The following is a 46,652-nucleotide window of genomic DNA, read 5'->3' on the forward strand; positions in this document are numbered from 1 at the left end:
CGCCTGCCGGCAGAGCTGACAAAGCTCGACCGCTTTGACCTGCTGATCTGCAACGACTTCAGCTATGTGCGGCGCGACCAGGCGGAAACCTCTGTGCTGTTCGAACTGATCGCGGAGCGGTACGAGCGCAAGTGTCTCGCCATCACCGCCAACCAGCCGTTCTCCGGCTGGGATCATGTGTTCGCCGAACCGGCCATGACGCTCGCCGCCGTCGATCGTCTCGTTCATCACGCCAGCATCTTCGAGATGAACGTGGAGAGTTTCCGCCGCCGCTCTGCTCAGAAGGGGCTAGCCCCCTTCTGAGCAGAGCAAAAACCCACAAGCAAGACCGAAGGGGTAGCTACCCATTGCGCCTCGCTTCCACCGGCCAGGATAATTGACGCTGGGCAGACCGACTGGCTGAGGCAAGGAAGGTGGGCAGATAACCCCCCAGAAGTTTAGACACGCGCTGTCCCCGCTCGCCGGGATTTCCTCGGAAGCGAGCGATCGCTGGCACGACGATCGCAACCAGTAGCGGCGTCATCTCCTGTCGTGATAGCGTTGCGGTTCCAAGTCCAACAAGGAGATTCCTCAATGAATGAACAACCCATCAGCCAGCGGCTCAAGTGTGCCTCGATCGGGCTGAGCGTGCTTTCCCTGGTCCTGCTCGGTGCATGCGGCAAGCAGGTGGAGCCCCAGGTCGACCGTGTTGCTGCGGAAACCAAAGCAAAGCTTGAGGCGGAAGCGAAGGCGGTCGAAGCGGCGGCGCAGGAAGCCGAAGCACGGGTGATTGCCATCGAGAGCTACGTCTACGCTTATCCGCTGGTTACGATGGAAATGACGCGCCGCATCATGACGAACGTGGAGGCACCGCAAGGCTCGCGGGCTCCGATGGGGCACTTCGTCCGGATGCGCAGCTATCCCGACGCGTCGTACCGCGATGTCACGGCGCCGAACGCTGACACGCTCTACACGACCACCTGGATCGACGTATCCAAGGAACCCTGGATACTGAGCCTCCCGGACATGAAGGACCGCTACTTCCTTTTCCCGATGCTCGACGGCTGGACCAACGTGTTCCAGGTGCCGGGCAAGCGGACGACGGGCACGAAGGCGCAGACCTACGCCATCACCGGTCCGGGCTGGTCGGGCGAATTGCCCGCTGGCGTGACCGAGTACAAGGCACCGACGGGTCTGGTCTGGATTCTCGGGCGCATCTACAGCACCGGTACCCCCGAGGACTACAAGGCGGTTCACACATTGCAGGACAAGATCTCGGTCGTGCCTTTGTCTGCCTACGGGAAGCCCTACTCGCTGCCTCCTGGCACGGTCGATCCGGCCATCGACATGAAGACCGCCGTGCGCGAGCAGGTCAATGCGCTCGATCCCACCGCGTACTTCAAGCTCTTCGCAGAACTGCTCAAGACCAATCCGGCGGTCGCTGACGATGCCCCGATGCTGGCCAAGCTGGCCAAGATCGGCATCGTTCCGGGGCAGGATTTCGACGTCGCCAAGCTGGATCCCGCCGTAGCCAAGGGCCTTGCCGGGGCGCCCAAGCCAGCTCAGGACCTGATCATGGACTGGATGAAGGCCGGTATCGTGGCGGGCGACATGAAGCTCGAAAACGGCTGGCTGTTCACGACGAAGACGGGCCTGTACGGCACGAATTACCTGCAGCGTGCGCTCGTCACCGCGATCGGCCTCGGCGCCAACCGGCCGGAAGATGCCGTGTATCCGACTTCCACGGGACCGGACGTTGCCGCCAAGTACGACGGCGAGAAAAAGTATGTCCTGCACTTCGAAAAGGGCCAACTGCCGCCCGTGAACGGCTTCTGGTCACTGACGATGTACGACGCGGACTACTTCTTTGTCGACAACAAGCTGAATCGCTACACCCTGAGCCAGCGTAACAAGCTCAAGGCGAATGCGGACGGATCGGTCGATCTTTACATCCAGAACGAATCGCCGGGCAAGAGCCAGGAATCGAACTGGCTACCGGCACCCAAGGGTGGCTTTGTCCTGATGATGCGTCTGTACTGGCCGAAGGAACAGGCGCCGTCGATCCTCGATGGCAGCTGGAAGGTTCCCGAGGTCAAGGAAGCGTCCTAGCCGGGTGCCCGGGCCGGTCGGCTGCCGCGTCTGCCGCTGAAGGACTCTGAAGACAAAAAGCCCGCCATCCGGCGGGCTTTTTCTTGCCGCGTGGGCGCATTTGAAATCAGGTGCTGCCCCGTGCAATCGTGATCCAGAGGAAGACCCAGCGACCTGTGCAGTTCGAACTGACCGAGCCGACGAGAGCAGCCGTCACCGCGTGGCTGGAAAAGTCTCAGCGACGCGGTGACCAGTTTCTTTTCCCAAGTCGGGTGGCAAAGTCGCTGCATGTCTCGACTCGGCAGTACGCAGGGATCATGTCGGACGCGTGCTGACGGCCATCAAGAGACGTAGCGACTGCGAAAAATCGTCAGGTTCGAACGACGGGTAACTGATCCCTAAGCCGCCATCAATTGCTCGAGTCGTCAGTCTCTTGGTCGGCCTTTGCTGCCGTTGGCCTGTCGCGTTCAATCGGGCGGCAATGTTCGCTTACCTGTCGTTCAGACGTGAGAGGGTTCGAACGGCAGCTTACCCTATAGCGAATGCAAACAAGCGACCAAGCGAGGCCGCTGGCCTTTCGCCTAGGCAGCGCGTACCTTAGAACGCACCCCTACAGTACTGTATCTCGATCTCACGAATGAATGCCAATGCCTGCTGGGCTTTGCCCTACTTGTCCGACCGGTCCCGCTTTCGCGCCATCGCCTTGAGCACCGGCGCGTCTGTGATCCCGTCCGGAATGACTGGGATTTCGTCTACGTCTAATGCCACCATGTCGGAATCATGCTCACCGATTTTCCAGGCAGGCCGGACATAGATATGCCCCTTGAGCAAATATTGCTTCGACTCCAAATCAGGCACCTCGCTAGGCTTATCAGGCAGTTTGACTGGCATGAGGTAGAACGCGCCGTATTTATCGAACTCCTTCAGGAAGCCATCGAGATTTTTGGTGGTTTCCGGGGTCATCCAGTTAACGCGCGACACTAGGGTGAAAGTTTTGCTGGTTCCAGGCATCCGCTCAATTCGGTCGATATTGGGTCCAACGATAACAGCATAGTGAGTCGGATTTGCCTTCGAGACTCCAGTGATGATCGCGATACGCAGATAATCGTCCATGTCTGCCTGCCCAAACCGGGCGCTCCACTCCGCAAAGATTCGTGAAGCCGCCTCCATATTTCGGAACATTAGCCCCATGACGGGCGGCGCTGATCCCGACCAACCATAGAGGGTGCCGCCCCAACCGGCCTGATCCCAGATCGGCACGTTGATGGGGGACAGCACCTGTCGCTCGGTGTGCTTTTGCTGAGACGTATCCATCAGTTCCTTCGGTGGCGGCCCTTCACCTCGCTTGGCAGGCCCCTGGGGTGAAGAACTCACCGCAGCCGGCGTAGAGGGCCGCCAGTATTGATCCCGCAGGCAGTCGTACCACTTGTCGTCGGCATCGATCCAGTCAGTCAGGCGCACCTTGGCGTCGCCTCCAAACAGGTTTCTGCCGATCGCGAGGACATTGCCAAGCATGGTGGCGCGAGCAAGGCCGCGCTCGTCCCCGGCGATCCGCGTCATCCATTCCTCGGGCGAGCGGATAATGAAGCAGCGGGCGGCGACCATCGCCGTGGTTTCGCACAGAAAGTCAGTAAACTTCGTCAGAGCTTCGGCGTTATCAAAGGTGACGCTCTCGCCAGTGAGCACCTCGGCGTGGACGCCAGCGGTGCCTTCGACCCAGTCAAAGGTCGGCCCGGTGGTTTGTTCCTTGACCTTACGCAGACAAATCACAGTCCGTTCAGCATGGGGAAGCAGGTCTTCCTCATCGCTGGTCGACAGGAATGCTTCCATGGCCCCCAACAGCGACTCCGAGACGCCGACCGATGTGGGATCGTTCGGGCAATCGATGACGAACTCGGCACCCAATATAATCGACCGAAGCGTTGTTCGGGGGCCCTCGTTCAAGGTCGGCTCGGCTGGCATGTCCTGGCGAGCCGGGTGGTCCTGCCATTTCTCGAAGAAATCGTAGAGTTCGGCCGAGGTCTGTAGTTCATTAGGAAAGGCCTCTTCATTTGCGCGCTTTTCGTGTCCCAAGGCGTACAGGACGGCCGTTCGGGGAAGGTCGAGCCCAAGCCTCTGCAGTGCGTCGGGCAGTTGTTCCAGCGTCGACAAGCGCTTGAAAGGAACATTCAGGAAATGCATGCCGAACACGGCGTGCATGGACATTGTCTCCTCGAGGCTTCTGTCGTCGCCTTCGTCATCCTCTTCGAATTTCACCAAGTTGGCGCAATACCGTGTCCAGACTAGCGATTGAAGAATCTGTGGAACTCGGCCTAGCTGCAGTTCGATCCAGGTCAGGCGCCGGAGCAAACGGTATGCGATCAGCGGCAACTCACCTTCCGTAATCAGCATGCGAAAGGCTCGCTCGATCGCGACCAGGAGTTTGTTGCGCGCTGCCCAGAGCAAGCCCGCCTCTTTGTACGCGTAGCTCCCCGCGGCAAGGGTTAGGATCAGCTCGCGCTGATACTCCTCCTTGATGAACAGTTCCTCGGCGCGACCAATCCAACGGATGGCCTCATAGGGTTTGCCGTTTTTGAGCTTTTGAAGTCCACGGGCTTTAAACGAATCCCCGGCTTCGCCATCACTGATTCGCTGGCGCTCAATATCGACGACCACCTCATAAAGGCTGTCAAACCCGGGGCTGTCGAACATCTCGCTCATTTCATGAACCATCGAAGACAAGGATTCGAATGGGAACTGCCCGAGTTGCTTCGATTCCCGTGCGATCGTCTCGAGGTCGGTCCAGATGCCACCGACGGCACTTAAATCGCGGGCCCTCATGAGGTCAGTCAGACGCGCAAAAGTCCTGAGCATGCGCGCGAACAGCGCGTTGTTCGGACGCGCAACATCCGCTTCAAGCAACTCCAAGTGCTTGACCAGCGCGGCCTGCCTATCATCGACCCTCGTTTTGTCCTTGGGCAGGACGCCCCGCTCGTCGATGCCCAGCAGCAAGTGGTTCAGGTTTAACAGGCGCTCCTGGTCCTGTGCCTCTTGCGACCGCAGGACAAAGCGCTCGACTTCTTCGTAGAGCCGCAGGAACTCCGCGTAGTCCTCGAACCACCAGTGAGCCGTCCATGCGCGGTGATAGGCAATGCGCAACTGCTGCTGCGGGAAGGTGAGTTCCTGCGCCAGCCGATCAGCCATGGCAAATCGGCTCTCAACTTCGTGACGGGGTTTGTCGAGCGAACGCGCGAGCTTCGCGGCGCGAACACAATCTTCGATCAGTTGGTACTGTGCGCCCGCGTAGCGCGAAGGGTCTGATATCTGCGCATCCAGCTCGTCTAAGTCCGTGAGGCGCTCCGTGTCTTTCGGTCCAAGCCGAGCCTTCCGATCGGTGGAGGCGTTGTCGATCTGGAGGGCTGAGATGGCGAGCGGCAGGTGCCCATGGCTGTAGACGCGATCGACAAGCCAACTTTTGTCGACAATGTGGACGGGGATACCGATCTTCTTAGTCAGCGCATCCTCTGCACTAGCCCGCGATTTATCGCTGACAAACTGGTTCGTGAAGAAATAGATTCGCTTGTAGTCGCGCTGGGTCGAAAGAATATTTTTAACGTCAGATTCAAGTTTCGGTTTCCATGCCTTTTTTGCGCTGAAGGCGAATGCCCACCGCTCTGATCCGCCCGAGGGCTCACCGAGCCACCAGTGGTTGGAAATCTCCTGTGCGACAGGATACGTTTCTGAATCGACCTTACTATCACCGCCGCCCGTGGGCCCCGTTTGCACTCGCAAGTTGGGGCAAATCTCTTTCTCGGCGATCAGCCTGCAGAAATGCTCGAACTGATACTCCTCCTTCCGAGCGGTCAAGGTTTCTAGGTGATATTCAAAAACAGGCCGTGCGAGAATGGGACGCTCTTCAACGACACTGTCCGAGAAAAGGTCGGGATGCCTGGAGCGCATCAGCTCTCGTGGGCTCGGGAAATTGTTAGCCATTGTCTGGCCGACTCGGAAGCCCTCCGTGATTTTGTTTGCAGCGCCCATCTTGTCACACTCTCCTTGCACAAATTTGATGTATTAGGGCGCCGTGAGGCACAAACCGCTAATAGCCTCGTGATAAGCTTCTGATGAATTCATACCGTCAGTCACGACATGGCGTCGAAGGGCTTTTCATGGCCGCCCGTACTCATTGAACATCTTACCCCATGGTACACTGGCGCCGGCTTGGCTACGATTATTGAGGTTCCCTCGCAGGCTGCAATCGAGCACATTGCTGACGTCCCTTGGGACGTCTCCCAAGGGCAGTTCTGGCCGAGGTGCCGACAGGGTCAGTTTTCAGCGAACGGTAGCTTGAAGATCAGTAAGCTGCCAGAGGACTTGAAAAGGTCATCAGTCTCTTCTGGGTCGGGAGTGCGCATTCGCCAGAAAGGCAAGCTGCCGTTCGCGACCTATCAAGGTTGAACGGCAGGTAAGCGGTAGATTGCTGCCTGATTGAGCTACACAGGCCAACGGCCGTTATGGCTGATAGGCGGTCGTTCGCAGTGGTTCCTTGATCGCCTCTCAGTGATTGTTGGCATCCTCTCGCCTTGCCACGGGAATTGAGCGTCAACTCCTCACGTCTGCAGGGCACCTCGCGCCGCAATTCACGACGAGTGGCTGGAAGGATTGGGCTGGCTCGTTGAGCGTTACGGTGCTTGCCGATGACCGGATGACCTGCCTGCTGAAGCTTCGTCAGCTACCCGGCGCATACACCAGCTCGGGAACCACCATCTCCCACGATTCGCCTTGCGCGTTGATCCGGGACCGGTATGCCCCGCCACGTCCCGCGGTCGGCGCACATGAATGGCGGCGACGCGGGCTTCGATACCGTGCATGTGGGTTTCCGGTTCGAAGTGCTGCGACAGCGCGCCGACGTCGATCCCTTGCGCATCGCACAATCGCCAGCCCCCGGTCGATGTTTGGCGAAGCGCGATCCGGTTGCCTGCGGTGAGTGCGGCCAGTGCCCGGTGAATGGCGTGGCCGGGGGGATGGCGTGCGGCAAAGTCGAGGTCGATCTGTCGCCAGCCAAGGCGCCGATGGCGACGTGCCAGTTCGGGCGGCGGCGTTGGCAGCGGCGTCGCGTGGCGACGCAGGAAGGCCGGCGAGTCGGACGGCCCTCCTGGCAAAGCATCGAGCCAGGCCTGACCGCGATCGAAGCGCGCCAGCGCCAGCGTCTTGCGGGTGCGTGTCATGGCCACGTAGTACAGGCGGCGCGTGGCGTCCGCATCCTCGTTGGCGCCGCTTCGTAGCCAGTCGCCATCGAGGACCGCGACGTGATCGAATTCGAGACCCTTGGCCCGGTGCGCGGTCAGCAGCAGCAAGCCGGTCTGCCGACGGCGCGCTTCCCGGCTCCACTCGGCCAACCAGTCGAGAAAATGGTCGAGCGGCAATTCGGCGTCACCGACATCGAGTGCATACTCGGCCACCGCTTCGCGCAGATAGCTCCACCAATGGGCGTCAGGCCGACCCTCGGGCTGCAGTGCCAGCCACTGCCGGATCGTTGGCAGGTCGATCAGCGCACTGTCGCGCGTTCGCAACCAGCCGATCATCGCCTGCGTTTCGCGCAGAGTCCAGAAGCCGCTGCGGTCTTCATCGGCCTGCTGCACCGGCATACCCTGCAGTTCGCAATAGCTGCGCAGCGGGTCGAGTGAGCGCCAGTTGCCCGGCGCCTTCCTGGCGGGAGCGATCATGGACACCGAGTGGTTCGATCAGGAGCGCATGGACCTGTTGCGCCACCATGTGCTGCTGGTCGTCATGCCGGTCTTTTTCCTGAGCACCGGCCTGCGCACCAACTGGACGCTCGGCGGTGAGGCCGTATTCGTCGCCGCCGGCATCCTGCTCGGCGTGTCGGTCAGCGGCAAGCTGCTCGGCGCGCACCTTCCTGGCCGCCTGCCCAACTGGGCACCGGGCGAGGCCAGCATCATCGGCTGGCTGCTGCAGACCAAGGCGCTGAGCATGATCATCGTTGCCAACTGCGTCAGATCTGCCCCGACGACCTGCCCCATGGCGCAAAGTTACGTTCTGCGCGCTTCTTGGGCCTGTGTTGAAATGGGTGTAATTGGATGTAACATTGTCGGCATGATCGCCTCGCATGCCGTCCAGATAACCCCGGAAACCCTCAGTCTCGTCGCCGAAATCGATGAGTTCAAGGGAGCGTGGCGCGCGCTCGGTACGCTGGCGCCGGATCGGCTGGCCGCACTGCGGCGGGTCGCCACCATCGAGAGCATCGGTTCATCCACCCGCATCGAGGGCAGTAGGCTGTCCGATCGCGAAGTCCAGCGCCTGCTGTCCAATCTGCAGATCAAGTCTTTCGCCACACGGGACGAACAAGAGGTAGCCGGCTACGCCGAGGTCATGGAACTGGTGTTTTCGTCCTGGCAGGACATCGCGCTGACCGAGAACCACATCAAGCAATTGCACCGTGATCTCCTGACCTACAGCGAGAAGGATGCATGGCATCGAGGCAACTACAAGACGACTGCCAACAGCGTAGTGGCCTTTGCTGAGGACGGGAAACAACTGGGCGTCGTCTTCGCCACCGCGACGCCATTCGACACGCCATCCCTGATGGCTGAACTGATCACCTGGTTCAACGCAGAACGTCAGGCGGGACAGCTTCACCCCTTGCTGCTCATCGGTATCTGGATCGTGGTCTTCCTCGAGATCCATCCATTCCAGGACGGCAACGGCCGGCTCAGCCGGGTTCTCACAACCCTGTTGCTCTTGCAGGCCGGGTATGCCTACGTGCCTTACAGCTCGTTGGAAAGCGTAGTCGAGCAAAGCAAGGAGGCCTACTACCTGGCCTTGCGGCAAACGCAAGGCACGATCCGTACGACTTCGCCGAATTGGCAACCGTGGCTGACGTTCTTCCTGCGCACGCTCGCCGAACAGGTCCGTCGTCTCAATCGCAAGGTCGAGCGTGAGAAGCTGGTACTGGCCTCGCTACCTGAACTGTCGCTCCAGATCGTCGAGTTCGCACGTGAGCATGGCCGCATCACGATGGGCGATGCGATTCGACTGACCGGCGGCAATCGCAACACGCTCAAGCAGCATTTCCGGGCGCTGGTGGAGCAAGGCCGCCTGGGTCAGCACGGCGCCGGCAGGGGCGTCTGGTACGAGTTGCGATAGGGGTAGATTCAATCCCTGGCGTTCGCCACCAAAAGCAATTTTTCGCAACTCAGGGTCTACGACGAGCCTCTCCGCGTGGTGGGCGTGTCAAGCACCCGGCGCGTACACCAGCTCGGGAACCACCATCTCCCACGATTCGCATTGCGCGTTGATCCGGGATTTGTAAGGCTCCGCCACGTCCCTCGGTCGGCGCACGTGGATGGCGGCGACGCGGGCTTCGATGCAGTGCATGTTGTTTTCCGGTTCGAAGTGCTGCGACAGCGCGCCGACGTCGACCCCTTGCGCATCGCACAGTCGCCAGGCACCGGCCGATGTTTGGCGAAGCGCGATCCGGTTGCCTACGGTGAGTGCGGCCAGTGCCCGGTGAATGGCGTGGCCGGGGGGATGGCGTGCGGCAAAGTCGAGGTCGATCTGTCGCCAGCCGAGTCGCCGATGGCGACGCGCCAGTTCGGGCGGCGGCGTTGGCAGCGGCGTCGCGTGGCGACGCAGGAAGGCCGGCGGGTCGGACAACGAGTGGGACGACGAGTCCGCCGGCCCTCCCGCCAGCGTGTCGAGCCAGGCCTGGCCGCGATCGAAGCGCGCCAGCGCAAGCGTCTTGCGCGCACGCGTCATGGCCACGTAGTAGAGGCGGCGCGTGGCGTCCGCATCCTCGTTGGCGCCGCTCCGTAGCCAGTCGCCATCGAGGACCGCGACGTGATCGAATTCGAGACCCTTGGCCCGGTGCGCGGTAAGCAGCAGCAGGCCGGTCTGCCGCCGGCGCGCTTCCCGGCCCCACTCGGCCAACCAGTCGAGAAAATGGTCGACCGGCAATTCGGCGTCACCGACATCGAGTGCATACTCACTCACCGCCTCGCGCAGATAGCTCCACCAATGGGCGTCAGGTCGACCCTCAGGCTGCAATGCCAGCCACTGCTGGATCGTTGATACGTCGATCAGCGCACTCGCGCGCGTTCGCAACCAGCCGATCATCGCCTGCGTTTCGCGCAGAGTCCAGAAGCCGCTGCGGTCTTCATCGGCCTGCTGCACCGGAATACCCCGCAGTTCGCAATAGCTGCGCACCGGGTCGAGTGAACGCCAGTTGCGGGCCATGATGGCGCAGCGCGCCCAGTCCCACGCCGGCGCCAGATTTGCCATGCGCTCGAATTCGGTGATCACGGCAAGGGCCTGGGTCCGGTCGTCGTTGCCGGCCGGCAGGATCTGCACGCGCCCCTGGCCGACCGGGTCGATGCCGGCCCATTCGCCGCCGGCGGCCTGGCCCTTGCGTGCCGCATCGATGTGGATCGGGTGCGCCTGCTTGATGCGGTTCGCCGCCGGGGCGATCAGCCGGTTGGCGGCTTCGATGATGTTCGCCGTCGAGCGATAGTTGTCGGTCAGGAAGGCCGGCCTGGCGGCATAGTCGGCCTCGAAGCGACGGATGAACGCAACCGAGGCGCCATTGAAGGCGTAGATGTTCTGGTCGTCGTCACCGACGGCGAAGAGGTTGATGCGGCCGTCCTCATCGGGCCGGGTGCGACCGGCCAGCGCCGAAATCAGTTCGTATTGTTCGGGCGCGATATCCTGGTACTCGTCAACCAGAATCCAGCGGAAGCCGGCCAGCAGGCGTTCGCGCTGCTGGTCCGCTTCCTCGGGCGGCAGGTCCTGGCCCTTGAGCAGCCTGACCGCCTGTTCGATGATCTCCTTGAACGGGTCGCCGTTCACCCTTCCGCTCTGCGTGGCCAGACTGGCGCCGACCAGGCGCATGGCCAGTGCGTGCAGGGTGAGCACGGCAACGCCGCGGGCATCGTCGCCGATCAGCTCGCCGAGGCGCTGGCGAATCTGCACCGCGGCGTGGCGGTTGTAGGCGAGGGCCAGGATGCCCTGCGGGTTCTCGCGGCGGACGCGAATCAGGTAGGCGATGCGATGCACCAGCACCCGCGTCTTGCCGGAGCCGGGGCCGGCGAGGACGAGAACGTTGGTACTTTCCCGCTCGTCGGCGACGATCTCGCGCTGTTGCCGGTTGTTCAGCACCTCGACGATGTCATGCCACGACTGCGGCGTCGTCTGGCGCGTCAGTTCCTGGTCGCGATCGGGTAGCCAGCGGCGCATGAACTCGTCGCGTTGCAGGCTGAAGTAGTCCATCGTCAGGTGCAGCGCTTCGGCCATGGCCTTGAGTCCGCGCTGTACGTACTCGGCCATGACGTGAATCTGCACCACCTGTTCGTCGTAGTGCAGCTTGAGTGGCGCGAAATCCCCCGGCATGAACTTCCGCTTCCAGTCGGGCTCCAGGCGAATCGTCATGGCCGGCCGGAAGACGGCCAGTCCCTTGTTGAGGCGGATGATTTCCTGCTCGTGCAGCCACAGCAGCGCACGGTCGAGCAGCTTGGGCGTGATCGTCCTTTCTGCCCCGAGCAACAGATCGGCTGCCAGCGCCGCCAGCAGTTTGCCCAGCGTCGTTTCGGCCAGTTGATCGTTGCCGCGGGCGCCGGCAGGCAGACAGCCGAGCAGGTGGTCGAGCAGGCAGCCGGCGGCGCTGCGCCGGCGCCGGGCGGTGGCTTCCACGGCCGACCATTCGCGTTGCAGTTCGATACCCAGCGATTCGACATCAACCCGCCGCAGCTTCAGGCTGCCCTGGCCGCCCGCTTCGTCGCGGCCGTCGGCGGCAAGGCTGCTCAGCAGTTGGCGCAGGCGCTCCGGCAGGGCATCGGCGTGGCCGGCATCCTGCAGGTGCTGGTTGGCGTGGCGCAGGTGGAGGATCGACGATTCGCCACGGCCGAGGTCCGGGTGCTGCTCGCGCAGCAGGGCGATCAACGCCGATTCGAGCGCGGCGGCCTGCGCGAAGCGCTTCTTCGACGATCTCTCGACGCCGACGTGGAGGTAGGCGGTCAGCGCCGTATCGTTGCTGGCCAGTCCCAGCGCCTCGAGGTCGTAGAACGCGGCGCGGACTTTTTCGGGGGAAAGCCCGGAGACGAGCATCAGCTCGTCGGTCGAGATGCCTTCATCGACCGGCGCGCCGATCAGTGCGCCGACAATTGCCAGCAGCCCTTTCCGATACTCCGGCGCGATGACCCTTTTCTCGATCTTCCTGCGCGCTTCGTCGAGCGAGGCGACGCGCAGCGACGAGGGGAAGACCTGGACCCGGTTTTCCTCGCGCGTCAGCAGCGCGGCTTCTTCCAGCCACGACACGGCGGTGCGCACGCGCGTGTCGTCGGTGGCCGAATCACGCTCGAAAGCGCCGTCTTCGTCCTCGGCGAGGATTTCGCCGGCGGTGGCGATCAGGTCTCCCTCCTTGCCGCCACCCCGGCGTTTCTTCCGGTCGAGATTGCGCAGCGAGTGCAGGATGGCCTGGATTTCCTTGCGCGACAGCCGCGAGCGCGCCGACATGCCGAATTGCCGCTCGACGTCCTCGACGGTGTAGAGGAGAACGCAGCGTGCCGACTGACGGTCGCGGCCGGCGCGGCCCGCTTCCTGCAGATAGTTCTCCAGCGAACCGGGAATGTCGGCATGGATGACCAGACGCACGTCCGGCTTGTCGATCCCCATGCCGAAGGCGTTGGTGGCGACGATGACGCGCAGATCGCCGTCGATGAATGCCTTCTGTGTGCTCTTCTTCGTTTCCGGTGGCAGCCGGGCGTGAAAGTGGTCGACCGCCCAGCCTTTCTGCCGCAGAAAGCAGGAGACTTCTTCGGTCTGATGGCGTGTCGCGCAATAGACGATGGCTCCGCCAGGCAGCTCGGGCGGCAGATCGGCTTCCAGGATCTGATGGATGTGCGCGAACTTTTCGGCCGGGCTGGTCGGGACGACGCAGAAATCGAGATTGGCACGACGGGCGCCGCCGTTGAAGCAGCGCAGTTCGATGCCGAGCTTGTCCCTGAAATGATCCAGGATGTCGGCCATCACGGCGGGTTTGGCGGTAGCCGTCAGGCAGAGGACGGGTGGAATCGCCTGATTGCCGGCCTTTTCACGGATGAAGCGCCCGATGTAACGATAATCCGGGCGGAAATCCTGCCCCCATTTGGAAAGGCAGTGCGCCTCGTCGAGTACCCAGGCGCCGATTTCGCGTTGCGCCAGCACCTTGCGCAGCGTGTGGTTGCGCAGTTGCTCGGGAGAAACGATGAGAATGCCGATGTCGCCCAGGCGCAGGCGATCGAGCACGTCGGCGCGCTCGGGCATCGACAACAGCCCGTTGAGCGCGGCACAGCTCCTGATGTTGCGGGCCTCCAGTCCGGCCACCTGATCGGCCATCAGGGCCACCAGCGGCGAGATGACGACGGTCAGCGCACCGGTCTTGTCGAAGCGCGAGAGCGCGGGGATCTGGTAACACAGCGACTTGCCGGTTCCCGTCGGCAGAATCCCCAGCACGTGTTCGCCGCGCATCGCCGCTGCAACGATGCTTTGCTGCAGCGGCTGACCCGCTTCGTCGACCGGCTCCGGACGAAATTCGGGGAAGCCGAACCAGCGCACGAGTTCCTTGCGGGCATCGTGCCGCTCCCCGCACCACTGGCAGGCCGGGTCGGCGCAGGCGGTGTCACGCAAGCGCTTGATCAGCATGCCGGCCTGCGGAAACTGATGGCGCACCCACGGTGGCATCACCGAGTTGCCGCCGGCCACCGACAGCCAGGCCAGTGCGTAGGCCAGGGCCCAGCCCTGGCCGGCGGCATCGGCCAGCACCTCACCGAGGTGCGTCGCGCAGACGTGTCCGGCCAGTTGCTGGCGAATGGCGGCGAGCGCTTCGCCATCGCTCGGGCGAGGCTGGTGGCGCAAAGCCATGAAGAAGCGATCGAGCCCCGCCTGCCGGCTGTGCACGGTCGTCAGCCAGTGCCAGGCGAGAACCCGGCCCGGTGAGGCTTCGGCCAGCGCCGCTTGCTGGTTGCGGAAGACCTCGAGCGTCAATTGCGCGTCGAGCAGCGGATCGTTCAGGCGCCCGCGCTGCAGTTGCCCATCCTGATAATGCTTGACCAGATGGTGGTAGGGGTTGCGCGGGAAGGCCAGCGGGTTGAGCCACAGCGTGTCGACCGCCGGCAACTGCAGCAGCTGCAGATCGGGCTTGGCGGCGGCCAGATGCGGCAGGTCGAAAGCGATCAGGTTATGGCCGAGCAGGAAGCTGGCGCCTTCGGCGAATGCGTCGAGTTGTGCCAGCGCGGCCAGCAGATTGCCTTGTCGGAAACGCAGCGAGGTCCCCGGCTGGTCACCACGAACGGCGGCAAAGCGGTGAATCCGTCCATCGCGCAGCCCGACTTCCAGGTCGATGGACAGGCAGCGGGGAGCGAAACCACTCATGGGCAGCGTGAGTGGGCATTGACGCTGCACCATCCCATGACCGTCTGATGCTCTTCTAGATCAGCGCGCCGTTGATCGAGATCACCTGGCCCGAGATGTAGGCGGCCTGATCCGAAACCAGGAAGCCGACGAGATCGGCGACTTCCTCGGGCTTGCCGGCGCGCTGCATCGGCACCAGTGTCCTGATCGTTGCGGCGTCGAAAGCGCTGTCGGCCATCCCGGTGGCGATGATCCCCGGCGCCACGGCATTGACCGTGATGCCGCGGCTGGCCACTTCCAGCGCCAGCGACTTGCTCGCGGCCTGCAGCGCACCCTTCGCTGCCGAGTAGTTGACCTGGCCACGGTTGCCGATGATCGCCGCGACCGACGAGACATTGACGACCCGCCCCCAGCGCGTACGGATCATCGGCAGGATCAGCGGTCGGGTGACGTTGAAGAAACCGTTCAGGCAGACATCGATGACGCGGTCCCATTGCTCGCCGGACATGCCGGGAAAGACCGCGTCGGCATGGAGGCCGGCGTTGTTGACCAGAATCTGGATCGGGCCGGCGACGAGGAGGTCGGCCAGCGCCGTCGCCGTAGGCTCGCGCTCGGTGATGTCGAAAACGACCGTTTCGGCGCTGCCGCCGCCGGTGACGATTTCGCCGACGACCGCCTCGGCCTTCGCGCGGCCGCGGTTGGCGTGCACGATCACGTGGCAGCCGTCGGCGGCCAGGCGGCGGCAGATCGCCGCGCCGATGCCGCCGCTGCCACCGGTGACCAGCGCGCGTTTCATGGCCGTCGTGCCGCGTCGACCGTGGCGGCGTCGAGGACGACGGCGGCGCGTCCGTCGACCAGGCAGCGGCCGGCGTGGCTGACCGCGAAGCGGTAGAGAATGTTGGTGCCATCGCTCGACAGGCACTCGGCCTGGACGCTCAGTTCCCCCGCCAGGTCGTCGAGCCGGGCGACGTGCAGGGTCACGCCGCGCAGGCTGGTCAGGTAGCCATGGCGAGGCCGTTCACCGGTTTCGGCAAGCAGCGCGCCATGCACGGCCATCGCCTGCGCCGCGTACTCGATGCCGCTCGCCGCGCCCAGGCGACCCTCGGCGCGCAGTGGGTTGGCCGGGTCGGTATGGCTGGTCGCGCGGCAGGAAATCGTCGTCGCCGACCAGTCGACGACCGACTCGAGCAGGCACATGGTGCCCTGGTGGGGGATATGCCCGGCGATCCAGCGGTGGTCTAACAAGGGATGCAGTCCACGCGCAGTTGCATCGGTGGCAGGTAGTCGAGGCAAACGCCGCCACCTTCGCGCTTGGCCAGCTTCTGCAGCAGCGGCAGGCTGCGCAGCGCCGGGATCGTCGTGCGCAGGCTTTCCAGTGCGCCATCGGCCAGCCTGGCGGCGGCGTCGGTGCCTGGCGTGACGGCGATGCGCGCCAGTGAGCGGACGCTCTGGAGCGGGGTCAGGAACAGCGCCACACCGGCGCAATCAGGTATCGGCCGCTTGCGGTGCAGGGGTTCCGGATACTCGCTGTCGTAGGCGATCAGCAAGGTTGCCCGTCGGTCGACGACGACTTGCGCCAGCGTATCCAGCAGACCGGCGCCGAAGCTCGCGTCGAAGGCGCAAAGCACCTGGCACGGGGCCATCGCGCCGGTGGCGATGCCCCAGTAGCCGGCGGCGGCGTTATGCACCGAGTTGTGAAAGCGGGTCGGCGAAATCTGGCGGTCGTCGGTCGCCAATTGCTCGCACAGCGCGTGACAGTTGTGGCCGTCGGCACCGGAGGCCGTGAACACCGTGGCCAGCGTGCCGACGTCGGCTTCAGCATGGGCGGCGGCTTCCAGCCCAAGCGCGAGCGCCAGCTTGACGACGCGGCTGGCGCGCCGGCGCTCGGCTGGTGGCAGGATGCTCGGCACCGGCAGCACGGAAGGCGCGGGCGTATAAGCCTGTTCGCCGCGCAGGACGGCGCAGGCGGTCGGCCAGTCCGGCATGCCGGGGGCGATGAAGCCGACGCCGTCGATCCAGGCGGTGAGCGGAGTCGGTCTCATGTGCTGACGCCGAAAACCAGGCTGCAGTTGCTGCCGCCGAAGCCGAAGGAGTTGCTCAGTGCCCGCTGCACGCGCGCGGCGCGGGGAGTGAGCTGGTAGTCGATCGGGATCGCCGGGTCCGCTGTCCTGGTGTGCGGGCTGCCGGGCAGCAGCTCGTGCGTGAGCGCCAGCGCGCAGATCAGCGCTTCGACGGCGCCGGCGGCGCCGAGCGTGTGGCCGGTCGCACCCTTGGTCGAACTGCACGGCGTGCGCGCTCCGAACAGCGCCGCCACCGCCTTGCCTTCGGCCGCGTCATTGCTCGGCGTCGCGGTGCCGTGCAGGTTGATGTAGTCGATGTCGAAGGGGTGCAGGCCGGCCGAGCGCAGGGCCGCCTCGATCGCCATGCGGGCACCGAGGCCTTGCGGGTGCGGTGAGGACATGTGGTAGGCATCGCTCGACTCACCGTAGCCGAGCAGCAGCAGCGAGCCGGGGCGGGCATTCTTCGGCAGCCGTTCGAGCAGCGCAAACGCGGCCCCTTCGGCGACCGAGATGCCGTTGCGTGCCATGTCGTAAGGCCGGCACGGCTGGCTCGAGGTCAGTTCGAGCGAAGCAAAGCCGTAGAGCGTCGTCAGGCACAGGGAATCGACGCCGCCGACCAGCGCCGCGTCGATGCTGCCGCAGGCGAGTTGGCGAGCCGCTGCCGCAAAGGCCTTGGCGCTCGACGAGCAGGCCGTGGATACCGTCATCGCCGGGCCTTCGAGGTCGAAATAATCGCGCGCGAATTCGGCCAGCGAGAAAGGATTGTGCGTGTTGCGGTAGATGAAATCGTCGGGCAAGGCGCCACTGTGCGGGTCGCGCCGGCGGTAGGCGAGTTCGGCCTGCAGGATGCCGCCGGTGCTGGTGCCGAGAAAAACCCCGATGCGGCTCCGGCCGTAGCGCGCTGCCGCTGCGCGCACCCGTTCGGCCAGGCCATCGGTTTCGAGGCCGAGTTGCGCCAGACGGTTGTTCCGGCAATCGTAGCGCGCCAGCGTCACCGGCAGGGACTGATCGTCGACCGCCGCCACTTCGCCGACCCAGGTATCGATCACGGCCGTTTCGAAAGCACAGGGCGCCAGGCCACTGCTGCCCGCGCGCAGGCCTGCCAGTGTCGCAGCCAGGCCGCGCCCGAGGCAGGTGGTCAGGGTATAGGCGGAAACCAGCAAAGGGGTCAAGTAGATGCTCCAGATCGTCGGAGCCGAATATTAATGTGAAAGTCGCGCATGCGACTCACGAATTTCCCCTCCCCCCTCGCGGGGGCGAAGGCGGGGTTTCGCGGAGCACGGCTCCGCGCCGCCGTAGCCGGCCCGCGATGCAGCGCGGGCCGTGGAAGGGGTCGGGGGAGAGGGAAACGGTCATGACTTTCATGATCGGGGGGTGCCTGGAAAAGTCATGACCGTTAGCAGAGGACGATTGCCGGTTGCCCGCGGCGTCGGCAACGATTGGCAACGACGAGCGGCTGCATGGCCGGCAGGACGTTCATGCCGGCAGTCGGCACACCAGCAGGTTGTTGGCAAAGGGCTTGCCTTCGTTCATCGGCAGCGTTTCGACGCAAAAGCCGAGCGCTTCGAGGAGTTCGGACCATTGCGCCAGCGTGCGTCCGTAGAGCCTCGCCAGGCGGTGGCCGCGGCAGAAGGTGACTGCGTGATCGACCCAGTTGCAGAGGTGGTAAGGGAGGCCGGCGCCGGCATCGCCGACGCGCGTGACGAACAGCCCGCCTGGCGGCAGGGCTGCCCGAATCCGCGTCAGGACGTCCACCTGATGCGCGTGGTCGATGTAATGCAGCGCGTCGAGGATGGTCACGACCTCCGCCTGGCCGAAGTCGACTGCGCGCATGTCGCCTTGCCGGATGTCGACGATCGGGTGTGGCTGGCCGAAGGCGCGCCGGGCGCGTTCGACATCCCTGGCCATCAGCTCATAGCCGCGCAGGCGCAGCGGTTGCGGGGCGACCGCCCAGTCGCTTGGCCAGTGACCTTGCTCGTAGAGCGCGCGCGCCGCCAGCAGCCACGAGAACAGGCTGCCCTGGCCGCAGCCGAGGTCGAGAAAATGCCCTGTGGCGGGAAAGATGCCGCGCCTGAGAAGTTCGCGGAAGATGCAGTCGCCGGACAGCTTGCCGCGTGCATAGTGGTAGGCGAAATGCCCGCCGGCACGGAAGGGGCGGCTGGCGTCGTCGAGCAGCGTGGACAGAAAGGGTTCGTTCATGCCAGGGAATGGGTCAGGGTGACGGGGTTGAGGCGACTCTCCGCGATGGCCTGCAGCAGCCGCGGCAGCACGGCGACGATCAGCGCTTCGCCGGTGGGGGTGCGCGCGGCGTGGCCGTCGTGCAGCAGCAGGATGTCGCCAGCGCCGAGACGGCGGGTCAGCCGCAGGAAGACACGCTGCGGATCAGCCTCGCGGGTGTCGAAAGCGCGGCGCGTCCATGTCGCGAGTCGCAGATCGAGACGCGCCAGCACCGGGTCGAGCAGCGGACTGCGCAGCCCCGCCGTCGGCCGGAAGAAGCGTGGCGCCTGGCCGGTGAGGTCGGACAGCGTGCTCTGCGCGGCGGCGATGTCGGCGTGCATGCGGCGCATGCCGAAGGTGGCGAAGGCGGATGAATGCGAATCGCCATGGTTCTCGACGCAGTGGCCGCGGGCAACGATTTCCCGGCAGAGCGCGGGGAACCGGCGGGCGCGGCTGCCGATGCAGAAGAAACTTGCCGGCGCGCCGGCAGTGTCGAGAAGATCGAGAACGTGCGGCGTGACTTCCGGGTCCGGACCATCGTCGATGGTCAGGGCGATTTCCCGGCGTGCGCTGGCCGTGGCCGGCAGGCGCGTCAGGTTGGCGCCGAGCAGGGCGCTGCGCGGCAGCAGGCCGGCAGTCGTCAGGATCAGGTGGTTGGCGGCCAGAGCCCCGAGTGCCCACGGCCAGTGGCCCGGCATCGCCAGGACACCGAGCGCGGCTGCCCCGTGCAGGGCAAACGAGGCCTGGATGGCCGGCGAGGGATTCCAGGGTCGTGGCATGTGCTTCAGGTCGGCAGGAATCGCCGGTCGAGAAAATGTTCCCACAGGAGCTGCCAGACAGGCCACGCGTGCCCACCAGGAACGACCTGGCTCGCGGTCGACGGGAAGCAGCCGGCAATCTCCCGCAGTCCCGCGGCAAAGCGGTCTTCGGCACCGTAGCCGACGAAGACCGGGAAGTCGGCCGGCGGCTTCTGCAACCACCGCCAGACACGGAATTCGTAGTCGGCGAGTTGCTCGGCAGAGGGCTGCCAGCAGGCCAGCCCGCCAGCGTCAGCGATGGCGTCGGCGGTTAGCCGGCTGCCAGGGTAGGGGGCAAGCAGGCAGAGGCCATCGACGCTGCCTGGCGAATCGGCCTGCTGACACAGCGCCAGCAGGCCGCCGAGCGAGATGCCGCCCAGCCAGAGGTTCCGGCAGCCCTGCGCGCGCGCCGGCGACAGGACTTCTTCCTGCAGCGCGGGCAGGGCCTCGCCGCTGGAGATCATCGCCAGGTCGAGGTCTACCGCCAGGAGGTCGATCGGCAGGCGGCGCCGCGTGATGGCGCTGAAGAAACCGGCGCTGACGAAGTCCGCCGCGCCCATGTACGCGCCCGGCAGCAGCACCAGCCGCGTCGGTGCGCCGGTGATCCGGCCGAGGGTTCGCAGGGGTGTGCTCATGCCTGCGGCGTCGGCTGGGCGAAGCAGGCCGAGAGGAGCAGTGCCAGGATCGCGCCCGGGCCGACGGTGATGCCCAGCGCCTGCAGGACGGGCACCTGCGAAGTCGCCAGCGTGCCGAAGCCGATCGCGGTCGTCAGGGCGGCGATGAGCATCGAGGCGACCGTCCGCGGTTCGCCGGCCAGCCGGCCGCCGAGGCGGTCGAAAAAGAGGGCGTAGTTGGAACCGACGGCGACGATCAGCAGCATGCCGACCAGATGCAGCAGTTGCAGGCGGACGCCGGCCAGATTGAGGGCGGCGGTGACCAGCAGGACCGCCAGCAGCAGTGGCACGATCACCTGCAGCACGCGGCGGGGCGAACGCAGCGTTGCGCCGAGCAGGCCGACGATGGCGACGAACCCTCCCAGCGAGAGGAGCCGTGCTTCGTCGAGGTAATGCGCATACAGCTTGTCCAGCTCGGTCTTCAGGTCGATCAGCAGCGCCCCGGAACCCGCCAGGGTCGCGCGCAGGGCTTCGGCGTCGAGTGCGCGCAGGCGGTCACCGGACGGCGGCCGCAACGGCAGGAGGACGCTCCAGCCGTTGCGCCGCGGCAGCAGCAGGGCGTCCACGGCGAGCGCCAGACTGGTGCCGTGCAGCGCTTCCGGGCCGATGATCGGCGCTGCGCGCGCCACGTCGATGTCGTGCAGGAAAGGTTCGAGCTTGCCGGCGGCGAGCGGCGAATCGGCCAGCGCCAGCGGCAGACGCTCGCGCAGTTGCGCCACCGAGGGCAGGCTGGCGCGCCGCGCGAGCTGGGTTGCTGCACTGGGCAGGAAGCGGACCGGCGACTCGTAGCCGCCGATGACGCCGGCCGCGCGCAGCCGGTCGAGCTGGACGCCCGTACGTTCGGCGGCCTGCAGCGCCTGTTCGCGGTCGGCGGCGCTGACCACGACCAGCAGGCGGGCGTCGGGCGCGCCGAGGTCGGCGCGCAGCGCGCGGTCGGTGGCCAGGTCTTCGGTGCTGGCCGTGCTCAGGGCCGCGAGTTCATGGCTCCACAAGGGGTCACGGTTGGCGATCAGACTGGCGGCGGCGAGTGTGGCGAGGCCGATGATCGGCCAGCGCAGCCGCGGTAGCCAGACGGCGAGTCGCGCAAACGCCTTGCCGAGCGTGTTCAGGTCGCGTGCCTCGACGCCGACCGGGAGCAGTTGTGGCAGGACGAAACGCGTGACGGCGGCGGCGGTGAGCAGGCCAATCAGCGAATACAGGCCGAGTTGGGCCAGTCCGGGAAAGCCGGACAGGAGGAGAACCGCGAAGCCGCAGACCGAGGTCAGGACGCCGAGACGGATCGTCGGCCAGAAGCGGGCGCGCCAGGTCGTGGTGTCGCCACGTTCGCTCTGGACGAAATAGTAGATCGAGTAATCGACGGCCTCGCCGATGAGCGCCGAACCGAAACCGACGGTGATCCCGAAAACCGTGCCAAAGGCGAGGCTGACGGCGACCATGCCGGCCAGCGCGCCGCTGACCACCGGCAACAGGCTGAGGCTCATCAGTCCGAACGAGCGGTAGACGAAATACAGCAGGCCGGCGATGGCCAGCGTGCTGATCAGCGACAGCCTGGCGACTTCCGCCTGGATCGTCGCCCGGGCATGCACGGCAAATACGGCCGGGCCGGCAATCTGCAGGCTGGCGGCCGGCACCCCGGCGGCTGTGCGGGCGGCGGCGAACGCTTCGCGAACCACATCGAGCGCCCTGGCCTGTGCGTCGGTGTCTGAACCCAGGGCGGCGGTCTGCGCCAGCAGCACTGCCCGTTCGCCGTCGCGCGACGACCAGACGCCGGCGCGGCTGTCGGGCTGGGCGCCGGCATCGAGTCCGAGCAGCAGACCGATCAGTTCGCCGGTCGGGTCCTGCGGCAGCAGCCGTTTGACCAGCAGGCCGGCGGGCGAAGACAGCAGGTCGATGCTCTCGGCGATCGCGGCGCGCAGGCCGGCAACCGAAAAACGTTCCGGCGTCACCGCCGGGCTGAGCAGGTAGCGATGGCGGAACAGGAACTCGCGGTCTGCGTCGAGACCGTGCGCTTCGCCGTTGCGTACGGCGATGAACTCGGGCTGGCTGGCGAGCCGCGCACGCAGTTCGCGGGACAGCGCTGCCCGTTGCCCGGCATCGCCGCCGCTGACGCCCAGCATCAACAGTCGCGTGACCGCACCCTCCCTGAGTTGGTCGACGAGCACCTGCTGCCCGGCACTGGGGTGTGCCGGCAGGAAGAACGACATGTCGGCCGAGAAGCGGCTATGCCAGACGATCGCCGCGCCGGCGAGCATCGCCATCGACCAGAGAACGAGGGTACGGAGGGCGGTGACGGTCACGGCTCGGGAAGGTGTTCGATGCTGATCACGGCACGGTCGCCGTCGGCCTGCAGATACTCGATGCTGTGGATGCGGTTGCGTTGGCCGGCGATACTGATCTTCTGAACGATGGCGGCGATCGCCTGGTCGCTTGGCAGCAGGGTGAGTGTCCAGCGCTCGCGGTTGCCGGCAAGATGGAGCGCATAGTTCCTTTCGAGCGCCTGGCGGTTGCCGGTGAGCGCCCCGCGGATGCTGTCGACGAAAGCCCGGGCCTCCGGCTGGGCAGTCAGATCGATGCTCAGTTTCTGCTGGCCGCGCTCGATGGTCAGCCGGTCCTTGTCGAGCAGCAGCGTTTCCGGGCGCGGCGTCAGTTGTCGCTTTTCCAGCCGGTCGGGCGTCGTGAAGCGCATTTCACCACTCGCCACGAGCGGCCGGTCGAGCAGCGCGAGGTATTTGGTCTCGACGAAGCGCGCCTTGCCGCCGCGCGTCCGGGCAAGCTCGTCCATCAGTTGCGCCAGATCCCAGGCGGCCAGCGCCGGAGTGGTCAGCGCCGTCAGCAACAGGGCGGCGAGCAGTCGCTTCATCGCGCCTTCTGCCAGAAGTCGAAGAAGTTGAACCAGTTGTAGGGAGCCTGCCGGCAATAGTACTCAAGGCGGCTGACGTAGCGGGCCTGCGCCGCGCGCATCGCCGCCTCTCGGTCGGGCGCCGCCACCTGCGAAAAATCGGCCAGCGTTTCGAAGTGGAGGCGGTAGCGGTTGCCGCCCAGATACAGCCCGGTCATGAAGAACACCGGCCGGCGCAGCATCGCCGCCACCCGGAACGGTCCGATCGGAAAGGCCGCCGGCTGGCCGAGGAAGTCATGTTCCTGCGTCGCCTCGTCGGCCAGCGCACGGTCGGCCAGCATGCCGACCAGATAACCCCTGTCGAGCTTGTCGCGTGCTTCGAGCATCGACTCCAGGCGGCCAAGGGGGATGATGTCCTGAACCGCTGCCGGATTGATCGCGGCCAGCGTGGCGTTGATCTTGCGGGCATTTTTTTCGTACATCAGCATCGCCACCTTGAGGCCGGCGCGACCGCGGGCGACCGCGCGCAGGACTTCGAAGCTGCCGAGGTGGGCGCCGATCAGCAGCGCGCCCGGCTGTCTGGCCAGCGCTGCATGCAGGGCTTCGCTGCCATGCACCTCGATGTCGAACAGGTCGAAGCGGTCATTGAGCAGGTAGACCCGGTCGTGGATCGTGCTCGCGAAGGCGAGGACGTGACGGTAACCGTCAGACCATTCGGCCCAGCGTCCGAGGGAGCGGCCGAGGTAGTTTCGACTGGCGCGCCGCGCCTGCGGCGAAAAGAACAGGAAATACAGCGCGATCCCGTAGAGCACCAGGCGGCCCACGCGTCGGCCGAGGGTCAGGGAGATCCAGACCATCAGCCGCAGGATCGCAAGATTGCTGCGCTCCCGCTGGTGCAGCCAGGCGGCGGCGTGTTGTCCGCTGCTCATGGGCCCGGTTGCAGGTGCCCGGCAGCCACCTCGCGTCCGTCGGCGAGGACGGAGAAGACGATGCTCGCGTCCGCCCTTTCATGCAACTGGAAAATGAGCGCCTGGCCCGGGCCGACGGGGCTGAAGAATTTGCTCCGGGCGATCTGCCAGACGACAGCCGGTCTGCCCAGCAAGGCTTCGGCGAAGTGCAGCGCGCGGTCGAGCAGAACGACGCCGGGGACGATCGGCCGGTCGGGGAAATGTCCGGAGAAGGCCGGGTGCCCGGCGGCAACGATCCATTCGAAATCAGCGCGACGCATCGCGGGAAGTCGTCCGGCAGGATTCGTACAGCGCCTGCAACTCGGCGCGTGGCAGTTTTCCGGTGCTGTTGCGCGGCAACGCATCGACCAGGAACAGGGGCCGTGGCAGGAAGGCCGCGTCGACCCGCTGCCGCAGCCGGGCGAGCACTTGCCGCCCGGTCAGTTGCGGGGCAACGGCGAACGCGCACAGGCGCGTGATGCCTTGCGGCGATGCGCTGTCGGGTTCGAAGAAAGCACCATCGACGACGCCGGGGATGGCCGTGATCTGGTGGTCGAGGTAGGCCAGCGAGCTGCGCTTGCCGGCAATGCTGATCAGGTCGGCGTTGCGCCCGAGCAGCATGAAGCGCCCGTCGGGCAATAGTTCGATCTCGTCGGCCAGGGCGACACGGCCTTCGATATGCCCGCCGAAGGCAACGGTCCGGTCGCCCTCCCGTTCCAGACAGACCCCGTCGAGCGGCCGCCAGGCAGGGTCCGCGAGCAGGCGCCGACTGGCCAGTTGGCCGCTTTCGGTACACCCGTAAATCTCGTGCAGCGGGGCGCCAAAACGGGATTCCGCGGCCGTGGCGAGTTGCCGCGAGAGCGGGGCGGTGGCCGACAGCAGCCGCTCCACGGTCGGAAGTTCGACCTCGGCGGCAAGCAGCGTGCCGAGATGAAAAGGCGTGCTGACCAGGAGCCGGGGCGACGGCACGGACTGCAGCGCGCAGACAATGTCCTGTGGATAGAAGGGCTTGCCCGACCAGAACGGCGAATTGCCGTGCAGGGCGAGCAGCACCGTCGATTCGAATCCATACATATGCTGTGCCGGCACGGTGCCGACGATGGTGTGCCGAGGTCCGTGCAGCAGACCGAGCCGGCCGGCTTCGGCGCGGGCATTGCGGACCAGCGATCCCCAGGACTTGGCGTGTGCGACCGGCAGGCCGGTCGATCCCGAGGTGTAGGCGATGATCGCCACCCGTTCGGCAGGGATGTCGGGGATTCGGGCGACGGCTTCGGGGGAAGCGGCCAGGCGATCGGGGAAGTCGACGCGCGGCAGGTCGAGACTGTCGAAAGCGCTGTCGCAGAGGCAGAAGACGTCCGGATGCTGGCGCCGGATCTGGCGCAGCGTTTCGACCGATTGGGACGACGGCTGCAGACTCGTGCGCCCCCCCAGCAGGCCAGCCGCCAGGCCGACGCTGAAGCGATAGCGGTCCTGGCAGAGGTTCAGGAAATACGGGCTGGCCGGCAGGATCGTGGTCAGCGCCGACGCGCTGGCGAGAAAATCGCGCACCGTTGCCGGGCCATCTGGCAGGTAGGCAAAGAGGTCGTCGAGGCTGCTGTGTCCGAGCAGCGGCAGCGCGCTCATCGGTCGTTCGCCAGGGAACCCGGTTGGCGTGCTGCCTCACGGTAGCCACGGATGGTATCGGCAATCCGGGTACGATCCGCCGGTGGCAAGACACGCTGTCGGACCAGATATTCGCCGACAAACATCAGGCCCAGGAGGGGCATGGTCAGAAGATTGGCAAAGATTGACCAGACGGTCGGCGACGCAAACAGGAAGAGGGCGGTCGACAGGCTCGCAGTCGTCCCGAAAAAGGCAGTCCAGGCGATGGTCACCTGCCGCGTGTAGCGCACCTGGGCGTCCGAAACGACGCCGTGGTGGGCCAGACGGGCGAAGCGGGTGACCAGCGGCTCGCCCTGGCCGATCAGGCTGCGTCCGAACAGCAGGCCAAGCGCCAGGTTGGTGCCCGCGTGCTGGAGGTAATACAGCAGGGCAACATTGTGCCGTAGCGCCTGCCATTGCCAGGCGAGCAGGAGGGTTGCCGCCAGTCCGCCGGTCGCCGACAGCCAGCGTTGCCGCGGGTCCACCCGCCACAGCAGGAGAACGACGACCACCACGATTGGCGCGCTGGCCACGGCCACGGCCAGGTCGGAAGCCCCTGCACTGGCGCTGGTTTCGTGCGCGAGCCACGTCCAGGCGATCAACAGCCCGCTCAGGCTGCTCACGCGCAGGAGCCTGGCCGGCGTGATCACGGTCATTTCGTCCGTTGGCTGGCGATGTGCGCTGCCAGCGTACGCAAGGACGAGAAGATGCGCACGTTGTCGTCGTTGTCCGAACGCAACTGAAAACCATAGCGCTTCGAGACGACCAGCGCGACCTCAAGGACGTCGATCGAATCCAGCCCGAGTCCTTCTCCGAACAGCGGCGCATCCGGTTCGATGTTCCCCGGATCGAGATCCAGATTGAGCGCCGAGACGATCAGGTCGGCGACTTCTGCCAGGAGGGTTTCAGCGGTGTGGGGGCTGGTTTCTTGGGACATCACGTTTTTCCCGTGGAGTTATGACGTGGCGGCGCGAAAGGCGAGCACTGCGTTGCTGCCGCCGAATGCGAAGGAATTCGAAAGCGCCGTACCGAGTGGCTGATCACGTCGGGTGACGCTGACATGGTCGACGCCAGCACATGCCGGATCGATCGTATCGAGGTGAGCCGTGGGTGGAATCGCCTGCTCACGCAGGGACAGGATGGTGACGATGGCCTCGATGGCTCCTGCGGCACCGAGCAGATGACCGTGCATCGACTTGGTGCCGCTCACGGCGGGTCTCGTCCCGTCATCGCCAAAGACCGCGCGGATGGCTTCGATTTCCACCGGGTCGCCTTCGATGGTGGCCGTTCCGTGCGCATTGATGTAGTCGACATCCTGCGGGTGCAGGGCGGCATCGGCGAGCGCCGCACGCAGCGCACGGATCTGACCGTCGGCCTCCGGACGGACCAGATGCGCATGGTCGCAGGTGCTGCCATAACCGATGATCTCACCGTGAATGCGTGCTCCTCGCCGGTGCGCATGCTCCCAGTCCTCGAGTACCAGCGCAGCACCGCCCTCGCCGAGCACGAGTCCGTCCCGGTTTTCACTGAACGGCCGGCAGGCGATGGGGGCGGTCTTTTCGTCGCCGCTGGCCAGTACGCGCAAGGAGTCCCAGGCACGCGCCACACCGTAGGCCTGCGGCACATCCGAACCCCCGGTCAGCATGATCGGCGTCTCACCACTGCGCACCCGTCGGAAAGCCTCGCCGATGGCGATGCTCGAAGACGCACAGGCGACGGTATGGCTCATGCTGACGCCGCCCAGGCCAAGCTGGATCGAAATGTGCGCATTGGCCGCGTTGTTCATGCCGAGAATGACGGAGAGCGGCGAAATCCGTTCGCGGCCCTTTTGCCAAAGTTCCTTGTACCCCTTTTCGTAGGCCAGTGTGCCGCCCAGAGCCGTTCCCCAGGAGACGCCCCAGCGCTCGCGGCTTTCGGCGTTTTGCCGCCGGTCAAGTCCTGCGTCGTCCCAGGCTGCAAAAGCGGCAGCCGTTCCCAATTGGGCGAAGCGGTCCATCGTTCCCGCCAGGGCCTTGCCGAGTACCGCACTGGCCTGAAAATGGGGGCAGGCGACGAAAGGGATGGCCAGCGCTCGCGGCACCTCGTCGAGACGGAGCAGGCGAACCGCCGATTCGCCATTCAGAATACGCTGGAAGAAATCCGCAAGACTATCGCCAAACGGGCTGACCAGGCCCAACCCTGTGATGGCAACGCGACGCCGGCTCATGACTCAAGACTGATATTCGCCGCGCAGCCGATCCATCAGGCTTGCCATTTCACTGATGGTTCGCGGAGTTTTCAAATCCTTGGCAAGGGTGATGCCGAAGCGTTCCTCGAATTCGAAGATCAGTTCGAGAACCATGAACGAATCGACACCCAGGTCGTCCAGAAGCGCATCCGAAGTGATCTTCTCCGCTTCGACGCCGAGTCGTTCCTGCAGGAATTCGCGTATCACTGAAAGGGAATCCATAATCGTTCGATTCTATCCGATTGTCGCCCCCCCGCCAACGCTTTGACGGTGAGGGTGCGAATGAAAGTGTTGGTCGAAGTCCTTTGTTCGATGGAGAGGTGTTGACATCGGTGATCGCCCCTGCGAGGGGGAGGGGAGCCTGTCGGTCCCTTTCAACACGGTCATTCACCACCCCACGGTGAATCTGTTCAACGCCGACCGGCTCCCCTCGGAGGCAGTCGGTTGGCAAGCATGGATAAAGGGCGGTCCAGGAAGTTGCCGGATCTTGTGATAGAGTCCTCCCCATGCCCCGCGTTGAATCTGCTGATCGTCGACTCGCCGGCCCTGACGTGGCGCTGACCCAGCGCGTCCTGCTCTGGCTCGCGTATGTCACTTTCGTCGTCTATGGCAGCCTGGTGCCACTGGATTTTCGTCCGTTGCCGCTTGATCAGGCCTGGGCGACCTTCAAGCAGTTGCGCATGTTGCAACTCGGCGTCGAGAGCCGGGCCGACTGGATCGCCAATGGCGTGCTCTATGTTCCGGTGGGCTTTCTTAGCGTGGCCCTGTTTGGCTGGAACAAGGGTCTGCGGGCGCGCCTCCCCCTGCTCGTCGGTACGGCGCTGTTTTGCTTTGCGCTGGCGCTGGCGGTGGAGTTTGCCCAGTTGTTCTTTCCCCCGCGCACGGTGTCACGCAACGACGTGATCGCCGAGGCCATCGGCAGTGTCGTGGGGATCGCGCTAGCCTTCCATTGGTCGGCGTGGTTTCGCAAGGTGCTTGCTGCCCTGACCGGGAACCTGGGCCAGCTAGCCAGCCGCGCTCTACAGGCCTACGCGGTGGCCTACCTGTTGTTCAGCCTGTTCCCTTTCGATTTTCTGCTGTCGCCAGCCGAACTGGTGGCCAAGGTGCAGTCCGATGCCTGGGGTTGGTTTCTGGCCGAACAGGGCACAGGTCGCGGCCCGGTCATTCTGATCGCCAAGTTAACGGCCGAGATGCTGGCCGTGCTTCCCCTGGGTCTCATCCTCGGTCGCTGGAACCTCGCCAGAGACCGCCCTGCGACCCGTCATGCCGTGCTCTATGGGCTTGTCCTGGGAGTGGCCATCGAAACGGCGCAGTTCTTCATTTATTCGGGTTCCAGCCAGGGTGTCTCGCTGCTGACACGCGCCATCGGCATGTATGGCGGCGCTCGCCTCTGGCGTGACCGGCTTTCCCTGCATGATCTCCACCTCGATCCCAGGAGCAGGAGGCTGGCCATGCCGCTAGGCCTGCTTTACCTGCTCGCCCTGGTGGCGGTAAACGGTTGGTTCGATCAGGCATGGCACGGCTCGGCGGTCGCCAGTCATACGCTGGCCGAGGCCCGCTTTCTGCCATTCTATTACCATTACTACACTACCGAGCACGCCGCCCTGATCAGTCTGGTATCGGTGGCCTTGATGTACGGCCCGGTCGGGGTGCTTGCCTGGCTACGCTGGTGGTCGCCGGCCGCGGCCCTGTGGGCCGCCGCCCTGGCGGCGACCGTCATCGAGTCGAGCAAACTCTTTCTTGCCCACCACCCGGACCCGACCAATCTCCTGATCGGGGCCATTGCAGCCTGGTCGGTGACCAAGCTTCTACAAGGTCTGGAACAGGCCCCGGTGGCAACCCGGCAGGCCGGCCTCCCGGTCAGGGCCCGGCCAGTGATGCGGATCGGCGAGAAGGCCTCGGCAGGCAGCGCCGACCGCGGTTCGGGGCGCACCGGCCTGGCCCTGGCCCTGGCCACGATCCTGGCAGTGGCGGCCTGGATCGTCATCGATTTCCCTTTTTATCCCGAACTGCTCGCGCTGCTGCTGCTGTGCTACGCAGCCCTGCTCTGGTTCCAGCCTGGCTTGCTCTGGGCGGCGATTCCCGCCGCCATCCCGCTGCTCGATCTGGCTCCCTGGAGCGGGCGTTATTACCTGGATGAGTTCGATTTTCTGGTCATCGTCAGTCTGGCGGTCGGTTACGCCCGCGTTCGGCCGGCGCCCAAGGGTTTCTGCCGGGATGTGCCGAGTCTGGCGGTGGCCTGCCTGCTGGCTTTGACCTTTACCGTCAGTACGCTGTACGCCGTGCTTCCGATGGCTCTGCCCGATGTCAACAGCTTCACCAACTACTACAGCCCATTCAATGCCCTGCGCATCACCAGAGGGGCGTTGTGGGCGCTGCTGCTGTTCGCCCTGATGCACCGCTTCACCGCTGCGGGTCATGATGTTCGCCCCTTGTTTGCGACCGGCATGGGGGTGGGGCTGGCCGGGACGATCGCCGTGGTGATCTGGGAGCGCATGCTCTTTCCCGGACTTTTCAATTTCACCGACACCTACCGGGTCACCGGACCCTTTTCCCAGATGCACACCGGTGGTGCCGATATCGAAACGTATCTGACGGCGGCGCTGCCTTTTGCCCTGTTGCCCATGGTGCAGGCCCGTTCGCTTGCCGCACGGCTGGCGAGCGGGTTGCTGCTGCTCGGCGCCAGCTATGCCATCATGGTGACCTTTTCACGAGCAGGGTACGCCGGCTTCGCCCTGGCCCTGATCATCACCTGCCTGGTGATCCTGCCATGGCGCTGGCTGAACGCCGCGCGCAACACGGCCAGCGACCCTGCCCCGACCCCCATGCCAGGCGAACCAGCGTTTGCTCCTGACTCCCGACGATCCAGAGTCTATCGATGGGCGGCTGCCTCGGTGCTGTTAGCCCTGGCCGCGGCGGTGGCCGTTCCGATCTACAGCGGTGCCTTTGCGCAGCAGCGAATCTCGGCGATCGGCCAGGATCTGGCTGCGCGCCGGGCCCATTGGGCGGATACCCTGGCCATGCGTGACCCTGGACCGATCACCGCCCTGTTGGGAATGGGAATCGGCCGCTTTCCGGAAACCCACTACTGGCGCAGCAGCGAGCCCAAGGCGACCAGTTACCGCCTCGAAAGCGAACATGGCAATACCTTCCTGCGGTTCGGCACGGGCAATCCCCTGTACATCGAACAGTTCATTCTCATCGCACCCGCTGAGGAATACAGGCTGCAGCTTGACATTCGCGGCCCCCTGGCGGGGAAGGGCGTTTCCGTCTTCCTGTGCGAGAAACTCCTGCTGACTTCAGGGCGTTGCGTATTCAAGACGGCCGACCTGGCCGAGGGGGATGGACAATGGCAATCACAGCAGTGGCTCCTGTCCAGTGGTGAACTCGGCAGCGGCGGGTGGCTCGCACGGCGGCCGGTCAAGCTATCGCTGGCCAACGCATCGCAGGGCCGTGTGGACGTCGATAATGTCCGCCTGCTGACAGCAGACGGAGTAGAGATCAGCCACAACGGCGACTTCGAACAGGGGCTCGATCGATGGTTTTTCAGCGTCGACCAGGACTTGCCCTGGCATGTCTGGAGCATGCCGGTGGCCATCCTGTTCGACCAGGGCTGGCTCGGCCTGATCGCGATGGCGGCCCTGATCGGACTGGGGATGACGCGCACTACCCGACGTGCATGGACGGGTGATGCCTGGGCTGGCGCCGTTCTGGCGGCCTTGTCCGGTGTCCTGATGATCACGGTCCTCGACACGGTCATCGACGCGCCGCGATTCCTGCTGCTGCTGTTGCTGCTGACCTGGGCGGGGTGGGCTGGCGGCAGCAGGGCGGATCGGAGGAAGCCGTGAGCGTGATTGCCGGCAAAGTTTCAAGCCCTTCCCGGTTCGTTCGCTGTCGGAAATTTTTACACTTTGCAGGAGAAAGAAACCGGGTAACATAATAACGAATTGATTCTGTTGTTATTTTATGGCGGGCACGAATAGTGCTTCGATAAAATGTCTCTCTTATCGTCCCCATGGAAGGGTTGAACATGAAACGATCTCGTGCAATGTTGCTTTACGCCGTTTCGGCGGCCGGCCTGCTGGGCTTTTCGGTCTCGGCGTCGGCCGACTTCAGCGGTTACTACGGCGTTCCCGGTAGCTGGATACTCACCAATTCCTGCACTGCTCTTGGCGAATGTGGAACGGGAACCTACACCTCGGGCGCACCGGCCTCGGTCACGGTGATTGGCTCCGATGTGATCGGCTTTGGCGCGGGTGATCCGTTCGCTTCCCTGACCCGTTTCACGATTACTGCTGGGGGGGCTGGAACGGTTCGCTTCGACTGGAGCTACGAAACGCCCGATCCCGGCGATCCCTCCGCGACACCGCCTGTACCCGGTGCGTTTTTTGACCCCGCCGGTTATATGCTGAACGGTACCCCGGTACAGCTGACTGATACCGCAGGGGCAGACAGTCAGAGCGGGTCGTTTGATTTTTCGGTTGTCGCGGGCGATGTGTTCGGTTTCTATGTCGAGTCGATCGATAACCTGCAGGGGGCCGCAAAGTTCACGATCACGAACTTTCGGGCTCCGCTACCGCCTCCACCTCCGCCGGGGCTTCCGGAACCTGGTTCTATCGCCCTCCTTGCTTTAGGGTTGGTCGGGGTGGCGGCATCGCGCAAGCGAAAGCCGGTTTGATTTTTTGTTTCAATTCCTTGTGTCCGCAAGAACACCCCGCCGCCCAGCCGGTTCCGAACCGGTTGCGGCGGCGGCCAGGAAATGCCGACCAAAAAAGCGCAAGACGCTTGCTCATTGCCGTGTCGGCCGCTGATCGCATTGTGCTGCGGCTACCCATGCCAGGGACTGGCGCTCGCCTGACCCGCTCTGGCCAAGAAAAACAGCCCTCTTCTTTCTTGACAGCGACCAAACCTCGTCGGCTGAGCATTTTTCATTTGAGAAACCGTCCCGTCCCATTTCATTCCTGAAGGTCATTGCAATGAAAACTTTGATTGTTGGAGTTACTTTCGGTGTCGCCTTAACCGGCTTTTCACCAGGTGTGCTGGCGGGGTGTAGCACTGGACGCGTCAATGAGCCAGCGCTCACCACCTTGTTGAGAGACAATACCGTGTGTGTGCCGATGCAATGGCAGGAGCTTCACCGATCCGACGGCAAGTTGGTCGACTACAAGAGAGGTCCCGCCGACAAAATCGATCCTTCGGAGGTGGTGGGTACCTGGAGGGTGACAGGCTCCAACCGTGGCGCTTTCGTGACGCACGACTATGGCGGTGGCCATGTCTACACCTACTCGGTTTATAACAACGGCGATGGCACGCACAGCTTTTGCAGCGCCAATCCCGAGATCAAGGCCACGATCAAGCTGGGCGGCGGCGCCTGTTGAGAGGTCACTGGCGGCACGGCCGCGTACAGGAAAGAGGTCTGATTCAGTCCTGACCAGAGACTGCCCATGGCCATGCCTCCCAGACACCACTTCCTGCCCGAAGTCAAAGCGCAGTACGAGGCGCAACCCTATCCGGCCCGCGATCCGGCTGACGAGGGCAGGCGCCTGGTGCAGACCTGGCTCGACGACCTGCCGATGGTCAACCACTACTGCTTTGCCGGCCGGCAGACGTTCCGCGATCATTTCCGGGTGCTGGTTGCCGGCGGCGGCACCGGCGATGCGACCATTTTCCTGGCCGAACAACTCAAGGGCACCAACGCACGTATCGTCCATCTGGACATCAGCCAGGCCAGCCTGACGATTGCACGGGAACGTGCACGGGTACGCGGGCTGGGCAATATCGAATGGATCGGGGATTCTCTGCTCGACCTGCCCCGCCTGGCGCTGGAGCCTTTCGACTACATCAATTGCTGTGGCGTGTTGCATCACCTGGCCGATCCGGATGCCGGTCTGGAGGCGCTGCGCGCCGTTCTCAAGCCCGATGGCGCGATCGCCCTGATGCTGTATGCGAAGGCCGGTCGCACCGGCGTCTACCAGATGCAGGAACTGCTGCGCATGGTCAACGACGGCGAATCCGACCTGGCACGCAAGATCGCCAACACCCGGCAGATCCTGGACAGCCTGCCGGCCAGCAACTGGTTCCGGCGTGCAGAAGATCTCTACAACGATCATCGGCAGGGCGACGCCGGTCTGGTCGACCTGCTGCTGCATCCACAGGACCGCGCCTATTCCGTCGATGAACTGTTCGACTGGCTGGCGCGGGACGCCGATGGGAACGGCCACGGTCTGCACCTGCAATTCACCGACGTGCAACGCGGCCGCGCACCTTATCTGCCGCACATGGTGCTGGGCGTGAAACCGCCCGACATCCTGCGTGCGCTGCGCCAGTTGCCGCTCCGGCGGCAGTATGCCATGGCCGAGTTGCTCGGCGGCAGCATCACGATGCACGTGCTCTACGCGACCTCCAGCCCGGCCAGCACTGCGCCGTATGGCCATGCCGAGTACATCCCTTTCTTCTTTCATGAGCCGCTCGATGGCGAAACCGTCGCGCGGGTATTCGGCAGTGGCCGTGGCCAGCCGTTTCTGCTGCAGCACCAGCATTCCGGCGTTGCGCTGACCGTCAATCCCGGCCGTTACGGGCCGCAGATCCTGCGCCTGATCGATGGCCGGCGCAGTTTCGGCGAGATCTTCGAGCAGTTCCGCCGCGACTGGCACGGCAAGGCCCAGGCGCCGGACGACGGCGCCCTGTTCGCCGATTTCTCCGAGACCTACGACACGCTCAATGCCATCGAGCGCTTGCTGTTGCGGCATCCGGTAGCCGCTCCGGCGTCCGCCGGCCGATAAGCTGGAACGCGCCCGGACCTGCGTCACGCATGCCGTGATGGCGGCAGACCTTCTTCGTTCCGTGCGGCTGTTCAGGGTTGCCGGTGACGAGTGTGAACATTGACAGTGCCCGTCCGGCACGCAGATACTACCTTCCCTACGGGTGACTTTCCGTCCATGGATTCGCCGATGTCAGTAGAAGATTACCGTCGCTGGAAGGATCTGGACTACACCCCGGCAAGCCGCGATGTCGTGCCAGCGTCTTTGGCCGGGCGAGTCCATGCCGGGCAACGGGCGCTGGACGTTGGCTGTCATCACGGCGCGGCGAGTTTCTTCATGGCGTCGATCGGTTTGCGGGTGCTGGGTATCGATATCAATCCGCAGGCCGTTGAAGTGGCCCGGCGGCGGCCTTTGGGTTCCCTCGGGCCTTGGCCCGAGTTCGTCGTTGCCGACTTTCTGGCCGATCGCTTCGCCGAGCCGACGAGCTTCGACGTCGTCGTCCTCAACCGCTTTCTCACCTGCCTGCCGGCGTTGCCGGATTGGCAAAGTGGCCTCGAACGGGCACGGGAGCTCCTGATCGACGGGGGGATCCTCTATGTCAATGATTTTCTCCTCATGCCGGCGTGTGATCACAATCGCAGCCGGTACGTGCAGGGCTACGCGCGCGCGGGGCGCTGGGGAAACTTCGCGGTCCTCGATGAACAGGATCAGGCCAGTTTTGTCGCTCATCACCACAGTGCCCAGGAACTGCGGCGGATCGCGGCCCCCTATCGGCTGGCCTGTCTGCGGCGCTACTCGACGCGCTCACGGAATGGATACCCGAGCCGGATGTTCGAACTGATCGGCGTGCTCAAACCCTGCCCGCTCCGGATCGGCTGACCAGGGCTGGCCAGAGGGATGATCACCGCGAGCCGCACCATTCTTGGCCTCTATCATGGCTACAACGCCAATGCGTGCGTTCTCGTCGACGGGCAGCCGGTGGTGGTGGTCGAGAAGGAACGACACGCACGGGTCAGGCATGCCCATGGCCCGTCTCCCGAATGCGTGCAGGACAGTCTGCGCCGGGCCGGCCTGGGCATCGCCGACGTCGATTGCGTCGCTTTCTGCGGGGCTTCCGACCTCGATACCGACTATGGCTATGACGTTCCCGTTCCGGCCGATGCGCGGACACGCTTTCCCGCCAGACTCGGGACACGATTGCTGTCGTCCGAATGTTGCCGGGAAACCTCGCTCCGCGTTCTCGACCGGGTGCTTCCCGCGGTGATCGTCGAACACCATGTCGCACACGGCGCCTGCGCGTTCTATACCTCGGGTTTCGAGCAGAGTCTGGTGCTGGCCTTCGACGGGCTCGGCGATTTCGGCCGCTCCTGTCTGATCATGCGCGGCGAACGGACGCAACTGGACTGCCTCGAGTCGGTCCCTTTGCGCATCGGGCTGGCGTTCAGGAAGGCCGGCACGCACCTGTATCGACTGCACGGCGGCAAGGGTTTCGATGCCGCCGGCAAGCTGATGGCACTCGCCGCTTTCGGCGAGCCGCGCTATCTGGCCGCCGCCCGCCTGTTCATCGACCACGTCGATCGATCGACGGGCGCGCGCGATTGGCTCCTCCCCGAAATGGGCAACCTTCGCCCAGGTGCGTTGAGCGATCTCGACAGCCAGCAGGCGCGGGATTTCGCTGCCTCGCTGCAAGCAGTTGCCAGTGCGGCAACGCTCGCACTCCTCAGGCGCTACGTACGCCCGGGCGATCATCTCTGTCTGGCCGGAGGGTGCGCGCTGAATGTGATCATCAACCGGGATCTCCTGCGCGAGTTGCCGCTGGCCGCACTGTACATTCCTCCCTGCCCGCACGATGGCGGTCTTGGGCTGGGCGCCGGGCTCTACTTGCGCAGCCACATCGAGGGCCGGCAGAGCAAGATCGACGGGCTGGACCCGTTTCTGGGACTGACCGACCTTGATGCCGTGTGTCGCAGCGAACTGCCGCTGGTGGCGAACGACGGTCTCCCCGCCATGACCATCGCCGACCTCGGGAGCGAACGTCAGGTCGAGGCAGCGGTGCGCCTGCTGGCGCAGGGTGAAGTCATCGGCTGGTGTCACGGTCGTTCGGAACTGGGTCCGCGCGCACTCGGCAACCGCAGCTTTCTGGCCGACCCCGCGCGCGACTGGATGTGTGCTCACCTCAACAAACGCGTCAAGCACCGCGAGTCGTTTCGCCCTTATGGCCTGTCGCTGCGGGAAGAGAACGTGACGCGCGTCTTTGAGACGGCGCTATGCTCGCCCTACATGATGATCGCAGGCACCCTGCGCGAGCACTGGCGCAACGCCCTTCCCGCCGTCGTTCATGTCGACGGAAGCACGCGTGTGCATACGGTGTCGCGCCGTGCCAATCCCCTTTTCTGGAACCTTCTGGCTGTATTCGAGGCGGCGACCGGTGTTCCGGGCCTGCTCAACACTTCGTACAACCTGCCTGGCGAACCCATTGCGGAAACCGTGACCGATTGCCTGCGGGTATTCTGCGATACATCGATCAGGCACCTGTTTGTCGGTGGGCAGCAACTGAGCAAGCACTGATGGCCGGCGAAAACACCCTTTTCATCAGTTACGCCCACCGCGACGAAATCTGGAAAGACGAACTGCTGGTTCAACTGCGTGCCCTCGGCCGTGCCGTTCCGCTGGACATCTGGGATGACCGCCGTATCAGGCAGGGCGAGGACTGGTATCGCGAAATCAGGAATGCCGTGGCGAAGGCGCGCTTCGCCATCTGCCTGATTACCGGGCATTTCCTCGGTTCTTCATTCTGCATGGATGAAGAAATCCCCGAGCTGCTGCGCCGACGTCAGGACGAGGGCCTGGAGCTGCTGCCGATCCTGATCGAAAACTGTCCGTGGGAAGCGCATCTGTGGCTGAAGCCCTTGCAAATGCTGCCGCGCGACGGCAAGACGGTCAAGGTGGACTTTCGGGACGAGCACGAAACCGTATTCAGCGCCGTCGCGAAGCGGATATACGAGGCGCTTCAGGGGCCGGCAGTGGCGCCGGCGAACGCGCCCGGATTGCCGACCATGCCGGCCGCCGCCGCCGCGCCAAACGACACTCAGCGTCTGCCGCCGGCCACCTCGCGCCTGCTCGGCCGTCACCATGAGCTGCTGGTTCTCATGGACGCACTGCACAATCCCGACGGTGGCGTCGTCGTTCTCCACGGCTGGGGGGGTGTCGGCAAAACGGGCCTGGTGCGCGCCTGGGTCGACGCGCTTCCACAGCATCCCGGAGCAAATACCAGGCCGGTGTTTGCCTGGTCCTTCGGCAATCAATCGGCCAGCGACCGTGAGACCTCGGCGGACAGCTTTGCGATTGCCGCGTTGCGTTTTTTTGGCGATGGTTCACCGCTTCAGGGCTTGCCCTGGGAAAAGGGTGAGCGCCTGGCAGGGCTCGTTGCCGGCCGGCGCGGAATCATCATTCTCGACGGTCTCGAACCCCTGCAATGCCGGGACGGGACACTGCGCGATCCGATCATCTTGAGCCTGCTGCGCCAATTCGCGTCTCGGTGCGGCGGGCTGTGTGTCGTGACCAGCCGCCTGGCGCTGGCCGATTTTGCCGAAGAGGACGACCGATCGGGTGTCAGGCACCAGAATGTGGAAGAGATTTCTCCTTCTGTCGGCCGTGCACTGCTACGCAGTCGGGGGGTCGAAGGCCGCGACCAGGATCTCGAAGAACTGGTCACGGCCTTCGGAGGCCAGGCCCTGGCGGTTGAGTTGCTGGCTTCCTGTCTTCACCGCAGCGGCCGGCCGGACATCCCCGCAAAGACAGCCTCGGTGGTCGGTGCCCAGAGCCAACACGCACGGCGTGTACTCGCATGGCTCGCACAACAGTTCGGCAATGGCGCCGAAGTGGGTTTTTTGCGCGTACTCGCCCTGTTCGACGGGCCCGTCGGCATGGATGAACTCGATACCCTGCTCGGGCCACCGGTGTTGTCCGGTGCGACCGAGTTCATGCAAGGTGCGCCGACGACGTTCCTGTTCCAGTTGATCCAGAAACTGCGCTCCGAGCGGCTGATCACGGTCAGTGATCACGACCCACTCACGCTGGACATGCACCCCATGGTTCGTGAGTACTTCGCCGACGATTGGGCGCGTACTGATCGGGCGGCTTTCCTTGCCGGACACCGGCGTCTGTATGAATACCATCGTGCCCGCGTGCCTGCCGAACCAGCGAGTGCCGACGACTTCGAACGGCTCTTCATTGCCGTTGGCCAAGGCCTTCAGAGCGGTCTGTACAAGGAGGCTTACGAATTGTACCGGCAGGCGGTCGCTCATCGGGGCTTCTCCCTGTTGCCCCCGGAGCATGGCCTGATTGGACTGGAGCTGTCGGCCCTGGCCGGTTTTTTTACGAAGCGATGGTCAAGCCTGGTGGGCGAGCTGTCGTGCGTTGCCCGAGTGGATATTCTCCGTCGCGTCTCGGAGTGCCTGCAGGCGATGGGGCGCGTGGCCGAGGCCGAGGAACCGCTGCTGGAATGTCTGGCTTTCGCGCAGGACGGCGCCGAGGAGGACACTGCAGCGGACACCGCTCATCGCCTGAGTACCGTTTACCTTGTCCTCGGCGATCTGCCACGAGCGAGACACTATTCCAGGATCAGCGTCGCACATTTTGCGGGTCGGCGCCCGGATCGACGTATGGTGTATTCCCTGTGCCGACACGGAGACATTCTCCAGCTGATGGGCGAGAGGAGCGAAGCCGAAGCCACTCTCGAACGCGCTGAGCTGCTCAACGCGCAGATCGATCCGGATCATCCGGCGCTGCACGGTATCGAGAGTTTCTGGAAGTGTGATTTCCTCATCATGCAGGTCCAGGAGTCGCTCTTCGCGGCGGGGCATGACCGGCCGGACGTGGAGGGTCTGCTGGCGCGGCTGCAGGAAGTTCGCCGGCGCGCCATGCTTGCCGTTGCCAGCGATCTGGAAGACGCCTTTCTGGTCGCTCTCCACCATATCTGCATCGGGCGCGCCGCCATGCTCCGGGCATTGCTCGGCCGGCGCCACAGTCTGGCTGAGGCCGGCGAAGCGCTCGATCGCGGTGTCAACGACCTGCGTCAGTCGGGGCAGCAACACTGGTTGCCGCGCGGGTTGCTGGCGCGCGCCGCGTTCCGCCGCGAGTCGGGGCGACTCGCCGAGGCCGAAGCGGACATTCTCGAAGCGCGCAAAATTGCCGAGAAACGGCGCATGACCCCGATGCAGCTGCACATCGCCGATTGCCTGATCGAGCACGCTCGCGTGGCCCTTGCCAGGGGCGACCTGGCCACCGCGGCTGACCGTTGTCGGGATGCCCGTCTCCTGGTGGATACGATGCGCTATCACAGTCGGGACAGCGCCCTGGCAGCCGTCGAAACCGGCCTGTCGTTGCCTCAACGGTCATGAATGACCGACAGGTTCTCGTCGTTTTGGCCGGGCCAGGTCTTCGCGCTCACTGGCGACTTTTTTGAGCGCTTCCTTGACTGCTTCCGGCATCATCGCGTAGGTCATCAGGCTGGAGCCGATGCACACCAGCCAGAAGAGCAGAAAGCCGGTCGAGTAGGTGGCGATCGCCGACCATTGCACCAGTTCCCCGAACAGGTATAACTGCGCCGGATCGATCATCGTGAAGAAGATCACCTCGGCGATTCCCGCGGCGATGAACGCCGGCCACATTACCCAGATCACGTGTTTCATGCTGTTATCTCCATTAATGTGAAAGTCGCGTTAGCGACTCATGAATCTCCCCTCCCCACTTGCGGGGGAGGGGTCGGGGGAGAGGGAAACGGTCATGACTTTCATGATCGGGGGTGCCTGGAAAAGTCATGACCGTTAGTGCGCTTGCAGGCCAGCGCCAATCGATTTCCCGACGCGGCAAGGGCTGGGCGTCAGGGCATCCTGCCTGGACTGGCCACGAACAACTGCGGATCGACCATCGCCCCGTTGAGGATCACGCTCCAGTGCAGATGTGGACCGGTGGCGCGACCGCTCATTCCGGACAGGCCGAGTCGTTGCCCCTTGCCGACCGTCTCCCCAGGCTGTACATCGATGCGCTCGAGGTGGCAGTACATGCTGATCAGGCCGTTGCCGTGGTCGACAAACACGGTCTGGCCGTTGAAGAAATAATCACCGGTGGCGAGCACGATGCCATGCGCGCTGGATTTGACGACGCCGCCGCGCGGCGAGGCGATGTCGAAGCCCGCGTGCGGTGAACGCGCCTCGCCGTTGAAGAAGCGACGTACCCCGAAGCGGCCGGTGAGGCGGCCCGTCGCGGGCAGGACGAAGTCGGTGTCGGTATCGTCTGCATCGCGCCAATGGCGCTTGATGGCCTGGATGGCGGCGATTTCACCTTCAACGCGCGCCAGATCGCCGACCGAGAGCTGTACCTTGCTGCTGTCCTTGAGCGTGATCCTTTGTTCCGGATAATCCTTGTGATCGACTCTGAACTGCACGTTACGCGATTTTCCCTGTTCAGTCGCCGTCTCCCTTTCCTCCACCCGCAGCGCGTATGTCCCTGGGGACGTGTCCAGCGCCAGGCCGACGACGCCGACCCATTGACCGGCGTCGGCAGCGACCAGCACCGGCTGTTCGCCGAGCCAGGCGCGTGGCGGTCTGGCGCCCGCCGCGATGGGTCCAAGCGAAACCACCGCCACGCCGCCGGGGACGCTGGCTGCTCTGGGCAAGGCGGCGTGCGTGAGCGAGGGCAACAGCAGGGGAAGCAAGCATCGCAAACACAGGGCGATACGCTGGCCAAGCGGCATGGCATTCACCCCGCTACAGCGACGCAGCGCTGAAAGTGTCGCACTGGCGGACATCACCGCTCTCCATTCCCCGCCTGAACCAGCGCACGCGTTGTTCGGAAGTGCCGTGGGTGAAGGATTCCGGGACAATCTGGCCCTGTGTCTGGCGTTGCAGGCGGTCGTCGCCGATCGCAGAGGCTGCGGTCAGCGCCTGCTCGGTCTCGCCCGGTTCAAGGATCTTCTGCATCCTGTCCGCGCGATGGCCCCAGACACCGGCAAAGCAGTCGGCCTGCAGTTCGAGTCGCACCGATAGCGCATTGGCGGCGGCCCGGTTGCCGCTTTTCTGCTGTGCCGCATGCACCTTGTCCGCAATGCCCAGCAGGTGCTGTACGTGATGACCGACTTCGTGGGCGATCACGTACGCCTGGGCGAACTCGCCGGGTGCGTGAAAGCGTTCCCTGAGATCACGGTAGAACGCCAGGTCGATGTAGACCTTCTGATCGGACGGGCAATAAAAGGGACCCATGGCAGATTTGCCCGTGCCGCATGCGGTCGGTGTGGCACCGGTGAACAGGACCAGTTTGGGTTCCTGGTAACGGCGGCCGGCCTCACGAAAGACCGTTTGCCAGGTCGTTTCGGTACTGCCGAGCACTTTGGCGACAAAGCTCGCCATTTCATCGTTGACCGGTGGCTTCGGTGCAGGGCGTGCTGCGGATGAAGTGGGGTGGCTGCTGTTCGAAACCAGTCCAAGGATCACCGACGGGTCGATGCCGAAAAAATAGCCGGCGGCGATGGCGACCAGCAGCGTCCCGATGCCGACGCTGCCGGCCCCGACGCCGCCGCCCCCGCGCCGATCCTCGACGTTCTGACTCTCGCTCTGATCATCCAGGCGCATGGCTTATTCCCGAGACACGCATTGCAATGCTGCCGATGTTAACAGAACCTGGGCAAGATGACAGCACCGAAAGACACTCAAAATATCATGGTTGTATTTCCCGACGGGAAGGCCTAAAGTGGCTTCGCCAATGTCGGCAGCCACAAGGAGAAGCGTATGGGGAAACTAACCACCGGCCTGTTGGCCGTGGCGCTGGCGCTATCGAGTGCACATGCTGTCGCCTGCTCGGCTGAAAAAGCCAAGGATGGGCAAACCGAAATGAGCACTCCTGCCAAACCCAAGACCTGACTTGTCGGTGTAAGCAACACGCGCGGCGCGTACCTCTGGTATCGCGCCGCGTTACGTTTCAGCTCATTGTCGTCCGGTCACGGGCGAGGAATACTCAGCATGGCTCAACTCGTTCTCCTGCCCGGCAAGGATCGCTCGCTTGCTCGTCGCCATCCCTGGATTTTTGCGGCCGCGGTCGAGAAGCTCAGCGGTCGCGCGCGACCGGGCGATACCGTCGATGTCGTCGCTGCCAATGGACGTCCGCTGGCAAAAGCGGCGTGGAGCCCCGAATCGAAAATCCGCGCCCGCGTGTGGACCTTCGACCCCGACGAGATCGTCGACGATGCTTTCTTCAAACGCCATATCCAGGCCGCCGTCGAACGCCGCTGGCTGACACCGGAATTGCGCGGGCAGGACGGTCTGCGGCTGGTCCATGGCGAGTCCGATGGTTTGCCGGGCCTGATTGCCGACCGCTACGGCGACACCGTCGTACTGCAACTGACGGCGACCGGCCCCGAGAAATGGCGGCAGGCGATCATCCAGGCGCTGCAGCGTGCGACTGGCTGTGCGCGCATCTACGAGCGTTCGGATTCGCAGGTACGCCGCCTCGAAGGGTTGCCGCCGGTGACCGGCTGGGTGTTCGGTGCGGCGCCCGCAGAAAAACTCTGCATCGTCGAGAACGGCGTGCGCATGCAGGTCGACGTCGTTGCCGGCCACAAGACCGGTTTCTATCTCGACCAGCGTGACAACCGCCTGCTGACGCGCACCCTGGCTGCTGACCGCACGACGCTCAATGGTTTCTGCTACACCGGTGGATTCTCGCTGCAGGCGCTTGCCGGCGGTGCCCGTAGCGTCCTTTCGATCGACTCGTCGGGGCCGGCGCTGGCGACGGCCATCGACAACCTGGCGCTCAACCCGCAACTCGACGCGAACCGGGCCGAGTGGCGCGAGGCCGACGTGTTCACCGAATTGCGCGCGCTGAAGAGCGCCGGGCAGCATTTCGACCTGATCATTCTCGACCCGCCCAAGTTCGCCCCGTCGGCGGCGCATGCCGAGCGCGCTGCACGCGCCTACCGGGACATCAATGCTTATGCCTTCCGTCTGCTCAATCGCGGCGGCCTGCTGATGAGCTACTCGTGTTCGGGGGGCATCAGCAGCGAGCACTTTCAGCGCATCATCACCGATGCCGCCGTCGATGCCGGCCGTGACGCGCGTATCCTGCGCCGCCTCGCCGCGCCGCCGGATCATCCGGTGGCGCTGCATTTCAGCGAAGGGGAATATCTCAAGGGCCTGCTCTGCCAGGTCGATTGAGCCCGGCGCGCTAGCTGCCCCCCCAGATCTGCCTGACGCGCGCGTCGCGGCCGCAGCCCTGACGGTAATAGGCATAGCGGATCGGGTTTTTCCTGTAGTAGTCCTGGTGATACTCCTCGGCCAGGTAGAAGGCGGTGGCGGCGACGATCTCGGTCTCGATACGCGGCAGCTTGCCACTCGCGAGCAGGGCGTCACGGCTGCTTTCGGCGGCCTTGCGCTCGGCCTCGTTCTGCCAGTAGATGCCGCTGCGGTATTGCGTGCCGATGTCGCAGAACTGCCGGTTCCTGACGGTCGGATCGATGTGCCGCCAGAAATAGTCGAGGAGTTGTGGATAGCTGACCTTCTGGGGGTCATAGCTGACGCGGATGGCTTCGGTATGTCCGGTATTGCCTGCACTGACCTGTTCGTAGCTCGGGTTGACGGTCTGGCCACCGGTATAGCCGGACTCGGCGCCGAGCACGCCCGGCAGTTTCTCGAAATCCGCCTCGATGCACCAGAAGCAGCCGCCAGCAAAAATCGCTGTCCTGATCTCGGCGTTCTTGCCGGTCGGCGGGTCGGCGGCGCCGGCACCGCCGCCTGGTGTCAACAGTCCCAGTGCCAGCAGCCCCAGCGCTGCCATCAGCAGGCGCGCGCTCATGTCCGCAAGGCCGGCAGCGGTTCGGCGCGCGGCACGAACTGCAGGGCCACGCCGTTGTTGCAGTAGCGCTTGCCGGTGGGCTTGGGACCGTCATTGAAGACATGCCCCTGATGGCCGCTGCAGCGGGCGCAGTGGTACTCGGTGCGCGGATAGATGAGCTTGAAGTCGGTCTTGGTGGCCACCGCCTCCGGTAGGGGTTGCCAGAAGCTGGGCCAGCCGGTACCGCTCTCGTATTTTGCTGAACTGTCGAAGAGCGGCAGGTGGCAGGCGGCACAGATGAAGGTGCCGTCGCGTTTTTCCTGGTTCAATGGGCTCGTTCCAGGGCGTTCGGTGTCTTCCTCGAAGAGCACACGATAAGCGGGCAGTGGCAGCAGGGTAGCCCATTCGGCTTGCGATTTCCGCAGTTTATTGCCGGTAGCCTCGCTGGCCCAGACCGGGCCGGGGGCGGCTATCGGCAGGATGAAGGCGGGTATGCCGCCCAACCATTTCAGTGTTTGACGACGATCCATGATGTTCTCCAGTAAAACGGTTTGCGAATTCCCGCTGGCCAGGCACAGTCGGGCGTCAGTAACGTTCGGCCGAAAAGCGCCGCGTCGGTTCCTCAAACCAGCGACTTGCCAGCAAACGTCTGACCAGGCGGGGCAGGGTAGGGCAGCGAAGCTCTTCTGGCGAAGGTGTGCTCTATGGTCGTTGTCAGGAGAAGAATCCTTACGTTCTTCTTCGCATCGCCGATCCTTGCCCTGGGGGTGACTTCCGACATTTGCAACGGTGTGTTGGCAACCAATAAAACTGTCCGGTTTTGTAGCACATGAATTGTCCGATTTCCCCGCCCCGGGCGGCTGCGGCGGACCTACGCAGCCGCCTTCAAATTCAGAGGTATGACGTTGCCGGCCTGATCATAGTCAGCCAACTTGCGCGGGCCGTGCAAGATCGCCAGCGTGTGGTCAGTACGGCGCAGCACCGCCACCTTGGCCTTGACGTAGTGGCAGCGATGACGATCAGCGGGAACCTGCCACTTCATCCCCTCGAAGCTGACGCCGTGGTCGTTGCCGACGCTGCGCTCGAACCGCTCGCAGAGGAGGTCGTCGAGCGCGCCGCCGATCCAGCCGACGAAGGCGCGACCTTCTTCCATCGCCGGCGGCATGAACTCGGCGTTGAAGGCCGACCGATAGATTTCGCTCAGGTAGCGGTTGGCGTCCGCCAGGTCGGTGATCCCGGCCAGCGCCCGTTCCCGCGGCAGGCGGTCCTGATGGGGGCGAAATAGGCGCTCCGAGCGCCCGCGGGCTTCCGGCGAGTAGGCGGCCATCCTCTCGATTCCGAGGCGCTTCAGGGTCTGCCCGAATGGTGTCAGGTTTTGCTTGTCCACCTGGCCACCGGCTTCCGGCGTATGCCAATAGTGGCTGCCTCGGTCGGAGTAAACGCTCGAAAAGAGCCCCCGCGATTCGATAACTTCCCGTACGCCCCGCAGGCTGCTCATCGTGCCTTCTTCCTCCACGAAAAACATCGAGGAGGGCTCGTTGGTCGCGTCATCCATCGTCACGATCCAATCCCATGGCTGGCCAGCGACCCATTCGTGCGTGCTCCCGTCCTGATCAATCCTCAATCCCGGCTACGGCGAACGCTCCCGGCGCTTCCTGTGCGCCCCACGGGCCTTGGCCTTGGGAACCCGGGCGGCTTCCTGCAGCCGACTCTTCACCCACGGGTAGCTGCAGGCGCCACCATTGACTTGTTCCCTACAGAAAGAGAATGAATCTCTTGACCCAGTGGATATATTGTGCTTCAGTGCGTATGCTGTAATGGCGCAAGCGGAGCTGATCACGCACCTGGTCGAGAAGCTTGGGTGGGGAGGGGGAGTTTCCGGTTTCGGCAGGCGTATTCTCCGAACCGGAAGGGGTGTCTACCGGCGGTCCTGGGGTGTTTTCCGGAGGGGTTCCTGGTGTATTCACGGGCAGAAATTCGTTATGAATCTGTGTGTTGTTCTCACGAACCCGTAGTATACACCTCAATGTGTTCCGGTATACACCTTGATGAGTCTGGAACTACCCCTGGGAACACCCCTCGTGAAAAAGTGGATTGCACCGAAATCGGTGTTCACTATACGTTGAACTAAAGCGCTGCGCGCTGGTGTAGGCACCCCACCGCAGCCCACCGCTCCTTCTCTTCTCGCTGTCGCCCCCTGAATTCGCTTTCGCCGTGAC

At 64.4% G+C, this 46,652-nt stretch carries 37 protein-coding genes and 2 pseudogenes (1 of these 39 only partly in view); 13 read left to right on the top strand and 26 right to left on the bottom strand.

Annotated elements, in window-relative coordinates; all coding sequences use genetic code 11:
• The 3 genes and pseudogenes from istB to V5B39_RS01115 form a co-directional block, all read left to right on the top strand.
• Positions 1–303: the final stretch of an IS21-like element helper ATPase IstB gene (gene istB, locus V5B39_RS01105; RefSeq protein ID WP_434735637.1), read on the top strand. The gene continues 429 nt to the left of window position 1, outside the view; only the last 303 of its 732 coding nucleotides appear in the window; its start codon lies beyond the left edge, outside the window; the stop codon is at positions 301–303.
• Between the two features lie 270 nt (positions 304–573).
• Positions 574–2,088, top strand: a complete 1,515-nt coding sequence (locus V5B39_RS01110) for a DUF1254 domain-containing protein (protein WP_332340737.1) — start codon at positions 574–576, stop codon at positions 2,086–2,088.
• Positions 2,089–2,192: 104 nt separating this feature from the next.
• Positions 2,193–2,387: pseudogene (locus V5B39_RS01115) on the top strand (tyrosine-type recombinase/integrase); the annotation flags it as partial.
• Between the two features lie 346 nt (positions 2,388–2,733).
• On the opposite strand, the gene V5B39_RS01120 reads toward V5B39_RS01115, so the two are convergent.
• Both V5B39_RS01120 and V5B39_RS01125 read right to left on the bottom strand, forming a co-directional pair.
• Complete coding sequence (locus V5B39_RS01120) at positions 2,734–6,087, bottom strand: hypothetical protein (RefSeq protein WP_332340739.1); 3,354 nt, start codon at positions 6,085–6,087, stop codon at positions 2,734–2,736.
• Between the two features lie 641 nt (positions 6,088–6,728).
• A complete protein-coding gene (locus tag V5B39_RS01125) occupies positions 6,729–7,772 on the bottom strand; it encodes an ATP-binding domain-containing protein (protein ID WP_332340813.1) in 1,044 nt (347 codons plus the stop codon).
• 388 nt (positions 7,773–8,160) lie between these two features.
• Between V5B39_RS01125 and V5B39_RS01130 the strand changes: the two genes are divergently transcribed.
• Entirely contained in the window at positions 8,161–9,210 is a 1,050-nt protein-coding gene (locus V5B39_RS01130; protein WP_332340815.1) for a Fic family protein, read from the top strand.
• 87 nt (positions 9,211–9,297) lie between these two features.
• Here the strand turns inward: V5B39_RS01130 and V5B39_RS01135 are convergent, their stop codons facing one another.
• The 17 genes from V5B39_RS01135 to V5B39_RS01215 all read right to left on the bottom strand — a co-directional run bounded on the left by V5B39_RS01135 (position 9,298) and on the right by V5B39_RS01215 (position 28,054).
• Positions 9,298–14,466: a RecQ family ATP-dependent DNA helicase gene (locus V5B39_RS01135; protein WP_332340741.1), complete on the bottom strand. Its 5,169-nt coding sequence runs from the start codon at positions 14,464–14,466 to the stop codon at positions 9,298–9,300.
• A gap of 55 nt (positions 14,467–14,521) precedes the next feature.
• Positions 14,522–15,241 carry a 3-oxoacyl-ACP reductase FabG gene (gene fabG / locus V5B39_RS01140; protein ID WP_332340743.1) on the bottom strand — a complete coding sequence of 240 codons (720 nt, stop codon included), beginning with the start codon at positions 15,239–15,241 and terminating at the stop codon, positions 14,522–14,524.
• Positions 15,238–15,642: a 3-hydroxylacyl-ACP dehydratase gene (locus tag V5B39_RS01145; RefSeq protein WP_332340817.1), complete on the bottom strand. Its 405-nt coding sequence runs from the start codon at positions 15,640–15,642 to the stop codon at positions 15,238–15,240. Before V5B39_RS01145 ends, fabG begins: the two co-directional genes overlap by 4 nt.
• 41 nt (positions 15,643–15,683) lie before the next feature.
• Positions 15,684–16,487 (bottom strand): beta-ketoacyl synthase chain length factor, encoded by an 804-nt coding sequence (locus V5B39_RS01150; RefSeq protein WP_332340745.1) that lies wholly within the window; start codon positions 16,485–16,487, stop codon positions 15,684–15,686.
• Entirely contained in the window at positions 16,484–17,677 is a 1,194-nt protein-coding gene (locus V5B39_RS01155) for a beta-ketoacyl-[acyl-carrier-protein] synthase family protein (protein WP_332340747.1), read from the bottom strand. Before V5B39_RS01155 ends, V5B39_RS01150 begins: the two co-directional genes overlap by 4 nt.
• A gap of 304 nt (positions 17,678–17,981) precedes the next feature.
• Entirely contained in the window at positions 17,982–18,704 is a 723-nt protein-coding gene (locus V5B39_RS01160; RefSeq protein WP_332340749.1) for a class I SAM-dependent methyltransferase, read from the bottom strand.
• Entirely contained in the window at positions 18,701–19,501 is an 801-nt protein-coding gene (locus V5B39_RS01165) for a polysaccharide deacetylase family protein (RefSeq protein ID WP_332340751.1), read from the bottom strand. Before V5B39_RS01165 ends, V5B39_RS01160 begins: the two co-directional genes overlap by 4 nt.
• Before the next feature lie 5 nt (positions 19,502–19,506).
• Entirely contained in the window at positions 19,507–20,154 is a 648-nt protein-coding gene (locus V5B39_RS01170) for a hypothetical protein (RefSeq protein ID WP_332340753.1), read from the bottom strand.
• Positions 20,151–22,490, bottom strand: a complete 2,340-nt coding sequence (locus tag V5B39_RS01175) for an MMPL family transporter (protein WP_332340754.1) — start codon at positions 22,488–22,490, stop codon at positions 20,151–20,153. The genes V5B39_RS01170 and V5B39_RS01175 overlap by 4 nt, the downstream gene beginning before the upstream one ends.
• Positions 22,487–23,053 (bottom strand): LolA-related protein, encoded by a 567-nt coding sequence (locus tag V5B39_RS01180; protein WP_332340756.1) that lies wholly within the window; start codon positions 23,051–23,053, stop codon positions 22,487–22,489. The genes V5B39_RS01175 and V5B39_RS01180 overlap by 4 nt, the downstream gene beginning before the upstream one ends.
• Complete coding sequence (locus V5B39_RS01185; RefSeq protein ID WP_332340758.1) at positions 23,050–23,961, bottom strand: acyl-CoA synthetase; 912 nt, start codon at positions 23,959–23,961, stop codon at positions 23,050–23,052. Before V5B39_RS01185 ends, V5B39_RS01180 begins: the two co-directional genes overlap by 4 nt.
• The gene (locus tag V5B39_RS01190; RefSeq protein WP_332340760.1) at positions 23,958–24,260 is read right to left on the bottom strand and encodes an ApeI family dehydratase; all 303 of its coding nucleotides are present in this window, start codon (positions 24,258–24,260) and stop codon (positions 23,958–23,960) included. The genes V5B39_RS01185 and V5B39_RS01190 overlap by 4 nt, the downstream gene beginning before the upstream one ends.
• Entirely contained in the window at positions 24,247–25,602 is a 1,356-nt protein-coding gene (locus V5B39_RS01195) for an AMP-binding protein (protein ID WP_332340762.1), read from the bottom strand. Before V5B39_RS01195 ends, V5B39_RS01190 begins: the two co-directional genes overlap by 14 nt.
• Entirely contained in the window at positions 25,599–26,276 is a 678-nt protein-coding gene (locus V5B39_RS01200; protein WP_332340764.1) for a hypothetical protein, read from the bottom strand. The genes V5B39_RS01195 and V5B39_RS01200 overlap by 4 nt, the downstream gene beginning before the upstream one ends.
• Positions 26,273–26,557 carry a phosphopantetheine-binding protein gene (locus V5B39_RS01205; protein ID WP_332340766.1) on the bottom strand — a complete coding sequence of 95 codons (285 nt, stop codon included), beginning with the start codon at positions 26,555–26,557 and terminating at the stop codon, positions 26,273–26,275. The genes V5B39_RS01200 and V5B39_RS01205 overlap by 4 nt, the downstream gene beginning before the upstream one ends.
• Positions 26,558–26,575: 18 nt before the next feature.
• Positions 26,576–27,826 (bottom strand): beta-ketoacyl-[acyl-carrier-protein] synthase family protein, encoded by a 1,251-nt coding sequence (locus V5B39_RS01210; protein WP_332340767.1) that lies wholly within the window; start codon positions 27,824–27,826, stop codon positions 26,576–26,578.
• 3 nt (positions 27,827–27,829) lie between these two features.
• A complete protein-coding gene (locus V5B39_RS01215) occupies positions 27,830–28,054 on the bottom strand; it encodes an acyl carrier protein (RefSeq protein WP_332340768.1) in 225 nt (74 codons plus the stop codon).
• A gap of 299 nt (positions 28,055–28,353) precedes the next feature.
• On the opposite strand from V5B39_RS01215, the gene V5B39_RS01220 reads away from it, so the two are divergent.
• From V5B39_RS01220 to V5B39_RS01250, 7 genes are all read left to right on the top strand, one after another.
• Positions 28,354–31,695 carry a VanZ family protein gene (locus V5B39_RS01220; RefSeq protein ID WP_332340770.1) on the top strand — a complete coding sequence of 1,114 codons (3,342 nt, stop codon included), beginning with the start codon at positions 28,354–28,356 and terminating at the stop codon, positions 31,693–31,695.
• A 182-nt stretch (positions 31,696–31,877) separates the two neighbouring features.
• Complete coding sequence (locus V5B39_RS01225) at positions 31,878–32,525, top strand: PEP-CTERM sorting domain-containing protein (RefSeq protein WP_332340772.1); 648 nt, start codon at positions 31,878–31,880, stop codon at positions 32,523–32,525.
• Positions 32,526–32,823: 298 nt separating this feature from the next.
• Complete coding sequence (locus V5B39_RS01230; RefSeq protein ID WP_332340773.1) at positions 32,824–33,225, top strand: hypothetical protein; 402 nt, start codon at positions 32,824–32,826, stop codon at positions 33,223–33,225.
• 66 nt (positions 33,226–33,291) lie between these two features.
• The gene (locus V5B39_RS01235; RefSeq protein WP_332340774.1) at positions 33,292–34,629 is read left to right on the top strand and encodes a class I SAM-dependent methyltransferase; all 1,338 of its coding nucleotides are present in this window, start codon (positions 33,292–33,294) and stop codon (positions 34,627–34,629) included.
• 168 nt (positions 34,630–34,797) lie between these two features.
• Complete coding sequence (locus V5B39_RS01240; RefSeq protein ID WP_332340775.1) at positions 34,798–35,487, top strand: class I SAM-dependent methyltransferase; 690 nt, start codon at positions 34,798–34,800, stop codon at positions 35,485–35,487.
• Between the two features lie 18 nt (positions 35,488–35,505).
• A complete protein-coding gene (locus V5B39_RS01245) occupies positions 35,506–37,176 on the top strand; it encodes a carbamoyltransferase C-terminal domain-containing protein (RefSeq protein WP_332340776.1) in 1,671 nt (556 codons plus the stop codon).
• Positions 37,176–40,010: a TIR domain-containing protein gene (locus tag V5B39_RS01250; RefSeq protein ID WP_332340777.1), complete on the top strand. Its 2,835-nt coding sequence runs from the start codon at positions 37,176–37,178 to the stop codon at positions 40,008–40,010. The genes V5B39_RS01245 and V5B39_RS01250 overlap by 1 nt, the downstream gene beginning before the upstream one ends.
• Here V5B39_RS01250 and V5B39_RS01255 read toward each other — a convergent pair.
• From V5B39_RS01255 to ypfJ, 3 genes are all read right to left on the bottom strand, one after another.
• A complete protein-coding gene (locus tag V5B39_RS01255) occupies positions 40,005–40,301 on the bottom strand; it encodes a hypothetical protein (protein WP_332340778.1) in 297 nt (98 codons plus the stop codon). The genes V5B39_RS01250 and V5B39_RS01255 overlap by 6 nt on opposite strands.
• A gap of 191 nt (positions 40,302–40,492) precedes the next feature.
• Entirely contained in the window at positions 40,493–41,419 is a 927-nt protein-coding gene (locus tag V5B39_RS01260; protein ID WP_332340779.1) for a peptidoglycan DD-metalloendopeptidase family protein, read from the bottom strand.
• A complete protein-coding gene (gene ypfJ / locus V5B39_RS01265) occupies positions 41,379–42,239 on the bottom strand; it encodes a KPN_02809 family neutral zinc metallopeptidase (protein ID WP_332340780.1) in 861 nt (286 codons plus the stop codon). Before ypfJ ends, V5B39_RS01260 begins: the two co-directional genes overlap by 41 nt.
• 156 nt (positions 42,240–42,395) lie before the next feature.
• Here ypfJ and V5B39_RS01270 point away from each other — a divergent pair, with 156 nt between their 5' ends.
• Both V5B39_RS01270 and V5B39_RS01275 read left to right on the top strand, forming a co-directional pair.
• A complete protein-coding gene (locus V5B39_RS01270; protein ID WP_332340782.1) occupies positions 42,396–42,527 on the top strand; it encodes a hypothetical protein in 132 nt (43 codons plus the stop codon).
• A 99-nt stretch (positions 42,528–42,626) separates the two neighbouring features.
• Positions 42,627–43,817 carry a class I SAM-dependent rRNA methyltransferase gene (locus tag V5B39_RS01275; protein WP_332340784.1) on the top strand — a complete coding sequence of 397 codons (1,191 nt, stop codon included), beginning with the start codon at positions 42,627–42,629 and terminating at the stop codon, positions 43,815–43,817.
• A 10-nt stretch (positions 43,818–43,827) separates the two neighbouring features.
• Here the strand turns inward: V5B39_RS01275 and msrA are convergent, their stop codons facing one another.
• From msrA to V5B39_RS01295, 4 genes and pseudogenes are all read right to left on the bottom strand, one after another.
• Entirely contained in the window at positions 43,828–44,454 is a 627-nt protein-coding gene (gene msrA / locus V5B39_RS01280) for a peptide-methionine (S)-S-oxide reductase MsrA (protein WP_332340786.1), read from the bottom strand.
• On the bottom strand, positions 44,451–44,963 hold the full coding sequence (gene msrB / locus V5B39_RS01285; RefSeq protein ID WP_332340788.1) for a peptide-methionine (R)-S-oxide reductase MsrB: 513 nt from the start codon (positions 44,961–44,963) through the stop codon (positions 44,451–44,453). The genes msrA and msrB overlap by 4 nt, the downstream gene beginning before the upstream one ends.
• 341 nt (positions 44,964–45,304) lie before the next feature.
• On the bottom strand, positions 45,305–45,988 hold the full coding sequence (locus V5B39_RS01290; RefSeq protein WP_332340790.1) for a hypothetical protein: 684 nt from the start codon (positions 45,986–45,988) through the stop codon (positions 45,305–45,307).
• Positions 45,989–46,193: 205 nt separating this feature from the next.
• Positions 46,194–46,277: pseudogene (locus tag V5B39_RS01295) on the bottom strand (phage integrase N-terminal SAM-like domain-containing protein); the annotation flags it as partial.
• Positions 46,278–46,652: the final 375 nt, after the last annotated feature.

The organism is Accumulibacter sp. (assembly GCF_036625275.1).
GTDB lineage: Bacteria > Pseudomonadota > Gammaproteobacteria > Burkholderiales > Rhodocyclaceae > Accumulibacter.

Bases quoted from the DNA above. Each gene is read 5' to 3' on its own strand.
- V5B39_RS01275 (WP_332340784.1), top strand. From the start codon at position 42,627: ATGGCTCAACTCGTTCTCCTGCCCGGCAAGGATCGCTCGCTTGCTCGT.
- V5B39_RS01135 (WP_332340741.1), bottom strand. From the start codon at position 14,466: ATGAGTGGTTTCGCTCCCCGCTGCCTGTCCATCGACCTGGAAGTCGGG.
- V5B39_RS01290 (WP_332340790.1), bottom strand. From the start codon at position 45,988: ATGGATGACGCGACCAACGAGCCCTCCTCGATGTTTTTCGTGGAGGAA.
- V5B39_RS01120 (WP_332340739.1), bottom strand. From the start codon at position 6,087: ATGGGCGCTGCAAACAAAATCACGGAGGGCTTCCGAGTCGGCCAGACA.
- V5B39_RS01240 (WP_332340775.1), top strand. From the start codon at position 34,798: ATGTCAGTAGAAGATTACCGTCGCTGGAAGGATCTGGACTACACCCCG.
- V5B39_RS01200 (WP_332340764.1), bottom strand. From the start codon at position 26,276: ATGACCGTGATCACGCCGGCCAGGCTCCTGCGCGTGAGCAGCCTGAGC.
- V5B39_RS01230 (WP_332340773.1), top strand. From the start codon at position 32,824: ATGAAAACTTTGATTGTTGGAGTTACTTTCGGTGTCGCCTTAACCGGC.
- V5B39_RS01205 (WP_332340766.1), bottom strand. From the start codon at position 26,557: ATGTCCCAAGAAACCAGCCCCCACACCGCTGAAACCCTCCTGGCAGAA.
- V5B39_RS01130 (WP_332340815.1), top strand. From the start codon at position 8,161: ATGATCGCCTCGCATGCCGTCCAGATAACCCCGGAAACCCTCAGTCTC.
- V5B39_RS01260 (WP_332340779.1), bottom strand. From the start codon at position 41,419: ATGTCCGCCAGTGCGACACTTTCAGCGCTGCGTCGCTGTAGCGGGGTG.
- V5B39_RS01255 (WP_332340778.1), bottom strand. From the start codon at position 40,301: ATGAAACACGTGATCTGGGTAATGTGGCCGGCGTTCATCGCCGCGGGA.
- V5B39_RS01245 (WP_332340776.1), top strand. From the start codon at position 35,506: ATGATCACCGCGAGCCGCACCATTCTTGGCCTCTATCATGGCTACAAC.
- V5B39_RS01110 (WP_332340737.1), top strand. From the start codon at position 574: ATGAATGAACAACCCATCAGCCAGCGGCTCAAGTGTGCCTCGATCGGG.
- V5B39_RS01170 (WP_332340753.1), bottom strand. From the start codon at position 20,154: ATGAGCACACCCCTGCGAACCCTCGGCCGGATCACCGGCGCACCGACG.
- V5B39_RS01125 (WP_332340813.1), bottom strand. From the start codon at position 7,772: ATGATCGCTCCCGCCAGGAAGGCGCCGGGCAACTGGCGCTCACTCGAC.
- V5B39_RS01195 (WP_332340762.1), bottom strand. From the start codon at position 25,602: ATGAGCGCGCTGCCGCTGCTCGGACACAGCAGCCTCGACGACCTCTTT.
- V5B39_RS01180 (WP_332340756.1), bottom strand. From the start codon at position 23,053: ATGAAGCGACTGCTCGCCGCCCTGTTGCTGACGGCGCTGACCACTCCG.
- V5B39_RS01220 (WP_332340770.1), top strand. From the start codon at position 28,354: ATGCCCCGCGTTGAATCTGCTGATCGTCGACTCGCCGGCCCTGACGTG.
- V5B39_RS01250 (WP_332340777.1), top strand. From the start codon at position 37,176: ATGGCCGGCGAAAACACCCTTTTCATCAGTTACGCCCACCGCGACGAA.
- V5B39_RS01185 (WP_332340758.1), bottom strand. From the start codon at position 23,961: ATGAGCAGCGGACAACACGCCGCCGCCTGGCTGCACCAGCGGGAGCGC.
- V5B39_RS01225 (WP_332340772.1), top strand. From the start codon at position 31,878: ATGAAACGATCTCGTGCAATGTTGCTTTACGCCGTTTCGGCGGCCGGC.
- V5B39_RS01210 (WP_332340767.1), bottom strand. From the start codon at position 27,826: ATGAGCCGGCGTCGCGTTGCCATCACAGGGTTGGGCCTGGTCAGCCCG.
- msrA (WP_332340786.1), bottom strand. From the start codon at position 44,454: ATGAGCGCGCGCCTGCTGATGGCAGCGCTGGGGCTGCTGGCACTGGGA.
- V5B39_RS01235 (WP_332340774.1), top strand. From the start codon at position 33,292: ATGGCCATGCCTCCCAGACACCACTTCCTGCCCGAAGTCAAAGCGCAG.
- V5B39_RS01165 (WP_332340751.1), bottom strand. From the start codon at position 19,501: ATGCCACGACCCTGGAATCCCTCGCCGGCCATCCAGGCCTCGTTTGCC.
- fabG (WP_332340743.1), bottom strand. From the start codon at position 15,241: ATGAAACGCGCGCTGGTCACCGGTGGCAGCGGCGGCATCGGCGCGGCG.
- ypfJ (WP_332340780.1), bottom strand. From the start codon at position 42,239: ATGCGCCTGGATGATCAGAGCGAGAGTCAGAACGTCGAGGATCGGCGC.
- msrB (WP_332340788.1), bottom strand. From the start codon at position 44,963: ATGGATCGTCGTCAAACACTGAAATGGTTGGGCGGCATACCCGCCTTC.
- V5B39_RS01160 (WP_332340749.1), bottom strand. From the start codon at position 18,704: ATGAACGAACCCTTTCTGTCCACGCTGCTCGACGACGCCAGCCGCCCC.
- V5B39_RS01150 (WP_332340745.1), bottom strand. From the start codon at position 16,487: ATGAGACCGACTCCGCTCACCGCCTGGATCGACGGCGTCGGCTTCATC.
- V5B39_RS01270 (WP_332340782.1), top strand. From the start codon at position 42,396: ATGGGGAAACTAACCACCGGCCTGTTGGCCGTGGCGCTGGCGCTATCG.
- V5B39_RS01145 (WP_332340817.1), bottom strand. From the start codon at position 15,642: ATGTGCCTGCTCGAGTCGGTCGTCGACTGGTCGGCGACGACGATTTCC.
- V5B39_RS01190 (WP_332340760.1), bottom strand. From the start codon at position 24,260: ATGCGTCGCGCTGATTTCGAATGGATCGTTGCCGCCGGGCACCCGGCC.